43 protein-coding genes and 1 riboswitch (2 of these 44 running past the window's edge) are annotated in these 57,671 nt (G+C 67.7%); of the genes, 28 read left to right on the top strand and 15 right to left on the bottom strand.

Translation table 11 applies throughout. The features are described 5' to 3' along the window. Positions 1-495 carry the 3' portion of a MarR family winged helix-turn-helix transcriptional regulator gene (locus WFQ67_RS12285; protein ID WP_337057024.1) on the top strand. 90 nt of this gene lie to the left of the window's left edge, so 495 of the gene's 585 nt are visible here — the last part of the coding sequence; the start codon falls outside the window, past its left edge; the stop codon is at positions 493-495. Here WFQ67_RS12285 and WFQ67_RS12280 read toward each other — a convergent pair whose 3' ends face one another. Together WFQ67_RS12280 and WFQ67_RS12275 are read right to left on the bottom strand one after the other, a co-directional pair. Then, positions 496-1,524 carry a zinc-dependent alcohol dehydrogenase gene (locus WFQ67_RS12280; RefSeq protein ID WP_213625358.1) on the bottom strand — a complete coding sequence of 343 codons (1,029 nt, stop codon included), beginning with the start codon at positions 1,522-1,524 and terminating at the stop codon, positions 496-498. Between the two features lie 3 nt (positions 1,525-1,527). Next, a complete protein-coding gene (locus WFQ67_RS12275) occupies positions 1,528-1,971 on the bottom strand; it encodes a PaaI family thioesterase (protein WP_173178293.1) in 444 nt (147 codons plus the stop codon). Between the two features lie 249 nt (positions 1,972-2,220). Further along, a riboswitch (cobalamin riboswitch) is annotated at positions 2,221-2,424 on the top strand. Between the two features lie 112 nt (positions 2,425-2,536). Between WFQ67_RS12275 and WFQ67_RS12270 the strand changes: the two genes are divergently transcribed. The 10 genes from WFQ67_RS12270 (at position 2,537) to WFQ67_RS12225 (ending at position 15,558) form a co-directional block, all read left to right on the top strand. Next, the gene (locus WFQ67_RS12270; protein WP_337057022.1) at positions 2,537-4,675 is read left to right on the top strand and encodes a TonB-dependent receptor; all 2,139 of its coding nucleotides are present in this window, start codon (positions 2,537-2,539) and stop codon (positions 4,673-4,675) included. Positions 4,676-4,697: 22 nt separating this feature from the next. Then, positions 4,698-5,471, top strand: a complete 774-nt coding sequence (locus WFQ67_RS12265; protein WP_337057021.1) for an ABC transporter ATP-binding protein — start codon at positions 4,698-4,700, stop codon at positions 5,469-5,471. After that, positions 5,468-6,433 (top strand): ABC transporter substrate-binding protein, encoded by a 966-nt coding sequence (locus tag WFQ67_RS12260; protein WP_337057020.1) that lies wholly within the window; start codon positions 5,468-5,470, stop codon positions 6,431-6,433. Before WFQ67_RS12265 ends, WFQ67_RS12260 begins: the two co-directional genes overlap by 4 nt. Beyond that, complete coding sequence (locus WFQ67_RS12255; RefSeq protein ID WP_213625363.1) at positions 6,430-7,452, top strand: FecCD family ABC transporter permease; 1,023 nt, start codon at positions 6,430-6,432, stop codon at positions 7,450-7,452. The genes WFQ67_RS12260 and WFQ67_RS12255 overlap by 4 nt, the downstream gene beginning before the upstream one ends. A 251-nt stretch (positions 7,453-7,703) precedes the next feature. Next, entirely contained in the window at positions 7,704-8,135 is a 432-nt protein-coding gene (locus WFQ67_RS12250) for a carboxymuconolactone decarboxylase family protein (protein ID WP_213625364.1), read from the top strand. Then, positions 8,135-9,013 (top strand): RNA polymerase sigma factor SigJ, encoded by an 879-nt coding sequence (gene sigJ, locus WFQ67_RS12245; RefSeq protein ID WP_213625365.1) that lies wholly within the window; start codon positions 8,135-8,137, stop codon positions 9,011-9,013. The genes WFQ67_RS12250 and sigJ overlap by 1 nt, the downstream gene beginning before the upstream one ends. Positions 9,014-9,287: 274 nt before the next feature. After that, positions 9,288-10,943, top strand: a complete 1,656-nt coding sequence (locus tag WFQ67_RS12240; RefSeq protein ID WP_337057017.1) for a VRR-NUC domain-containing protein — start codon at positions 9,288-9,290, stop codon at positions 10,941-10,943. Beyond that, on the top strand, positions 10,913-13,201 hold the full coding sequence (locus WFQ67_RS12235; protein ID WP_337057015.1) for an ATP-dependent DNA helicase: 2,289 nt from the start codon (positions 10,913-10,915) through the stop codon (positions 13,199-13,201). The genes WFQ67_RS12240 and WFQ67_RS12235 overlap by 31 nt, the downstream gene beginning before the upstream one ends. 188 nt (positions 13,202-13,389) lie before the next feature. Continuing rightward, entirely contained in the window at positions 13,390-14,811 is a 1,422-nt protein-coding gene (locus WFQ67_RS12230; RefSeq protein WP_213625368.1) for a putative bifunctional diguanylate cyclase/phosphodiesterase, read from the top strand. A 108-nt stretch (positions 14,812-14,919) separates the two neighbouring features. Further along, on the top strand, positions 14,920-15,558 hold the full coding sequence (locus tag WFQ67_RS12225) for a cell wall hydrolase (protein WP_337057013.1): 639 nt from the start codon (positions 14,920-14,922) through the stop codon (positions 15,556-15,558). 7 nt (positions 15,559-15,565) lie between these two features. Here WFQ67_RS12225 and WFQ67_RS12220 read toward each other — a convergent pair whose 3' ends face one another. Beyond that, positions 15,566-16,060, bottom strand: coding sequence for a DinB family protein (locus WFQ67_RS12220; protein WP_213625370.1), 495 nt, complete (start codon positions 16,058-16,060; stop codon positions 15,566-15,568). A gap of 48 nt (positions 16,061-16,108) precedes the next feature. Beyond that, positions 16,109-16,663 (bottom strand): TetR/AcrR family transcriptional regulator, encoded by a 555-nt coding sequence (locus WFQ67_RS12215; protein WP_337057012.1) that lies wholly within the window; start codon positions 16,661-16,663, stop codon positions 16,109-16,111. A 236-nt stretch (positions 16,664-16,899) separates the two neighbouring features. On the opposite strand from WFQ67_RS12215, the gene WFQ67_RS12210 reads away from it, so the two are divergent. From WFQ67_RS12210 to WFQ67_RS12200, 3 genes are all read left to right on the top strand, one after another. Then, complete coding sequence (locus tag WFQ67_RS12210; protein ID WP_337057011.1) at positions 16,900-17,937, top strand: MASE2 domain-containing protein; 1,038 nt, start codon at positions 16,900-16,902, stop codon at positions 17,935-17,937. A gap of 134 nt (positions 17,938-18,071) precedes the next feature. Continuing rightward, positions 18,072-19,697, top strand: a complete 1,626-nt coding sequence (locus WFQ67_RS12205; protein ID WP_337057114.1) for a methyl-accepting chemotaxis protein — start codon at positions 18,072-18,074, stop codon at positions 19,695-19,697. A gap of 138 nt (positions 19,698-19,835) precedes the next feature. Further along, positions 19,836-20,336, top strand: a complete 501-nt coding sequence (locus tag WFQ67_RS12200) for a DUF3916 domain-containing protein (RefSeq protein WP_337057010.1) — start codon at positions 19,836-19,838, stop codon at positions 20,334-20,336. A 19-nt stretch (positions 20,337-20,355) separates the two neighbouring features. On the opposite strand, the gene WFQ67_RS12195 is transcribed toward WFQ67_RS12200, so the two are convergent. Beyond that, the gene (locus WFQ67_RS12195) at positions 20,356-21,396 is read right to left on the bottom strand and encodes an AraC family transcriptional regulator (protein WP_213625375.1); all 1,041 of its coding nucleotides are present in this window, start codon (positions 21,394-21,396) and stop codon (positions 20,356-20,358) included. A 248-nt stretch (positions 21,397-21,644) separates the two neighbouring features. On the opposite strand from WFQ67_RS12195, the gene WFQ67_RS12190 reads away from it, so the two are divergent. Next, a complete protein-coding gene (locus tag WFQ67_RS12190; RefSeq protein ID WP_337057009.1) occupies positions 21,645-22,595 on the top strand; it encodes a SphA family protein in 951 nt (316 codons plus the stop codon). Between the two features lie 119 nt (positions 22,596-22,714). On the opposite strand, the gene WFQ67_RS12185 is transcribed toward WFQ67_RS12190, so the two are convergent. The 5 genes from WFQ67_RS12185 to WFQ67_RS12165 form a co-directional block, all read right to left on the bottom strand. Then, on the bottom strand, positions 22,715-23,923 hold the full coding sequence (locus WFQ67_RS12185) for a DSD1 family PLP-dependent enzyme (protein ID WP_167368460.1): 1,209 nt from the start codon (positions 23,921-23,923) through the stop codon (positions 22,715-22,717). An 81-nt stretch (positions 23,924-24,004) separates the two neighbouring features. Then, on the bottom strand, positions 24,005-25,339 hold the full coding sequence (locus WFQ67_RS12180; RefSeq protein ID WP_337057113.1) for a D-arabinono-1,4-lactone oxidase: 1,335 nt from the start codon (positions 25,337-25,339) through the stop codon (positions 24,005-24,007). A 76-nt stretch (positions 25,340-25,415) separates the two neighbouring features. After that, a complete protein-coding gene (locus WFQ67_RS12175; RefSeq protein ID WP_044412685.1) occupies positions 25,416-25,781 on the bottom strand; it encodes a c-type cytochrome in 366 nt (121 codons plus the stop codon). A gap of 157 nt (positions 25,782-25,938) precedes the next feature. Further along, complete coding sequence (locus WFQ67_RS12170) at positions 25,939-26,430, bottom strand: GNAT family N-acetyltransferase (RefSeq protein ID WP_337057008.1); 492 nt, start codon at positions 26,428-26,430, stop codon at positions 25,939-25,941. 524 nt (positions 26,431-26,954) lie between these two features. Then, a complete protein-coding gene (locus WFQ67_RS12165; protein WP_337057007.1) occupies positions 26,955-27,641 on the bottom strand; it encodes an endonuclease I family protein in 687 nt (228 codons plus the stop codon). Positions 27,642-27,957: 316 nt separating this feature from the next. On the opposite strand from WFQ67_RS12165, the gene WFQ67_RS12160 reads away from it, so the two are divergent. Then, complete coding sequence (locus WFQ67_RS12160) at positions 27,958-28,314, top strand: transcriptional regulator (RefSeq protein WP_337057006.1); 357 nt, start codon at positions 27,958-27,960, stop codon at positions 28,312-28,314. Here WFQ67_RS12160 and WFQ67_RS12155 read toward each other — a convergent pair. Then, positions 28,289-29,167 carry a DMT family transporter gene (locus WFQ67_RS12155; protein ID WP_337057005.1) on the bottom strand — a complete coding sequence of 293 codons (879 nt, stop codon included), beginning with the start codon at positions 29,165-29,167 and terminating at the stop codon, positions 28,289-28,291. The two genes, WFQ67_RS12160 and WFQ67_RS12155, sit on opposite strands and share 26 nt — an antisense overlap. Positions 29,168-29,315: 148 nt before the next feature. On the opposite strand from WFQ67_RS12155, the gene WFQ67_RS12150 reads away from it, so the two are divergent. After that, positions 29,316-29,552 (top strand): DUF3820 family protein, encoded by a 237-nt coding sequence (locus tag WFQ67_RS12150; RefSeq protein ID WP_263150161.1) that lies wholly within the window; start codon positions 29,316-29,318, stop codon positions 29,550-29,552. A gap of 253 nt (positions 29,553-29,805) precedes the next feature. Continuing rightward, positions 29,806-33,780 (top strand): trifunctional transcriptional regulator/proline dehydrogenase/L-glutamate gamma-semialdehyde dehydrogenase, encoded by a 3,975-nt coding sequence (gene putA / locus WFQ67_RS12145; RefSeq protein WP_337057004.1) that lies wholly within the window; start codon positions 29,806-29,808, stop codon positions 33,778-33,780. 464 nt (positions 33,781-34,244) lie between these two features. Here putA and WFQ67_RS12140 read toward each other — a convergent pair whose 3' ends face one another. The 3 genes from WFQ67_RS12140 to WFQ67_RS12130 all read right to left on the bottom strand — a co-directional run bounded on the left by WFQ67_RS12140 (position 34,245) and on the right by WFQ67_RS12130 (position 36,371). Next, complete coding sequence (locus tag WFQ67_RS12140; RefSeq protein WP_337057003.1) at positions 34,245-34,763, bottom strand: ankyrin repeat domain-containing protein; 519 nt, start codon at positions 34,761-34,763, stop codon at positions 34,245-34,247. A gap of 156 nt (positions 34,764-34,919) precedes the next feature. Beyond that, the gene (locus tag WFQ67_RS12135; RefSeq protein WP_173179385.1) at positions 34,920-35,216 is read right to left on the bottom strand and encodes an antibiotic biosynthesis monooxygenase family protein; all 297 of its coding nucleotides are present in this window, start codon (positions 35,214-35,216) and stop codon (positions 34,920-34,922) included. A gap of 267 nt (positions 35,217-35,483) precedes the next feature. Further along, a complete protein-coding gene (locus WFQ67_RS12130) occupies positions 35,484-36,371 on the bottom strand; it encodes a LysR family transcriptional regulator (RefSeq protein WP_173179383.1) in 888 nt (295 codons plus the stop codon). A 182-nt stretch (positions 36,372-36,553) separates the two neighbouring features. Between WFQ67_RS12130 and WFQ67_RS12125 the strand changes: the two genes are divergently transcribed. From WFQ67_RS12125 to WFQ67_RS12100, 6 genes are all read left to right on the top strand, one after another. Continuing rightward, positions 36,554-37,789 carry an MFS transporter gene (locus tag WFQ67_RS12125; protein ID WP_244862913.1) on the top strand — a complete coding sequence of 412 codons (1,236 nt, stop codon included), beginning with the start codon at positions 36,554-36,556 and terminating at the stop codon, positions 37,787-37,789. 150 nt (positions 37,790-37,939) lie between these two features. Then, positions 37,940-40,615: a hypothetical protein gene (locus WFQ67_RS12120; RefSeq protein ID WP_337057002.1), complete on the top strand. Its 2,676-nt coding sequence runs from the start codon at positions 37,940-37,942 to the stop codon at positions 40,613-40,615. 130 nt (positions 40,616-40,745) lie between these two features. Then, positions 40,746-41,855, top strand: coding sequence for an AAA family ATPase (locus tag WFQ67_RS12115; RefSeq protein ID WP_337057001.1), 1,110 nt, complete (start codon positions 40,746-40,748; stop codon positions 41,853-41,855). Then, a complete protein-coding gene (locus WFQ67_RS12110; RefSeq protein ID WP_337057000.1) occupies positions 41,852-42,286 on the top strand; it encodes a bpX5 domain-containing protein in 435 nt (144 codons plus the stop codon). The genes WFQ67_RS12115 and WFQ67_RS12110 overlap by 4 nt, the downstream gene beginning before the upstream one ends. 2 nt (positions 42,287-42,288) lie before the next feature. Next, positions 42,289-44,130 carry a hypothetical protein gene (locus WFQ67_RS12105; RefSeq protein ID WP_337056999.1) on the top strand — a complete coding sequence of 614 codons (1,842 nt, stop codon included), beginning with the start codon at positions 42,289-42,291 and terminating at the stop codon, positions 44,128-44,130. After that, a complete protein-coding gene (locus WFQ67_RS12100) occupies positions 44,127-47,096 on the top strand; it encodes a bpX6 domain-containing protein (RefSeq protein ID WP_337056998.1) in 2,970 nt (989 codons plus the stop codon). The genes WFQ67_RS12105 and WFQ67_RS12100 overlap by 4 nt, the downstream gene beginning before the upstream one ends. A gap of 30 nt (positions 47,097-47,126) precedes the next feature. Here the strand turns inward: WFQ67_RS12100 and WFQ67_RS12095 are convergent, their stop codons facing one another. Next, complete coding sequence (locus WFQ67_RS12095; RefSeq protein WP_337056997.1) at positions 47,127-50,594, bottom strand: response regulator; 3,468 nt, start codon at positions 50,592-50,594, stop codon at positions 47,127-47,129. Positions 50,595-50,904: 310 nt separating this feature from the next. Between WFQ67_RS12095 and WFQ67_RS12090 the strand changes: the two genes are divergently transcribed. The 4 genes in view from WFQ67_RS12090 to WFQ67_RS12075 are tightly spaced (at most 60 nt apart) and all read left to right on the top strand, a layout consistent with a single transcriptional unit that may run on beyond the window. Then, positions 50,905-53,043 carry a type I secretion system permease/ATPase gene (locus WFQ67_RS12090; protein WP_337056996.1) on the top strand — a complete coding sequence of 713 codons (2,139 nt, stop codon included), beginning with the start codon at positions 50,905-50,907 and terminating at the stop codon, positions 53,041-53,043. A 3-nt stretch (positions 53,044-53,046) separates the two neighbouring features. Continuing rightward, entirely contained in the window at positions 53,047-54,462 is a 1,416-nt protein-coding gene (locus tag WFQ67_RS12085; protein ID WP_337056994.1) for an HlyD family type I secretion periplasmic adaptor subunit, read from the top strand. A 60-nt stretch (positions 54,463-54,522) separates the two neighbouring features. After that, a complete protein-coding gene (locus WFQ67_RS12080; RefSeq protein WP_337056992.1) occupies positions 54,523-55,008 on the top strand; it encodes a hypothetical protein in 486 nt (161 codons plus the stop codon). A gap of 3 nt (positions 55,009-55,011) precedes the next feature. Then, positions 55,012-57,671 carry the 5' portion of a calcium-binding protein gene (locus tag WFQ67_RS12075; protein ID WP_337056990.1) on the top strand. Its footprint extends 2,020 nt past the window's final position, so the window shows 2,660 of its 4,680 coding nt (coding positions 1-2,660); the start codon lies at positions 55,012-55,014; its stop codon lies beyond the right edge, outside the window.

The following is a 57,671-nucleotide window of genomic DNA, read 5'->3' as shown; positions in this document are numbered from 1 at the left end:
CCCGCCCATCGCGCCCGGGAGCTGCCCATGGTCATCGACAGGAAAATCAAACTGGACTCCGCCGACATCAGACGCCTGGACGACCTGGATGTCGCGCTGGAGTTGCTGCACTTCGGCTTCCGCGGTCTCACCGTGGACGCCGACGCCTACCTGGAAACCCTCGGCCTGTCGCGCGTCCACCACCGCATCCTCTACGCCATCCGCCGCGTCGAAGGCATCAACGTCGGCGAACTGGCCGCCCTCCTCGGCGTCAGCAAGCAGGCGCTGCACCGCCCGCTGACCCACCTCCTGGAACGCGCCCTGGTGACCCAGCAGCGCGACCCGGAACAGCACCGCTACAAGCGCCTCTTGCTCAGCACGGCAGGCCATGACGTGGAACACCGCGCCACCGACCTGGAGCGCCGGGTCATCCGCGCCGCGCTGGACACCACCGACGCCGATGGCCGGGTCGCCTGGCACTCGGTCATGCAGTCCCTGGCCGCCCGCCTCGACTGATCAACCCGCCGTGGTGATGCGTTCGCGCACCACGATGCACTTGGCCAGCGGCCGGATCAATGCCTCGGTGGCCTCTTCCCAGGGCACCACGCTGGGGCTCACCAGCATCGGGTCGCAATGCCCCTGCTCCACCAGTTCCAGCACCCTGGGGATGTGCGGGCGCACGCTGCAGGCGCCGACCGACAGGGTGACGTCGCGCATGTACATGCCGAACAGCGGGATGGCCGGGTCCTCGAAGATGATGCCGATGCACGAGCAATGCCCGCCCGGCGCCAGCGCCAGCAGGCCGGTACGCAGCGCCTGCGGGTCGCGGGTGGCGGACACCACCAGGTCGTAGCGTTCGTTCAGCGCGCCATCGGCGCCGTTGCGCAGGGTCGCGCCGCTGCGCACGGCCAGCTCGTCGCGGTAACCGTCGCCATCCAGGTAATCCACCTCGGCCGCACCGGCGGCGCGGGCCATCTGCACCGCGAGGATGCCGAGGCTCTCGGTGCCGCCCACCACCAGCACCTTCGCCTCCTCCCGTGTCGCCAGCGGGCGGCTGGCGGCCACCCAGGCATCGGTGAGGTTGTCGCTGGCGCTGGCCACGGCCACCGGGTCCAGCCCCGGGGGCAGCGGCACCAGCATGGCGTCGGCGAAAGGCACCCGCACCACCTCGGAGAACAGCCCGCCCCAGTGCCCGCCCGCCGGCACGCCATAGGCCGCATGCCGGGCGACACCGGTGCAGGCCGTGCTGCGCCCCGCCAGGCACTGGCGGCAGATGCCACAGGCGATCTTCCAGGGCACCGAGACCAGGTCGCCACGCTTGACCGTGCCCACCTGTGCGCCCACTTCCAGCACCTCCGCCACGCACTCGTGGCCCAGGGCGAAGGGCGGCTTGAACGGCGTGAGGCCGGCGATCAGGCGCCGGTCGAGGTCGCAGGAGGCCGAGGCGATGGGCCGCACCAGCGCCGCCAGCGGCGAATCCAGCACGGGCGACGGCGCGTCCTCCCAGGCGAGGCGTCCCGCCCCTTTGACGATGAGTTCGCGCATGGCTCAGTCCCTCACGCTGAAGGTAGTAGTGGCACGGGCGCAGAGCTTGCCACTGGCGTCGACCACCTGCGCATCGCAGATCGCCAGGCTGCGGGTGCGCTCCACCACCCAACCCTCGACGCGGTAGAGCTCGCCAGCCTTGAGCGGGCGCAGGTACTTCACCCCGAGGTCCACCGTCGCGTACTGCGCATCGCCCGGCAGGGTGGAGAACAGCGCGAGGCCGGCGGCACCGTCCAGGCAGGTGGCGGTGAAGCCGCCATGCACTGTCCTGGCCGGGTTGAGGTGGCGCACATCGGGCCGCGCCTCGATGAAGATGCGCCCGGGCTCCACGTCCACCGCCATCATCCCCATGGTCTCGCCGATGGCAGGTGCGGGCAGCTTGCCGGCGATCACCGCCTGGAGGATCTGCAGGCCGGAGGGAGGGGTTCTGTTGGGGGTATCGGTCATCTCGGGGCTCCTGGCTCTGCCGGGGTCGGCGAGCGGTTTCGGGGGGATGGCAGGCAGCCCCCACCGGGCCAGCGCGAGGGAATCGCCCTGCAGCCCGTGGACGGACGATACGTGAGCGCAGAATCTCAAATCAACATTGTTGATATGACAAACAAGAAGGCATTCCGGCAATACCGCTACGGCTCTGGAATGGGGGTTTGCGCCATCCCGCGCACCATTTCGGCGTTGACGCCCGGGCGCGCGGATGGTCATATGCCCGCCGTTCCAGGTGTCCCACGCCGTCGTGCGTGGGGTGAAACGGGAAGCCGGTGCGTCCATCAGGACCAGTCCGGCGCTGCCCCCGCAACGGTAAGCGAGCGCTGCATTCGATACGCCACTGTGCCCACGGCATGGGAAGGCGGATGCGGCGTGATCCTCGCAAGCCCGGAGACCGGCCTGGAGCATCGATAGGCAAACCCGCGGTGGGCGGGCACGGGCCGGTTTCTCGCACGGGTGCATGCATGCGCCCGCGCGCGCCTTTGCATTCCCTCCGGGCTCCATTCATTCCTGACGTGATAGGAACGACATGTCCCGTACCTTCAGCTCCAACGCTCCGGCGAGCGCCGCCCTCGGCCTGCTCGCGCTGTCCATTTCCTTCTCCCTGCACGCCGAAGACGGCCCCCTGGCGCTACCTGCCACCGCCGTCACCGGCCAGGCGGACGACACCGCCATCCGCCTCGACACGCCCGTGCCCGCCGGCTCGCGCCTGGGCCTCTCCGCCCTGGAAACCCCGGCCAGCACCAGCGCCGTCAGCGGCGAAGAGGTGCGCGCACGCAACAACGCCACCGTGCAGGACGCCGTGACCCGCAGCCCCGGCATCACCCACATCGGCACTCCCGGCAACGGCGGCACCGCCCTCTCGGCCCGGGGCTTCACCGGCCACGCCTCGGTGATGCAGCTGTACGACGGCACGCGCTTCTACACCGGCATGGGCACCACCACCTTCCCCACCGACCCGTGGATGGTCGAGCGCATCGACGTGATCCGTGGCCCGGCCTCGGTGCTCTACGGCGAAGGCGCCACCGGCGCGGTGATCAACGTGGTGCCGAAGAAGCCCTTCGACGGCGAGATCCGCAACCGCCTGCGCCTGGGCTATGGCTCCGACGACCGCCAGCAGATGGCCCTGGACAGCGGCGGCTCGCTCACCGACACCCTGAGCTACCGCCTCAACCTCAACCGCGAGACCAGCCACGGCTGGATCGACCGGGGCGACTCGAAGAACCTCGGCCTCAGCGCCGCCCTGCGCTGGCAGGCCAGCGATGCCCTGGCCTTCACCCTGGCCCACGACCAGGGCGACCTGCAGCCGATGAACTATTTCGGCACCCCGCTGATCGACGGCCACCTGCAAGGCAGCCTGAAAGACAAGAACTACAACCTGCACAACGCCGAGTTGCACTACAACGACCAGTGGACCCGGCTCGTCACCGACTGGACGCCCAGCGAAGGCTTCAGCGCCAGCAACCAGCTCTACCACATCAAGAGCCGCCGCTACTGGCGCAACGCCGAGGCCTACACCTGGGACGCCGGCCGGGGCCAGCTGGAGCGTGCCGAGCAACTGCGCATCAAGCATGAGCAGGAGCAGATCGGCGACCGCCAGACCTTCACCTTCGACCACTCGTTGTTCGGCCTCGACAGCCGTACCCTGGTGGGCGGCGAGTTCAACCGCATCCGCTTCGACCTGCTGAACAACGCGCCCTACACCGACATCGGCGGCGACTATGTCGACCCGTGGAACCCGGCCCCCGGCTACTACCAGAGCGCCTCGGCCTACCGCCCGCACTCGCGCAGCGAAACCCGCACCGCCGCGCTGTTCGCCGAGAACCGCACCCAGCTCGGCGAGCGCTGGTCCGTGGTCACCGGCCTGCGCCGCGACCAGAACCACATCGACCGCACCGACCTGCGTGCCAACAGCCGCAGCGACCGCAGCATCAAGGGCGGCAACTGGCGCGCCGGCCTGGTGTTCGCCGCCACCCCGCAGCTGTCCTTCTACGGCCAGTACTCCACCAGCGAGGACGGCGTCAGCAACCTCATCACCCTCAGCCCCACCCAGCAGCAGATGGACCTGACCGAGTCGAAGCAGACCGAGTTCGGCCTCAAGCAGCAGTTCTGGGACGGGCGCGGCGAATGGACCCTGGCCGCCTACCACATCGTCAAGAAGAAGCTGCTCTCCCGTGAATCGGTGACCCGCCCCACCCAGCAGATCGGCCAGCAGTCCTCGAACGGTATGGAGGCGACCCTGGAACTGGCCCTGGAACAGGGCTGGCACGTCTCGGCCAACGCCTCGCTGCTGCGCGCGGAATACGACGACTTCAACGAATCCGTCGGCGGCCAGCTCGTCTCCCGGTCCGGCAACCGCCCCACCGACGTGCCACGGCGCACCGCCAACCTCTGGGTCAGCAAGGCGCTCGGCCATGACCTGGACGCCGGCCTCGGCGCGCGCTACGTCGACGCCCGTTACGCCGACGCCGCCAACACCGTGAAGGTGCCCGGCTACACCGTGCTCGACGCCAACCTCGGCTGGCAGGTGCTGCCCGATACACGCCTGGGGCTGGAGCTGAACAACCTGCTGGACCGCCGCTACGCCGTCACCCAGCAGAACGGCGGCCAGCAGTGGCTGCTGGGCCAGCCGCGTTCGTTCTTCGTCACCGCCGACTACAGCTTCTGACCCGGCGAAAGGAGTGCCCGGCATGCCCTCACTGAACATCAGCGACCTCGCCTGGGCACCCGATGTCCGCTCGCACTGGCGCCTGCAGGGCATCGACCTGCAGGTGCGCGAGGGCGAGTTCGTCGGCCTCATCGGACCCAACGGCAGCGGCAAGACCAGCCTGCTGCGCTGCACCTACCGCGCCGAACGCCCGGCCTCCGGCTGGGTGGCGCTGGACGGCGAGGACCTCTGGCAGCGCAGCCCGCGCTGGAGCGCACAACGCATCGCCGTGGTGCTGCAGGAATTCCCCCAGGACTTCGGCCTCGCCGTGGCCGAGGTGGTCGCAATGGGCCGTTCGCCGCACAAGGGCCTGTTCGACGGCGATGACGCCGAGGATGCCGCGATGGTCGCCCAGGCGCTGGCCAGCGTTGGCATGGGCGACTTCCACGCGCACCCCTTCGCCCGCCTCTCCGGCGGCGAGAAGCAGCGCGTGCTCCTGGCCCGCGCCCTGGCACAGCGACCCGGCCTGCTGCTGCTCGACGAACCCACCAACCACCTCGACCCGCGCTACCAGCTGGAGCTGCTGCACCAGCTGCGGCGCCTGCGCCTGAGCACCCTGGCCAGCTTCCACGACCTCAACCTGGCGGCGGCCTTCTGCGACCGCCTCTACGTCCTCGACCAAGGCCGCGTGGTGGCCAGCGGCACGCCCACCGACGTGCTCACCGCCGACCTGCTGCAGCAGGTGTTCGGCGTGCACGCGCTGGTGGACCGCCACCCCCTCGCCGACCACCCGCGCATCACCTGGATCAGCCCATGAAGCCTTCATCGATCGCCCTGCTCCCCCTCCTCCTGGCGCCCATCGCCCAGGCCACCGACTACCCGCTGCGCGTCACCAGCTGCGACCGCCAGGTGGTGTTCGAGCGCGCGCCGCAGCGGGCAGTGAGCCAGGACATCAACCTCACCGGCATGATGGTCGCCCTCGGCCTGCAATCGCGCATGGTCGGCTACAGCGGCATCAGCGGCTGGAAGACCCCGGATGCCCGGTTGATGGCCGCCCTGGGCGACCTGCCGGAGCTGGCGCGCAAATACCCCTCCATCGAAACGCTGCTCGACGTCGACGCCGACTTCTTCTTCGCCGGCTGGAACTACGGCATGCGCGTGGGTGGCGAGGTCACCCCGGCCACCCTCGCGCCCCTGGGCATCCCGGTGTACGAGCTGAGCGAATCCTGCGCCCACGTGATGCCCCGCGAGGCGGCGAGCCTGGAAGACCTCTACCGCGACCTCGACAACCTCGGTCGCATCTTCGACGTCGAAGCCCGCGCCAGCGCCCTGGTCACCGACCTGCGCACGCGCCAGGCCGAGGTGGCCAGGCGCCTGGAGGACGGTGGCGAGGCACCCCGGGTATTTCTCTACGACAGCGGCGAGGACCGCCCCTTCACATCGGGCCGCCTGGGCATGCCGCAAGCGATCATCAACGCCGCCGGCGGGCGCAACCTGATGGACGACCTGGCCGCCAGCTGGACCCAGGTCAACTGGGAAACCGTGGTCGAGCGCGACCCGCAGGTGATCCTCATCGTCGACTACGGCGAGCGCAGCTGGCAGCAGAAGCGCGACTTCCTCCTCGCCCACCCGGCCCTGCAATCGGTCGAGGCGATCCGCGAGCAGCGCTTCGTGGTCCTGCCCTACCTCGCCGTCACCCCTTCGGTGGAGAACATCGAGGCCATCGAGACCCTGGCCGCGGGCCTGCACCCCGAACGCTTCACCGGGACGGCGCCATGAGCCCGCTGCGCACGCCCGGCGCCTACCGCCTGCTGCTGCTCGGCCTGGGCGCGGCGCTGCTGGTCTCCTGCATCGCCGCCCTGGGTTTCGGCCCCGCCTCGGTGCCCCAGGGCGCAGTCTGGGGCATCCTCGCCGAGCGCCTGGGCCTGGGCGGCGTGGGCGAGTGGAGCCGTGGCCAGGAACACATTGTCTGGCTGATCCGCGCGCCCCGGGTGCTGCTCGGTGCGCTGGTCGGTGCCGGCCTGGCCCTGGTGGGTGGCGCACTGCAGGCGGCCACGCGCAACCCGCTGGCCGACCCGCACCTGCTCGGGGTCAGCTCCGGCGCGGCCCTGGGCGCGGTGCTGGTGCTGCTCTACCTGGGCGAATTCATCGGTGTGCTCAGCCTGCCCCTGGCCGCCTTCGTCGGCGCCCTGGGCAGCATGCTGCTGGTGCTGGCCATCGCCAGTCGCCACGGCCGCCTGGAAAGCGATCGCCTGCTGCTGGCGGGGGTCGCCGTGTCCTTCGTGTGCATGGCGCTGGTCAACCTGCTGCTGTTCCTCGGCGACCACCACGCCGCCAGCTCGGTGGTGTTCTGGATGCTCGGCGGGCTCGGTGCCGCACGCTGGGAGCTGCTCTGGCCGCCGGCGTTGTGCCTGGTGCTGGGCCTGGTCGCCCTGCTCGCCCAGGCGCGGGGGCTGAACGCGCTGATGGCCGGCGAGCAGACCGCCATCAGCCTGGGCTTCAGCGCCCGCCGGGTACGCCTGCAGGTGTTCCTCTGCGCCTCGCTGCTCACCGGCGTGCTGGTGGCCCTGAGCGGTGCCATCGGCTTCGTCGGCCTGATGCTGCCGCACCTGGCGCGCCGCCTGGTGGGCGCCGAACACCGCCGCCTGCTGCCGGTGGCCGCCCTGCTCGGCGCGCTGTTCCTGGTCTGGGTCGACGTCGCCGCACGCACCCTGGTCGCACCCGAGGACCTGCCCATCGGCATCGCCACCGCCGCCATCGGCGGACTGTTCTTCGTCGGCCTGCTGCGGCGGCGTTGAAGAGGATTCACCGGAAAGGTCCCACGATGGGTTTCGCTTCGCTCTACGCCATCCTACGAGGTGCCGCCTGACGTACCGAAAAGCTGAGGCGCGCCTCGTCCCTGTAGGGGCGAATTCATTCGCCCAGCATCCCGCCAGGCTGCCGCCCACCTCCCCCGCAAAAATTATTTTCTCCCTCACGTCACAACCCCACAGGCTGATCCGTCGAGTCATCAAAGGGGCCACTCCGGCCCCATGACGGAGACCGAAAGATGAGCGATACCCGCGCCGTGCGTTACGAACAGGAAATCCCCCAGGTACTGGCCGTGCTGGGCAGCGTCCATGCCGAGCTGGACAAGCTCGGCCTGCCGCGTGCCCTGGTGCACCTGGTCCACCTGCGCGCCTCGCAGCTCAACGGCTGCGCCTTCTGCGTGCGCATGCACACCCGCGAGGCCCGCGAAGGCGGCGAGACCAGCGAGCGCCTGGACCGCCTGGTGGTGTGGCGCCATTCGGGGGACTTCAGTGCCGCCGAGAAGGCCGCCCTGGCCTGGACCGAGGCGCTGACCCGCATCGACGACGAGCGCGACTACGCCGACCTGCGCCAGGCATTGCGCGACCACTTCGACGAAACGCAGATCAGCGCGTTGACCACCCAGGTGGCGATGATCAACCTGTGGAACCGTATCCAGGTATCGAAGCATTGATGCAGACCCGAGCCCGCCTCGAACTCTTCCAGCAGAACCGCCCGCGCCTGCTCGGGCTGGCCTATCGCATCCTCGGATCGCGTGCCGACGCCGAGGATGCGTTGCAGGACTGCTGGCTGAAGTGGCAGGAGGCCGACCTCGCCGGCCTCGACAACCCGGCCGCCTGGCTGACCACCCTGTGCACGCGCCGCTGCATCGACCTGCTGCGCTCGGCCCGGCGCACACGGGTGGAGTACGTCGGCTCCTGGCTGCCGGAGCCCATCCACGGCCTGGCGGAAGACGGCCCCGACGAGGGCATGATCCTGGCCGCCTCGCTGCAGACTGCCTTCCTGCTGGTGCTGGAGCGCCTCGCTCCGAAGGAGCGTGCCGCCTACCTGTTGCACGACATCTTCGAGCGCCCCTATTCCGAGATCGCCGACATCCTGGCGATGCAGGAGTCCGCCTGTCGCAAGCTGGTGTCGCGGGCGCGCAGCAACGTCGAGGACGCGCGGGTACGCCACGTCACCCCGGTGGCTCGCCAGGAGCAACTGCTCACCGCCTTTCGCGATGCCATCGAGGGCGGCGACAGCCGCGCCCTGGCCGGCCTGCTGGGCGCCGAGGTGGAGCTGCGCGCCGATGGCGGCGGCAAGGTGCCCACCCTGCGCGAGACCCTGCATGGGCGCGAGGCGGTGCTGGGCTTCATCGAGCAGTCGCTGCGCAACTACTGGAGCGGCTTCAGCTGGCACGCCACCGAGATCAACGGCACCCGTGGCTTCCTCCTCGGCCAGGGCGACACCCCGGTCGCGGGCATTTCCTTCGGCTATGACGAGGAAGGCGCCTTGCGGCACATCTTCATCGTGCGCAACCCGGACAAGCTGGCCGGGCTCGCGCTCGGCTGATGCACAGTGGGAGCGAATTCATTCGCGATGCTCCACGGCCTGGAGCTCCCCGCCCCTGTAGGGGCGACTTCAGTCGCCCAGCGGTGCGTAGCGCCGCCCGGCATGGAGTTCGCGAGCAGAGCTCGCTCCTGCGGTCCCCGTGCCGGGTCATCGCGGTTGAAACCGCTCCCACGAAAAAGCGGCCTGCCCGACCCGCTCCGCTGATCGAAATCCCCTTGGGCCGCCACATCGATAGCTGTATAAATAGCCAGCCATTCGCCCAAGCCGTTCCGCCATGCCCAGCGCCCTCGACGATCCCTTCTACTACCTGAACAACTTCCAGGCCGTGCTCGACTGGATCGGCGCGCGCTATGACGACCTGCTGGACAATGAGGAGCGGGGCTTCATCGCGGCCTTCGCCGGCCTGCCCAAGGCCTCCCGCGCGCTGCTGGTGCGCATGGTGATGCGCAAGGGCACGCTGTTTCGCGAAAGCAAGCTGGCTTACGCCGAGATCGGTCCCACCCGCGAGGCCCTGCAGCCACTGGTGGCGCTGGGCTGGGTGGACCCGGCACCGCAGCTGACGCTTGCGCAACTCTTCGCCCTGCTGCGCAAGCCGGAGATCGCCGCCTGCTTCGGCGCCCAGCTCGGCCGGGCCGGTGCGCGCAAGGCCGACCAGCTCGCCCTGCTGCAACCCCTGCACCCCGAGGCGCAGCCGCTGGACGCCTGGTGCCTGGGGCTGGAGGAGCGCGTCCATGCCTTGCAGCTCATGGCTCTGTGCGACCGGCTGCGGCTGATGTTCTTCGGCAACCTGGCCCAGGACTGGTCCGAGTTCGTCCTCGCCGACCTGGGCATCTACCAGTACGAGAAGGTGGAGCTGGATGCCGCCTCGCGGGGCTTCCGCCAGCGCGCCGATATCGATTTCTACCTGCACCTCTACCAGTGCCGCGAGCGCTTCGAAGCCGGCGAGGAGCCGGCAGAGGTGCTGGCGAGCATTCCGCCGGCCAACGACAACCCCTGGCTGCAAAGCCGCCGCGCGCGCCTGCTGTTCCAGCTCGGCCAGCATTGCGAGCGCCACGGCGAAATGGACCTGGCGCTGGAGATCTATGCCGGCTGCAGCGACCCCGGCGCGCGCATCCGCCGCATCCGCGTGCTGGAGAAGATCGCCGCCTTCGACGACGCCCATCGCCTCGCCCTGGAACTGGCGGCCGGCGTGCACAGTGACGAGGAGCAGCAGCACCTCACGCGCATCCTGCCACGCCTGCGACGCAGGCTGGGCCTGCCCAAGCCGCCGCCGCGCAAGCCCACGCCGGTGGTGCGCCTGGACCTGCGCCTGCCCAGGGGCGACGACTTCGTCTCGGTGGAGCACAGCGTCGCCCGGCACCTGGCGGATGAACCGGGCCCGGTGCACTACGTCGAGAACACCCTGGTCAACTCGCTGTTCGGCCTGCTCTGCTGGGAAGCGATCTTCCTGCCGGTGCCGGGCGCCTTCTTCCACCCCTTCCACGCCGCCCCGGCGGACCTGCTCGCCGCCGACTTCCAGGCGCGCCGCAGCGAGGCCTTCGCCGCCTGCCTGGCGCAGCTGGACAGCGATGCCTGGCAGGCCACCATCCGCCGCAACCACGCCGCCAAGTACGGCCTGCAGTCGCCCTTCGTCTACTGGGGCGTGCTCGACGAGGCGCTGCTGGAGCAGGCGCTGGCGTGCCTGCCCGCCGCGCACCTGAAGCTGTGGTTCCAGCGCCTGCTGGCCGACATCAAGACCAACCGTGCCGGGCTGCCGGACCTGATCCGCTTCTGGCCCCGGGAACGGCGCTACCAGATGATCGAGGTGAAGGGCCCCGGCGACCGCCTGCAGGACAACCAGCTGCGCTGGCTGGACTTCTGCGCCGCGCACGGCATGCCGGTGACCGTCTGCTACGTGCAATGGGCCGAAACCGAGGTCGCCCTCGCGTGAGCTACCAGGTGGCCGTGCGCGCGCTCTGCGAATTCACCGCCAAGTGCGGCGACCTGGACCTGCGCTTCACCCCCGCCCCCACCGCCCTGGAAGGCATGGCCGGCCACGCCCTGGTGGCGGCGCGCCGGGGCGAGGGCTACCAGAGCGAGGTGGCGCTGGCGGGCGAGTTCCGCACCCTCAGGGTGCGCGGCCGCGCCGACGGCTACGACCCCGCGCGCAACCGTCTGGAAGAGGTGAAGACCCACCGCGGCGACCTGGCCCGCCAGCCGGCCAACCACCGCCAGCTGCACTGGGCGCAGGTGCGCGTCTACGGCTGGCTGCTGTGCCAGGCGCGGGGCCTGGACGAGGTGGAACTGGCCCTGGTGTATTTCGATGTCGGCAGCCAGAAGGAAACCCTGTTCACCGAGCGCGCCAGCGCCGCCGAGCTGCAGCTGTTCTTCGAGGCGCAGTGCCTGGCCTTCATCGCCTGGGCCGAGGCGGAGCTGGCCCACCAGGGCGTGCGCAACACGGCGCTGCAGGCGTTGCGCTTCCCCCACGCCACCTTCCGCAGCGGCCAGCGTGAACTGGCCGAGGCGGTGTACAAGGCCGCCAGCACCGGCTGCTGCCTGCTGGCCCAGGCCCCCACCGGCATCGGCAAGACCCTGGCCACCCTGTTCCCCCAGCTCAAGGCCCTGGGCGGCGAGCGCCTGGAGCGCATCTTCTTCCTCGCCGCCAAGACTCCGGGGCGCCAGCTGGCCCTGCACAGCCTGGCGACCCTGCGCGACAGCGTCGACGAGCTGCCCCTGCGGGTGCTCGAGCTCACCGCCCGCGACAAGGCCTGCGAGCACCCCGGCAGCGCCTGCCATGGCGAAGCCTGCCCGTTGGCGCGGGGCTTCTACGATCGCCTGCCGGCCGCGCGCCAGGCCGCCGCCGAACGCCGCTGGCTGGACCGCGCCGCCCTGCGCGAAGTGGCCTTGGCGCACGGGGTCTGCCCCTACTACCTGGGCCAGGAGATGGCGCGCTGGAGCGACCTGGTGGTGGGCGACTACAACTACTACTTCGACCTCGGCGCCCTGCTCTTCGGCCTCACCCAGGCCAACCAGTGGCGCGTCGGCGTATTGGTGGACGAGGCCCACAACCTGGTGGAGCGGGCCCGCGCCATGTACTCCGCCGAACTGCGCCAGGGCGCGCTGAAAGCCCTGTGCAAGAGCGTGCCGCCGGCGTTGAAGAAGCCGCTGGAGCGTGTGCAGAGCAGTTGGAGCGAACTGAACAAGGCCCAGCGGGTGGATTACCAGGCCTACGACGAGCCGCCGCAGAAACTGCTCGGAGCGCTGCAGAACGCGGTCACCGCCATCACCGACCACCTCGCCGAGCAGCCCGGCGCACCGCTGGACCCGGAGCTGATGGCGTTCTATTTCGACGCCATGCATTTCGCCCGCATGGCCGAGCTGTTCGACCGCCATTCGCTGTTCGACCTGAACAAGTACCAGGCCGGCAAGAGCAGCCGCTCCACCCTGTGCCTGCGCAACCTGGTGCCGGCGCCCTTCCTCGGCCCGCGCCTGGCCGGCAGCCGTTCCACCGTGCTGTTCTCCGCCACCCTCAACCCGCGCCGCTACTACGCCGACCTGCTGGGGGTGCCGGCCAGCACGCCCTGGCTGGAGGTGCAGTCGCCCTTCGCCGCCGAGCAGTTGCAGGTGCGCGTGGCACGGCACCTCTCCACCCGCTACCAGCACCGCACGCAATCCCTGGAACCCATCGTCGAGCTGATGGCCGACCAGTACCACGAGCGCCCGGGCAACTACCTGGCCTTCTTCAGCAGCTACCAGTACCTGGAGCAGGTGGCGGCGCTGTTCGCCGAACGCCACCCCTTCATCCCCGCCTGGAGCCAGTCGCGGAGCATGGACGAAGGCGCGCGCACGGCCTTTCTCGAACGCTTCGCCGAGGGCGGCCGCGGCATCGGCTTCGCGGTGCTCGGCGGCGCCTTCGGCGAAGGCATCGACCTGCCGGGCGAGCGCCTGATCGGTGCGTTCATCGCCACCCTCGGCCTGCCCCAGGTGAACCCGGTGAACGAGCAGTTGAAGCAGCGCATGGCCGCGATCTTCCAGGCCGGCTACGACTACACCTACCTCTATCCCGGGCTGCAGAAGGTGGTGCAGGCCGCCGGGCGGGTGATCCGCACCCAGGGCGACCGCGGCGTGGTGCACCTGATGGACGACCGTTTCGCCCAACCCGAGATCCGCCGCCTGCTGCCTGCCTGGTGGCAGGTGGAAATGGACTGAACAGGGTCGCCCCCTGCCCTGGGTCGCCCCCGCGGTGCACCGGGCAAGGGCAAAAACGACCTGCACCCCATGCGCCTCCGTCCTGCCGCTGCGCCTGGGAAAACCGCCTTCTATAATCCTTGCCAGCCTGCCGGGATCGCCGCGTGGAACGGACGGCCCGGCTGAACACGGGCGCACGGGAACCCCGAATGAATTCGACATCTCGCTTGTGGAAGCGCGTAAGGCAGCTGTGGCATGCCGCCGACCTGGTGTCGGTGGCCCAGCGCCGCGAGCGGCGCATGCGCCTGCTGGCGAGCAGCGTGATGCTGGTGCTGGGCCTGATCTGGGCGGTTGTCTTCAGCCTGCGTGGCCTCTGGGCCATCGTCGCGATGGATGCAGTGCTGATCACCTCGGGCCTGGCGGTCTTCCACCTCACGGTGTGCAACAAGGCGCGCAGCGCCAACCTCCTGCTCTTCAGCGTGCTGATCGTCACCATCGCCGGCACCGCCATCGTGCTCGACGCGCCCAACGCGGCGGCGCCCCGCGCCACCCACCTCTACCTGCTGCCGCTCACCCTGGCCGCGCTGATGGCCTTCCGCGACGAAGGCCTGTGGCTGCGCTATGGCGTCGCGCTGCTGTGCCTGGTGACCTTCACCTGCCTGGCCTCCAGCAACTGGACACCGCTCCCCGGCCACAACCTGCCGGACGAGGTGCGCACGCCCGGCTCCTGGGCCCAGGCCGGCGCGGCGATGGCGATGTTCTTCGCCCTGCTCCACGTCCTGCAGACCGACGCCGCCGAGCGCTCGGTGCTGGAGCGCGAGCTGCAGGCGGCCCTGCGCGAGCGGCAGTTCGAGCTGCACTACCAGCCGCAGCTCGATGTCACCGGGCGGGTGATCGGTGCCGAGGTGCTGATCCGCTGGCGCCACCCGCAGCGCGGCCTGCTGCCGCCCGGTGAGTTCATCGACCACGCCGAGCGCAGCGGGCTGATCATCCCCATCGGCAAGTGGGTGCTGGAGCAGGCCTGCGCACAACTGCGCAGCTGGGCGGACGACCCCCTCCGCAAGGACCTGTGCCTGGCGGTCAACATCAGCCAGAAGCAGTTCCGCCAGGCCAGCTTCGTGCCCGAGGTGCTGGAGATGCTCAGGCGCCACGGCATGGACGCCAGCCGCCTGGAGCTGGAGCTGACCGAGACCATGCTGGTCCAGGACCTGGAGGACCTGACGCGCAAGATGTCGCAGCTGGTGGAGCATGGCGTGTCCTTCTCGCTCGACGACTTCGGCACCGGCTTCTCGTCCCTCAGCCACCTCAAGCGCCTGCCGCTGGGCAAGCTGAAGATCGACCGCTCCTTCATCTGCGACCTGCTCACCGACGCCAACAGCGAGGCCATCGTCTGCAGCGTCATCGCCCTGGGCCAGAGCATGGGCCTGACGGTGATCGCCGAGGGCGTCGAGACCGAGGCGCAGATGCAGTGCCTGCTGGAGCGGGGTTGCCAGCAGTTCCAGGGCTACCTGCTGAGCAAGCCGCTGCCGCTCGCCGCGTTCATGGCCTTCACCCAGCAGAGCGTCGAACGCCAGGAGCGGGTGATCGGCAACGCCTTCGACGGGGCGGGAGTCGCCGCCACCAGGGAATGATCCAGCGCAGCCGCAGTCTATGCCTCGTGCGGGGCGAGCCAGGCGCGCCCCGCTGGCAGCCGCCCGGCCCGGGGCGGTCCCGGAAGCTCGGCGTTGGCGAGGTCGATCATGCGCTGGATATCAGGAATGCTTTGCGTGGCCGCGCTGCTCGTCGGCGGGCCCTCCCAGGCCGGGGAAACCCGGGAGAAGGCCCAGGCGGCGGAAGACAAGGCCGAAGTGCTGGAAGAGAAGGCCGCCAGCCAGGCGCCGGTGCCAGCCGACACCCCGCCGATCACCCGTAGCGAAGCCCGTGCCGTGGACCCGGACGGCGAGGCGCCGCTGGACGACCCCATCACCTGCCTCGCCCGCTCCATCTACTGGGAAGCCAAGGGCGCCCCGGCGCAGGACATGGAGTCGGTGGCCAACGTGGTGATGAACCGCCTGGGCGACGGGGCCTTCCCCAAGACCGTCTGCGCGGTGGTCAAGCAAGGCTCGGAAAGCCGCAGCTGCCAGTTCTCCTGGTGGTGCGATGGTCGCCCCGACGAAGCCGTGGAGGACGACCGCTTCACCCTCGCCCGGGAGATCGCCCGCAAGGCGCTGAACGGCCAGCTGCGGGACCGCACCGACGGCGCGCTGTACTTCCACGACCGCAACGTCTCGCCGTCCTGGGCGAAGAAATTCACCCGTACGGCACAGACCCAACGCCTGCTGTTCTACAAGCCGCGACTGGAAGAGCCGTTGGCCGGCGCCCAGGACAGCGCGCCCTAGCGCGGCGTCAGGCCGTCTCCCGGCGCGCGGGCTCGGTGGCGTGCACGAACACCGTGTAGGTGTCCGCCGGGTGCGCCACGCCGGCCAGGTCCAGGGCGTGGGCGATGTTGCCGCGGTGGTAGGTGCCGTGGTTCAGCACATGGAAGAACATCTCCTCGCGGCTCAGCCGGCCCGTGCGCCCATCGGTGAAGCGGAAGCCGATCTCCTGCGCCGCATCGTCAGCGGCCAGCCGGGCGACCGCCTCGGCGTACCACTGGCCGGACGCGAGCAGGCGGCGCTTGAGCGTCGGGTAGTCGGGCACCGCATCGCTGTTGGTGGCCGCGTGGGGCTCCGCCGCCCCGGTCAGGCGCGCGCGGAACAGGTCCTCGACAATCACCATGTGGTTGAGCTGCTGCAGGGTGAAGGCCAGCGACTCGGGAAACCGCGCGGCATCGATCAGCCCGATGGCCTCCAGGGCACGTCGGTCCGCCCAGCATTTGTATTGAAAGGCCTTGGTCAGCATGGCGGGTCCTCGTGTTCGTCAATGGGGTGCAGGCGAGGCAAGGCGCCGCTAGCGCTCGGGCTCCTCGCCCGGCAGCAGTTGGGCGATGTCCTCGTGAAAGGCCCGCCACTCGCCTTCGGAGATGTCCATGATGCTGAACGAGCGCAGGAAGAACGCACCCGTCGCAGCCAGGAAGGCCAGGCGCACGCGCTTGCCGCGCTCGGTCTCGAAGGCGTCGCCCAGCAGCAGGGAGCGGTACCAGTCGTTGGCCTGCGTCTTCAGGCTTTCGTGGCTGAACATCGCCGTGAGGATCGCGGCGGCGCGCCGGCTCAACTCCTCGTCGGGAATGGCGATGATGCCGATCTGCGCGATCAGGTGGTCGAGCATGCCGGCATCGGGCTTCAGGCGCGAGCGCACCGAAAGCTCGTAGTCGGTCTTCCAGCGATTGACCATCGCCTCGATCAGCCCGTCCTTGGTGCCGAAGCACGACTGCACGCCGCCCTTGCTGATCCCGGCGGCCTTGGCCACCTCGCCGATGCTCAACGCAGAAATGCCCTGTTCCATGACAACCGAGATGGCGGCGTCCAACACCAGGTTCCTGTCGATCACGGGACGTTTACTCATCACGGCTCTCTGAATTAGAATACGATCGTATTTTTATTTGCGCCCCCCTCACCGGGGCTCGCACCGAGTTTCACCCAGCGCATCCAGGGTGCTGTCCAGGCAGGCGCGGCAACGCTGCCCGACACGGACGCACCCCTGCCTACCAACCGAAATCGCTGCGCGGTCTCCTGGGACCGCGCAGGCCAATTCCTTCGGGGCATACATCACAATTTTACTGCCAATCCGCGGGGCGGCTTATGGCTATCGATCGTAATTCGGCGGCAGGGATCAGTTTTGCCAACCGCATTTACAAACCGCGAGCCATCGGTTGCGCACTGAGCTTCATCTATGTCGCGACCACCACCTACCCGGGCACCTGGCCGCTCTGGGGGTTGATGGGGCTGAACGGTTTCATCTGGCCCTACCTCGCCTACCGCATCGCCCTCGCCTCGCCCGCGCCCTACCAGGCCGAACTGCGCAACCTCCAGCTCGATTGCGCCTTCGCCGGGGGGTGGGTCGTGGCCATGCACTTCAGCGCGCTGCCATCGCTGCTGTTGCTGTCGATGGTCGCGATGAACTGCGTCGCGGCCAAGGGCATCCACCTCCTCTCCAAGGGGCTCGCGGCCGCGGCTGCGGGCATTTTCCTGGCCGGGGCCTGCCTGGGCTTCGAGGTCACCTGGGAAACGCCGGCACGGGTCATCTGGGCATGCCTACCCATGCTGGTCATCTATCCCTTCGTGGTCGGTTGGGCGAGCTACAGCCTGGCGAAGCAACTGCTGAGGCAGCAGAAGGCGTTGTCCATCGTCGCCGGCTTCGACGAGCGCATGCTCACGCCCCATGACCGCTGGCTCTGCCAGCTGGCGCAGGTCTTCCTGCGCTGCCGGTGCGGCTCCGGCCAGGCCACCGTCGCGCACATCCGCATCGACGACTTCGAGGCGCTCGGGGAGCGGCACGGCGTGCTGGTGACCAACGCCCTGAGCGTCCGCCTGGGGCACCTGATCGTCGCCGGGCTGCGCAGCACCGATCTCGTCTGCATGCGGCGCCCCGGCGAATTCCTGGTGCTCCTGCAGCAGGCGAGGACCCTCGGCGCGCAGGCATTGACCAGCCGCATCGAAGAGGCCTTCGAGCACTGCTTCGCCGGCGGCAAGGGATTGCCCGAGGCACGCATCCGCGTCGGGCTCGCCGAATTCACCCACGACCTGCGCAGCGAGAACGAATGGTTGCGCCAGGCCCAGCGGCACTCGGCCCCGCTGAAGACCGATCAGCCACACCCCACCGGCCATTCCAGCGCCTAGCGGGCCGGCCCGTTGCCGGCGCCAGCCCATGGCCGCCGGCAAGGCGCGGCGGCAACGAACCCACCACCGTGCGCGACCGACGCCCGCACGGGGACCCTGGCTTTTCACACCCACCAACTGTCATTTGAAGGAGTATTCAGTTGAGGAACCTCAAGATCGGAAAACGGGCCGGACTCATCTTCGCGCTGCTGGCCCTGATGGTGCTGGCGATGGGCGGCATCAACCTCTACGAGACCGGCAGGATGGACGCCGCCTCGACCGAGGTTCGCGGCACCTGGCTGCCGGGCGTCGTCGCCCTGAGCGAGCTGGGGGCGGCGATCGGCGACACCCGCGCCCTGACCCTGCGCAGCATCATCGTCGACGAGCCGACCGTACGGCAGCACACGATGGCCAGGATCAAGGCGAACCTGCAGGCATTGCCCAAGCAGTTCGATGCCTACGAAAGCGCCATCGTCGAGGCGGAGAACCGCAAGCTCTACGATCACTTCGTCAGCACCTACGAAACCTACCGCGGCCTGCAGCAACAGATACTCGACGCAGTGGACGCTGGCCGGATCGACGACGCCGACAGGCTCGCCAACGGCCCGCTGGCCGAATACGCCGGCACCATGACCAAGGCGCTGGACAAACTGATCCGCTTCAACGCCGAGAACGCCTTCGCCGCGGCGCAGCTCAGCGACGAGGCGGCGGATGAAGCCCGGGTCGTGGCCGTCGTCGCCTTGAGCGCCATCCTCCTGATCACCATCGGCGCCGCCACCTTGCTGACCCGCAGCATCATCCTGCCACTGGGCGACGCCGTGGCCATCGCCGAGCGGGTCGCCAGCGGCGACCTCAGCCGGGACATCAGCGTGGTCGGCAAGGACGAGCCGGCGTTGCTGCTGGCCGCCCTCAAGGGCATGCAGGCCAACCTGAGGGCGACCATCCAGCAGATCGGCAGCTCCTCCGACCAGTTGGCCTCGGCTTCCGAGGAGCTGCATGCCGTGACGGAGGATTCCAACCGTGGGCTGCACCAGCAGAACGCCGAGATCGAGCAGGCCGCCACCGCCGTGAACGAAATGACCGCCGCCGTGGAAGAGGTCGCGCGCAACGCCGCGAGCACCGCAGCCGCATCGAAGGAAAGCGACGACGAGGGACGCCGCGGCTTCGCCCAGGTCAACGAGGCCATCGCCTCCATCCGCACCCTGGCCGGCCAGGTGACCCAGGCCTCGGTCCAGGCTTCCGAACTGGCGAACCAGACCCGCGACATCAGCACGGTACTCGACGTGATCCGGGGCATCGCCGCCCAGACCAACCTGCTGGCGCTCAATGCCGCCATCGAAGCGGCACGCGCCGGCGAGGCCGGGCGCGGTTTCGCCGTCGTCGCCGACGAGGTGCGCTCGCTGGCGCAACGCACCCAGAGCTCCACGGAGGAGATCGAGGTGATGATCGACAACATCCAGACCGGCACCCAGGGCACCGTCGGCGCCCTGCTGGCCGGGGCGGAGCAGGCCGAGCAGACGCTCAGGTCGGCCGCCAGCGCCGGTGCCGCACTGGAGCGGATCACCGCGTCGATCTCGCAGATCAACGAACGCAACCTGATCATCGCCAGTGCATCCGAAGAACAGGCCCAGGTCGCCCGCGAGGTGGATCGCAACCTGATGAACATCCGCGACCTGTCCATGCAGACCGCCGCCGGCGCCAACCAGACCAGCGCCTCCAGCCAGGAGCTGTCGCGCCTGGCCATCGAGCTGAGCACGATGGTGACCCGCTTCCGCGTGTGACAGCCGCGCCGGGGCCCGCCGCCTTGGCGGGCCCTTTTCCCGCCCGGGCGCCTCGCCTATCATCCGCCGGCCCCCGCCCGGCGCCCGCCCCCCGCGGGACGCCCACTCCCGCCACGCCACCCGCCGCCGAGGCCCTCCTTGCGACACTTCACCCTGAGCGACAAGAAACTCCGTGGCGTCCATCGCCGCCTTCGAGCCCTGGAGCGATGGGCGGCGGGCTTCCAGGGCCAGTTCCATCCGCGCGGCCAGGACATGGCGCGCTACCTGAACTGGAAGATCCCGGTGCCGAACACCCTGGTCCAGGGGCCGCAGGCACGCATCGAACACCAGGCCTTCTGCGCCCAGCAGATGCTGGAGGCCGCCGCCCATCTATCCCGCGCAGCGGATCGCAGCCAGGGCTATTACCGGGTCGCCTGCATCCTGGTCTGGCCCTGGTTGCACCAGAGCGAAGTGACGGTGTTCCACGATCGCGACTACTACCTCGGCTTTCTCGGGCAGGGGAACGGGCTCGCACCCGAGCGCCTGAGCGACAGGCTCGCGCTGAGGGTGCCCGCCCATTTCATCGAGCATGGGCATGACGCGACCCAGGCCGATGACGACCTGGCCGTCCAGTGGTGGTGCATCGGCGAGCCCGCGTAGACGCCACTCGCCCGGCGCATCACTGCGCGGCCATCACCTCGTCGCGGCAGGCGGAGGGGCTCTGCCCGGTCCAGCGCTTGAAGGCCCGGCGGAAGCCGCGCACATCGCTGTAGCCGAGCTCTTCGGCGATGCGCTCGATGGGCAGGTCCGGGTTGCCCAGCAGGCTCATGGCGCGCGCCCGGCGCACCTGCTCCTGCAAGGCGTCGAAGGTGATGCCGTGCTCGGTGAGGCGACGGCGCAGGGTGCGGCTGCTCATGTTGAGATCGCGGGCGACCTTGTCGATCTGGCTGCCATGGGCGAGGTCGCGGCTGATGGCGCGCTCCACCGTCTGCAGCAGGTCCATCTTCTGCTGCACCTGCGCGCATTCGAGCTCCAGCAGGTTGAGCGCCTGGCGCAAGGCGACGGGCTGGTGGCTGGGCAACTGCATGTCCAGCCAGTGGCTGGCGATGACCATGCGGTTATGCAGGCAGCCGAAATGCAGGTTGGGGCCCAGCAGGCGCTGGTATTCGGCGACGTAGCTGGGCGCGGCATGGGTGAACTCGAAGCGCAGGGGCTGGAATTCGGCATCGACCAATGCGCGGTTGTAGACCATCAGGCTGGCGAAGAACTCCTCCACCGCGAACACCTGGACGTCGGCATGGGGCAGCCGGCATTCCACCTCGACGACGCTTTCCTTCGCCCCCTCGTGCAGGGTGTAGACGGCCATGCCGCCGGTGGTGTGCTGGAAGCGTCGCCCGACATCGAAGGCATCGCGCAGGGTCTTGCACAACGACAGCACGTGGCCCAGCAGGCCGAGGGTGCCGAGCACGTTGCGGTGCCCGACCCACAGCCCCAGGCCACCGTCCGGGAAAGCCGCGAGGGCGCGCTGGATCAGGGTCACCGCCTGGCGGTAGGAGATGCGCTGGGCGGGGTCCTGCAACTCGTCCGGGGTGAAGCCGAGACCGCGGCACAGGCGCTCGCTGCTGACGCCCTTGTCGTTCGCCACCTCCGTGAGGGTCTGCAGGAGGAAGGGCGAAACCAGGGCGAGGTCGAGCTGGGGATCGAGGGTGGCGATAGGCATGGCAGGCAGTTCCCGAACCGAGGCGCCTGAGGTTCTTGTTCTGCGGCCAGGACGCGCGGCGGCGCCATCATAACGCGTTGGCGGGTTCACCAAGAGCGGGTGTAACAGAATATTGCTAGCTGTCCCCGAAAAGCCCCCTGCCTGTCCGGCAATGCCCTGCATCGCGCGGCCTTGAGCGCTTATTTCTATGGGCCGGCGCGGAACCCGGTTCCGCGACCGTCCGCCAACAATAAGAAACGAGCTCAATCATGAACCCGATCCGCGTTCCCCAGCTGCCCTCGCTGGCAGCCTCACTCGTCGTCGCGACGTCCCTCGCCCTGCCCGCCCAGGCCACCGAGAACGGTGTCGACAACATCGGCCCCGGCACCGATGGCTTCTTCGTCCTGCCGCTGGACGTGAACAGCCTTCCGGACCACATGTTCGCCTTCAACCTCTACTACAACCACTACGAGTCGAAGAAGCTGGACATCAGCTCCCTGGGCGGCAAGGTGCCGGAGGTGAAGATCACCTCCGATGCGATCATCCCGCGCCTGGACTACCTCAGCCCGCTGCGGCTGCTGGGCGGCCGGGTCGGTGGCTACGTGGCACAACCCTACATGCGCCAGCAGGTGGCGCTGTTCGGCCAAGAGAGCCGCCGCGAAGCCCAGGGCGACACCACCATCGCGCCGCTGATCCTCTGGGACATGGGCCAGGACCTGACCCTGGGCGCCGCCCTGGAGATCACCCTGCCCACCGGCAGCTACGACGCCGCGCGGCCGGCCAACACCGGCAACAACTTCGTCACCTACAAGCCGCTGCTCTCGGCCACCTGGCAACCCGGCGAGCGCACCGAGCTGTCGGTCAAGGCCACCTACAGCTTCAACAAGGAGAACCCGGACACCGACTACCAGTCCGGCCAGCTGTTCCACTTCGACTACTCCACCAGCTACCGGGTGACCGACAACCTGCGCCTGGGCCTGAATGGCTACTACGTGAAGCAGACCACCGACGACAAGCAGTTCGGCCGCACGGTGACCTTCATGGGCGAGGACGTGGACGACGGCGTGCGCGGGCAGGTCTTCGCCATCGGCCCGGCGGTGCACCTGACCTTCCTCAAGTACGCCAGCGTGGAGATGCGCTGGGCCAAGGAGTTCGCCGTGGAGAACCGCCCGGAAGGCGAGATGCTCTGGGCCAAACTGAATCTGCCGTTCAGCCTCTGAACCTTCCCGGAACGCAGAACCCCAGGCAATGGCCTGGGGTTCTCTCAGTCAGTTGGCGCCGACCGCAGGAGCGAGCGCTGCTCGCAAAGCGCTTCACCCAGGGGTGGCTGACCCCGCGCTCAGCTGTACACCGGCCACTGCTCGACGATGCGTCCGTCACGCACCGCCAGCAGGTCGCCGAACTGCAGGAGGATGGATTCGGACTGGGTCGGCCGCAGGAACACCTGGTCATCCACGGACAGGCCGACAGCGTGGGAGCCATTGATCATTTCCTGGTTGGAACTGCGCCCGTAGAGGCCGTTGAACTGCAGGCCCTTGGGCGACTCCGGCTCGGCCATCCAGTTGCCGCCGTAGATGAAGAAGGTCTCGCGCTGGTTCGGGTCCCACCAGGAGAACAGCGCCGACTTGCCGTCCAGCGCCGGAATGCGCACCGCGCCGGTGCTCTTGAGCACCGGGGTGGCGATGTAGGCCGCCGGCTGGTGCTCCTCCAGGGAGGGCAGGTCGTAGTGGGTGGGCTTGAGCAGTGCCGAGCCCACCGAGACCTCGCTGCTGGTGCGCTCGCGCTCGTGCATTCGGTAGCTGGGGCTGCCGGCGGTGTTCAGGGTCAGGTCCGGGCGCCACAGCGTTGGGTGCCGGGTACGGGCGTAGTCGACGAAGCCGTCGTACAGCGTCATCACCTTGGCGAAGAGCGCCTCGGGCGAGCCGAGGATGCCGGGCACGCCCATGCCGACGAAGGGGTCGTAGCCCATGAAGCCGGCAAACTCCAGGTGCTGCGGGTTGGCGCCGATCAGCTCGAGCATCCGCCCGAGGCCGGCCGTGTCCTGCACGCCGCCCCGGTGCAGCCCCACGTCCAGTTCGATGTTGATGCGCATGCGGATGTTCAGGGCCTTGGCCAGCGCCAGGTACTGCGCCAGTCGCTCGGGGGTGTCGAGCAGCCACTGCAGCTGCCGGGCCGGGTCGAACGGGCCGCGATGGGCCTCGTAGAACAGCTGCGCCGCACGCACCGGCAGGGGCTTGCCGAGCAGGATGTCCGACTCGGGGAAGCGCTCGGCGTCGTGGTTGAGGAAGGGCTGGTGGAACGACATCAGCCGCTGGGTGCCGGCACGCTTGGCGATGTAGTCCAGCAGTTGCGGCGACGGCAGGGACTTCTCCACCAGGCGAAGCGACTTGCCGGCACGGCGCACCGACTGCATCACCACGTCGATGTTGTGGTCCAGCCGATCGAGGTCGATCAGCATCACCGGGTGCATCGGCCCCTGGGCCTTCAGCTCGCGGTTCAGGCGGGCGAAGTAATCGCTGTACGGGGCGCCCTTGTCGGCCGGCCGCAGCCAGGCGCCGACACCGGCGAGCAGTACGCCGGCACCGGCCGTGCCGACGAGGAAGTTGCGACGGTTCATGGCTTCTCCTTGTTATCCGGCCACGCCGAGGATCGAGGACAGGTGCGCATTGAGGAACTTGCCGCTCGGGTCCAGCGCCTGGCGCACCTCGGTGAATTCCTTCCAGCGCGGGTAGAGCGCCTGCAGGGTGCGCGCATTGAGCGTGTGCAGCTTGCCCCAGTGCGGCCGGCCGGCGTACTTCCAGAAGATCGGTTCGATGGCGGCGAAGAAGTTGTGGTGGTCCATGCTGTAGTGCTGGTGCACGGAGATGGAGCAGCTGTCGCGGCCCTCGAACATGCTCAGGGGGATGTCGTCGGCTTTCACGTAGCGGTACTCGATGGGGAACCAGGTGCGCAGGTCCTTGTCGCGGATCAGCGCGAGGATCTCCCGCAGGCAGGCTGGGCCATGCTCGGCGGGCACCGAGTACTCCATCTCGTTGAAGCGCACGTTGCGCACGTTGGCGTAGATCTCGTGGGAGTCGCCGACCCGGTCGTCGAAGCTGGCGATGTGGCGCAGGCTGTTGAGCAGCGCGCGGCGTGCGGCGGGGAAGTCGCTGCCGTACTTGTCGAGGTTCTCGATGATCTTCACGAAGCCGTTGCCGCCCTCCTCCTCCTCCGGGTCCAGCGGTGGCGTGGCCGGGTCGGTGGTCTCGTTGAGGGCGACGGACAGCGCGTAGTCGGAATGGGTGATCACCAGCATCTCCCAGTGCTGGTTGTCACGGGTGAGGTTGCCCACGTCCTCCAGCAGCTCCTCGGTGCTGGCGATCCACTGTTTCTCGCGCAGGCGATAGGCCTCGCGGTTCTGCAGGCGCACCCGCGTCGCCACGCCCAGGGCACCCAGGGACACCCGCGCGGCGTTGAACACCTCGGGGTGACGCTGGGCATCGCAGTCCAGCACCTCGCCGCTGGCGGTCACCAGTTGCAGGCCGGTGACTTGTGAGGAATAGGAACCGAAGCCGACGCCGGTGCCGTGGGTCGAGGTAGCGATTGCCCCGGCCAGGGTCTGGTAGTCGATGTCGGCCATGTTCGGCAGCGCCTGCCCGACCGCCTGCAGCGCCGGCCCCATGAGGGACATCGGCGTGCCGGCGGCGAACTCCGCCTGCAGGGTGGCCGGGTCGTGCCCGAGCAGGCCGTTGAAGTAGGCCAGCGACACCAGGGTGCCGTCGGTGGGCACCAGGGCGCTGAAGGAGTGGGCCGAGCCCACCGGGCGGACCTTGCCTTCGGCCTGGCGGATGACCTGGACCAGCTCGTCCAGGCTCTGCGGGGCGAGGCGTGCCTGGGGCAGGCAGCTTTGGGCGCCGGACCAGTTCCGCCAGGGGATCAGCCGGGGCGCACGGGCCAGTTCCGCCAGCGCCGGGGTGCAGGCCAGCGCGGTGAAGGCGCCGGCGACGCCGGCCCGCTGCAGCAACTGGCGTCGGGTGAGGTTCATAGCCATGGAGGACGCCTTATTCGAGGTGCTGACCGGACATGAAGGAAATCAGCGCGAGGAACTGTTCTTCCGAGCACTGCATGCACATGCCCATCGGCGGCATGCCCTTGAAGCCATTGATGCTGTGGTCCAGCAGGCTGTCGGTGCCCTGGGCGACACGCGGCGCCCAGGCGGCGGCGTCACCGCTCTGCGGCGCCCCGGAGGCGGGGTTGGCGTGGCACAGCTTGCAACTGGTGTCGTAGACCTTGGCCAGGGCCGGGTCGGCCGGTGCCAGGGTGGCGGCATTCTGCGGCGCGGCCGGCTTGGCCTCCTCGCCACAGCCGCCGAGCAGCCCGGCCAGGGCCAGCAGGGCGGGAATCAGCAGGTTCGCGGGTTTCGGCATCGCACTCCCCTCTTCTACCGTGCCAGGCGGCACGGCGCTTGTCGTGGTGGGTAGAGGGCAACGTTAAGCCAGGCGCCCCTGCGCGCCCGAGGGCAATGGCGGACAGCCAGGGGGTTCTAACGGGACATCACGCGATGTGAAAACAGAACACCACGGCTCAGCCGATAGCCTTGGCCATCTCGCTGGTGGCGGCCCAGCCCAGCGCCTCGTACACCGGCCTGCCGACCTGGGTCGCATGCAGCACGGCGAAGCCCAGGCCACGACGGATGAACTCGGCCTCCGCCAGCTTCATCAGCGCCGACGCCAGGCCCCGGCGCCGGTAGTCAGGCTCGACGAAGACGTTCAGCACATAGCCGCGCTGGCCTACCTCCGGATGGGACGGATGCGGCGGCCATTCGATGCTCATCAGGCCGATGGCCGCCGCGATACGCGCCTCGTCCATCAGCGCGAAACCGTAGTAGCGCCCATCGGCCAGGCGCTCGCGCAGCCAGGGGCGGAAGTGCCCGGTCATCGTCCGCAGCCGCGCCGGGTCGCCCCCCGCCTCGAGGAACATCGCCTCGCGGTGCATGCAGATCGTCTCCAGGTCGCCGGGCGCCAACCGCCGCACCTGCAGGCCTGAAAACTCGATACCGCCAGGAATGTCGTCCATCGCACCGCCCTCATCACCGATGGCCGATGCTAGGGCGCAACGCGCGGCGGCCGATAGGCACAGATCGATGGGAAAAACGGCATACAGCGCGGGGTAGTCGCCATGGATTATCCGGCCATTCGCAACCGGTGCCTGCTGAAGGTCCTCGCGGCTGAAGCCGCTCCCACAAGGGGTGCCTGCACCTCACGGGTTTCACCCGCCACAGGAGCTTGAAGCCCGCACCGCTGCCCGCCTCGTGGGAGCGAATTCATTTGCGATGCGCTGTTCCAGGAGCCTTCGCGGTTGATGCGCCCAAACATAGGGTGGCAGACCGCGCGGGGTTGGCGAACCGGCTAACAGGACCCGGCAGACCCGAAGGCCTCCCCGCGCGGCCACCAGTGATGCTACCTCATCAGGCAAGCACAACCTGTAGGGGCGACTTCAGTCGCCAAGCGGTGCGCAGCACCGCCCAAGGCTTCGCGAGCAGAGCTCGCTCCTACAAGGAAGCACGTGCCTCTCCAGCTCGGCTGGAGAGGCCACCTCCCTCACTTGCACAGCTTCAGGTTCACCGCCCCCACGAAGTGGTTGCCGTGGCCCATGGCGCAGGCGACGCGCTGGTTGCGGTTCCGCTCCCAGGCTTCCACCGGGTACTGCTTGTTCCAGGCGGTGTAGAGCTGGCGGTCCTGCCTGGACAGGCGCAGGCCGTAGCGTTCGCTCATGTAGAAATAGGTGCGCGCGATCATCCCGCGCACCTGCTGGCGCGGCATGGCCTTGCGCGCCTTGAAGTCCACCACCATCTGGCAGGCACCGTACTGGCGGGGCTTCTGCGGCAGCCAGCCGAAGCCGTAGTTGCTGCGATCGCCATTCACCTCGCCGATGCTCGGCACGAGGTTGTGCAGGTCGGCCTCGGCGCGACGGAAAGCGGCGTCGTTCCTCGCGCAGTTCTCGCGCCCGCCCTTCTGCCAGCACTGGCGCTGGTGGCCGATGACCCAGGCCGGGACGATGTGCTCCCACTCGATGCGCTTGGCGCGCTGGGCGTTGGTGCGGGGTACGTAGCCGCAGCTCTTGAGGTCGACCTTGTTGCCGCTGTAGCGGCAGCCGCAATAGAACTCGACGGGGTGGGAGGCGTAGAGCTTCCAGGCGACTTTCTTGGCTTCCTGGAAAGTGCGGGGGGCGGAGGCATGGGCGGTGCCGGCCAATAGAAGGCTCAGCAGCAGGACGAAACGGATCATTACTTCTGGGGTTCCCGGTACGGCTGTTTTCAAGGCTCTCACTGACAACGTTTGTTCATCGGAGTTTTGTTGCAAACGAAGCGGCGAAGCTGATAGATGTATAAATATACAGTATTTCAGGGAAGCGTCCTATGAACCTTTCAGCTCCGTTGGCCTTGCCAAAACCACTGTCACAAATCCCTGGGATCATCGTTTCCCAGGTCACCGGTCTCGGCTTTCCACCCCGCTCGCCGAAGCGGCCGGACACCCGCCCCCTGCGCCAGCCGGCTGGAAGCCGCATCAAGGCGCATGGCCCGCATTGAGGAGGAGAACAGGGATGGTCGACGTACTGCAGCTGAAATACACGGTCAACCGGATGGCCGTGGACACGGTGAGCGAAGCGGTCGCGGAACTGCGCCTGGAAGGGCTGGTGACCGACGGCAAGACGCCGTTCACACGGGTGCACTTCAACACCTGCCTGGCGGAGATCGAGGCGCTGTTCCAGCGCGCCGGCTACCACAAGCAGCTCGATGTGGTGGGTTACCAGGGGCTGGCCTATGCCCTCTTCGACCCGGCCCGCTGGAAGCCGGTGGAGGTGCTGCGCTGGCTCAAGGAGTACGTCGACAACGCCCAGGCCAGCCACACGCTGGCACGCAGCGTCGACGACTTCAGCGCCGCTGCGCGTAGGCCGTGAACAGGCCGCTGCCGACGATCACCAGGATGCCGACCAGGCCGATGGCATCCGGCGCGTGGCCGAACAGCACGAAGCCGAGCAGCCCGGCGAAGACGATCTGCCCATAGCTGAACGGCGCCAGCAGGGCCGGTGACGCGTACCGGAAGGCCTGGGTGAGCAGCACGTGCCCGCCCATTCCGCAGGCTCCCAGCGCCAGCAGGAGCAGGCCGTGGGCCAGCGTGGTCGGTGCTTCCCAGAAGAATGGCACCAGGGTGCTCATGATCAGGGTGTTGGTGATGCCGGTGATGAAGTTGCTGGTGCCGGGGCTGTCGGTCTGGCTCAGGCGCCGGGTGAGCAGCTGGTAGAAGCCGAAACACAGCGCCGAGGCCAGCGGCAGGAGGATCGCCGGGGTGAACAGCGAGCTGCCCGGCCGCACGATCAGCATCACCCCGCCCAGGCCCAGCAGCACCGCCAGCCACTGCCCGCGGGTGACACGCTCGCCAAGGAAGGGCACCGACAGCGCCGTCACCAGGAGCGGCGCCAGGAAGTTCACCGCCGTGGCTTCCGCCAGGGGGATGTAGCGCAAGCCGGTGGTGAAGAACAGGCTGGTGCCGATCAGGCACAGCGCCCGGCCCAGCTGCAGCAGCGGACGCTGTGTGCGCAGCACGCGCAGGCCCTCTCGAGGCAGCAGGAAGCCGGCCATCAGCAACGTATGCACCAGATAGCGCACCCACACCACCATGACGATCGGGTAGAACGCCGACAGGTACTTGGAGATCGCGTCGTGGCTGGAGAACAGGAAAATCGCCACGCAGACGAGCAGGATGCCCTTTAGGGGCTCCTCTCGGCGCAGCGAAGGTATCTGGGTGCTCATGGGGATTCCGGGGCGCCCGCTCCCTTTTGGGTAGCAGACTAATGATTAGGCGGCTCAAAAATATCGGCTTCGTGACGCGCACTCAAGTGACAGCCGGCGGATAGCGGGTATTCTTGCCGACCTCTTCTTCCCGGCCGGTACGAGACCGATGAACCCCGAAGACCTGCTGCTCCTGGTGACCCGTGAAATGCCCTACGGCAAGTACAAGGGCCGCCTGCTGGCCGACCTGCCCGGCCATTACCTCAACTGGTTCGCCCGTGAAGGCTTCCCGAAAGGTGAGATCGGCAGACTGCTCGCCCTGATGCAGGAGATCGACCACAACGGCCTCAAGCCCCTCCTCGACCCGCTCCGTCGTTCCGCCGGGCCCCGCAGAAATCCCGATTGACCCACAGGTGCAACCAGAAACGGTCTAGGCTAACGACTGGGCGCCGCAACCGCCCTCGAAACACCGGGTTGCACCTTTGCAGGGAAAGCCGCCAGCCCACTGGCACCAAGGCGGTGCGAGTGATGGCCGGAGCGGAAACAGGTGATCGGAAATACCGGAAAACTTAGGTTGCACCTGGTTGCACCTCGCTTCACGCGCGGATACTCTTGGCGCCGCTAAGCCGTCGCGACCACGGCAGGAATGAGGATAAGAAATGGCAACCACCACCACCCTTGGCGTGAAACTCGATGAAGCGACCCGTGAGCGCCTCAAGGAAGCCGCACGCCAGATCGACCGCACGCCGCACTGGCTGATCAAGCAGGCCATCTACAGCTACCTGGAGACCCTGGAAAGCGGCAAGACCCTTCCCGAGCTCCAGGGCATCGCCGCGCGCCTGGCCGAGGGTGACCTGGAAGCGGTGGACGCCCTGATCGACCCGATCCACCAGCCGTTCCTCGATTTCGCCGAAAGCATCCTGCCGCAATCCGTGCTGCGTGCCGCCATCACCGGCGCCTACCGCCGCCCCGAGGAAGAAGTGGTGCCCATGCTGCTGGAGCAGGCACGCCTGCCCGCCGACATGGCCGACGCCACCTACAAACTCGCCTACGGCATCGCCGAGAAGCTGCGCAACCAGAAGAGCGCCAGCGGCCGCGCCGGCATCGTCCAGGGCCTGCTGCAGGAGTTCTCCCTCTCTTCCCAGGAAGGCGTGGCGCTGATGTGCCTGGCCGAAGCCCTGCTGCGCATCCCCGACAAGGGCACCCGCGATGCCCTGATCCGCGACAAGATCAGCAACGGCAACTGGCAGCAGCACCTGGGCCAGAGCCCCTCGATGTTCGTCAACGCCGCCTCCTGGGGCCTGCTGATCACCGGCAAGCTGGTGTCGACCCACAACGAGGCCGGTCTCTCCAGCTCGCTGAACCGCATCATCGGCAAGTCCGGCGAGCCGCTGATCCGCAAGGGCGTGGACATGGCCATGCGCCTGATGGGCGAGCAGTTCGTCACCGGCGAGACCATCGCCGAGGCCCTGGCCAACGCCAGCGCCTTCGAGACCAAGGGCTTCCGCTACTCCTACGACATGCTCGGTGAAGCCGCGCTGACCGAGGAAGACGCCCAGCGCTACCTGGCGTCCTACGAGCAGGCCATCCACTCCATCGGCAAGGCCTCCCACGGCCGCGGAATCTACGAGGGCCCGGGCATCTCCATCAAGCTCTCCGCCCTGCACCCGCGCTACAGCCGCGCCCAGTACGAGCGGATGATGGACGAGCTGTACCCGCGCCTGCTGTCGCTGACCCTGCTGGCCAAGCAGTACGACATTGGCCTGAACATCGATGCCGAGGAAGCGGACCGCCTGGAAATCTCCCTCGACATGCTCGAGCGCCTCTGCTTCGAGCCGCAGCTCAAGGGCTGGAACGGCGTCGGCTTCGTCATCCAGGCCTACCAGAAACGCTGCCCGTACGTGATCGACTACGTCATCGACCTGGCCCGTCGCAGCCGTCACCGCCTGATGATCCGCCTGGTCAAGGGCGCCTACTGGGACAGCGAGATCAAGCGCGCCCAGGTCGACGGCCTGGAAGGTTTCCCGGTCTACACCCGCAAGGTCTACACCGACGTGTCCTACATCGCCTGCGCGCGCAAGCTGCTGGCGGTGCCGGATGCCATCTATCCGCAGTTCGCTACCCACAACGCCCACACCCTCTCGGCCATCTACCACATCGCCGGGCAGAACTATTACCCGGGCCAGTACGAGTTCCAGTGCCTGCACGGCATGGGCGAGCCGCTGTACGAGCAGGTGGTGGGCAAGATCGCCGACGGCAAGCTGAACCGCCCGTGCCGCATCTACGCACCGGTGGGCACTCACGAGACGCTGCTGGCCTACCTGGTCCGCCGCCTCCTGGAAAACGGCGCCAACACCAGCTTCGTCAACCGCATCGCCGACCAGACCATCTCCATCAAGCAACTGGTGGAAGACCCGGTCGTCAGCATCGAAGCCATCGCCGCCGCCGAAGGCGCCCTGGGCAAGCCGCACCCGCGCATCCCCCAGCCGCGTGACCTGTATGGCGCCGCCCGCGCCAACTCCAGCGGCATCGACATGTCCAACGAGCACCGCCTGGGCTCCCTGTCCAGTGCCCTGCTCAGCAGCGGCCACGCCGACTGGCGCGCCCGCCCGATGCTGGGCTGCCCGGTCTCCGAGGGCGAGAGCCTGCCGGTGACCAACCCGGCGGACCGCCGCGACATCGTCGGCCACGTGCAGAACGCCAGCCTGGAAGACGTCGGCAACGCCGTGCTCGCCTCGCTGACCGCCGCGCCGATCTGGCAGGCCACCCCGCCGGTGGAGCGCGCCGCCGCCCTGGACCGCGCCGCCGACCTGATGGAGGCCGAGATCCAGCCGCTGATGGGCCTGCTGTGCCGCGAGGCCGGCAAGACCTTCGCCAACGCCATCGCCGAAGTGCGCGAGGCCGTCGACTTCCTGCGCTACTACGCCGCCCAGGCGCGCCACGACTTCGCCAACGACAGCCACCGCCCCCTGGGCCCGGTGGTGTGCATCAGCCCGTGGAACTTCCCCCTGGCGATCTTCAGCGGCCAGGTGGCCGCCGCCCTGGCCGCCGGCAACACCGTGCTGGCCAAGCCCGCCGAGCAGACCCCGCTGATCGCCGCCCAGGCCGTGCGCATCCTGCTCCAGGCCGGCATCCCCGAAGGCGCCGTGCAGTTGCTGCCGGGTGAAGGCCATACCGTCGGCGCCGCGCTGGTCAGCGATGAGCGCGTCAAGGGCGTGATGTTCACCGGCTCCACCGAAGTCGCCGGCATCCTCGCCCGCAACGTCGCCGGCCGCCTGGACTCCCAGGGCCGACCGATCCCGCTGATCGCCGAGACCGGCGGGCAGAACGCGATGATCGTCGACTCCTCCGCACTGGTTGAGCAGGTGGTGACCGACGTCGTCGCCTCGGCCTTCGACAGCGCCGGCCAGCGTTGCTCGGCCCTGCGCGTGCTGTGCATCCAGGAAGACGTCGCCGACCGCGCGCTGGAGATGCTCAAGGGCGCCATGTCCGAATGCCGCCTGGGCAACCCGGACAACTTCGCCATCGACATCGGCCCGGTGATCGACGCCGAAGCCAAGGCCGGCATCGACAAGCACATCGAGACGATGCGCAGGAAGGGCCGCCACGTGTTCCAGGTCGCCCGTACCGAAGGCGACGTGATGAGCCGTGGCACCTACGTGATGCCGACCCTGATCGAGCTGGAAAGCCTGGACGAGCTGGAGCGCGAAGTGTTCGGCCCGGTACTGCACGTGCTGCGCTACAAGCGCCAGGACCTGGACCAGTTGCTGGACCAGATCAACGCCACCGGCTATGGCCTGACCCTCGGCGTGCACACCCGCATCGATGAGACCATCGCCAAGGTGGTGGACAAGGCCCATGCCGGCAACCTCTACGTCAACCGCAACATGGTCGGCGCCGTGGTCGGCGTGCAGCCCTTCGGTGGCGAAGGCCTCTCCGGCACCGGCCCGAAAGCCGGCGGCCCGCTGTACATGTACCGCCTGCTGGCCACCCGCCCGGTGGACGCCGTGAGCCGCACCTTCAAGCGCATGGACGAACAGGCGGCCGACGCCCACCTGCGCAACAGCCTGGAGCAACGCCTGGGCAAGCCGCTGGATGCGCTGAAGGAATGGGCGGGCAAGGAAGGCAAGGCCGAGCTGGCCAGCCTCTGCGACAGCTTCGCCGAACTCTCGCAGAGCGGCCTGACCCGCACCCTCCCCGGCCCGACCGGCGAGCGCAACACCTACATGCTGCTGCCCCGCGCCAACGTGCTGGGCCTGGCCGACGACGAAGGCGACCTGCTGACCCAGCTGGCCGCTGCCCTCGCGGTCGGCAGCGCGGTGGTCTGGCAGGACGGCGACCTCACCAAGGCCTTGCGCGGCAAGCTGCCCAAGGCGGTGCAGGCGCGCATCCGGCTGGTCGCCGACTGGAAAGCCGAAGGCGTGGAATTCGACGCCGTGCTGCACCACGGTGACTCGGACCAGCTGCGCGGCATCTGCCAACAGGTGGCGGCGCGCAAAGGCCCGATCATCGGCGTCCAGGGCCTGTCCCAGGGCGAGACCGCGGTGCCGCTGGAACGCCTGCTGATCGAGCGCGCGCTGAGCGTCAACACCGCAGCGGCCGGCGGCAACGCCAGCCTCATGACCATCGGCTGATGGCCGGCAGGCCAGGCGAACGCCTGGCCCGCCACCCGTTCCAACCAGGGGCTCCGGCCCCTGGCGCCCACCGCCTCAAGAGGGATGTGGGCACCCAAGGTTCCCGGTGATCCGCCTGGCGCCTTTTCCAACAGGCGGCTCGTCCCGCCATCCAAGGCCTTCGGGCAAAGGAGCAGCGCCACAAGCGCCGCTCCTTTTTCATTTCTGCCGTACGGAAAATCCGCGGATAGCGTCTTTCGCAGGGTCGGTGACGCTCTTTTCATCCACCGGGGAACACAGCACCCCGTAGATTGGGCTGAGGCACGAAGCCCAACGCAACAGACCCGAACCACACGATGTTGGGCCTCGCTGCGCTCGGCGCCAACCTACGGGCACGCTGGCAGGCTCGGAACGAATTCCATCGCGGATGAAGCCGCTCCCACAGGGAAGAGCGGGCGAATGAATTCGCCCCTACAACAGATGGATCAATGCCGCGCGGACAGGCGCTCCACCGCTTGCGCCGCGCCCATCTGCCGGGCGGCGGACAGGGCGGTGGCACCACCCGCATCGGTGGCGTCGATGCGTGCACCGTGGGCCAGCAGGCTGTCGATGATTTCGCCGCGGTTGAACATGGCCGCCATCATCAGCACCGTCTTGCCATCGGGTGTCGGGCCTTCCACGTCGGCGCCGTGGGCCAGCAGCAACTCGACCATGGCCAGGTCGCCCTTGAAGGCGGCACCGGCGAGTGGCGTCTGTCCGTTGTTGTTGCGCAGGTCCGGGTCGGCGCCGTGCTCCAGCAACACCCGCACAGCCTCCCGGTGGCCGTGGTAGCTGGCCAGCATCAGCAGGCTGTCGCCCTTGTGGTTGCGAAGGTCCACCGGCAGGCCCTGCTCGAGCAGCGCGGCCAGGCCCTGCGCATCGCCGTTACGGGTCAGGTCGAACACTTTGTTGGCAAATTCCAGGGTCGCGTCATCCAGGACGACCGCCGCGTTCTGCTCGCTCATTCAGGCTCTCCTCGAAGTGGCAGCTCGGCTGCGAAAATCAGTGGGGCCGATGATAGGGAAGCAGCCGGGGCGCGGCTCTTAGGGATTCTCTATGGGTGTGAAAGCCGCTGCGGATCGAGCGGGTACGCATGCGCCATTGCAGCGCCGCCGCTGTCGCTAGGCGTGGTCGGTGAAATAGCGGGCTTCGAGCACCAGCGTCCCCTGCAGCACATCGGCCAGGCACTGCCCGCAGGTGCCATCGCAGTAGTGCTCCAGCGCCGCCTGGTTGGCCCAGCAGCCCTGCAGCAGCCACAGGTCGGGGTCGTCGGGGGCGCGCAGCACCTCGTGGCTGATGCAGCCCTCAATGCGACGCGCCGGCTCGACCAGCGCCAGCAGGCGCTCGCCCAGCTCCTCCGAGCGACCGTTGCGGGCGCGGATGGATGCGAGGCTGGTAAAGGTTGGGGACAGGGTCATGGTCTGCTCTCCTCTTGCACGTGGCCCAGGACACAGGCCTCGATCAGCGGCGTGGCGAGGAACAGGGACGTCAGCACCAGCAGCCACAAGACCGTCGGCAATGCTGCACGATCGGCCTTGCGTGGGTTGCTTCTCTGCGGCTCTCGCATCGCCTTCGACCTCGGCATGCGGCGCCCGTAATGGGCGCCGATACAGGGAGAGACTACGGACGCAAAGGCTTTTCCGGTTAGACGATTCCTGCGCGATGCTTGCCTGATCCTGCGAATCTCACGCAGTCAGCATCCGGATGAAGGAGCGCGACAGCGGCGAGCGCTCGTCACTGCGGCGAACCAACCACACCGCCGTGGTCGCCGACGGGTCGAGCAGCGTGCGATAGACCACGCCATCGAACTGCATGCGGGTGAAGGAGGCCGGCAGCACCGACACGCCGAGCCCCGCGGCCACCAGGCCGATGATGGTCAGCGCGCTGTGGGACTCCTGGGTGATGCGCGGGCTGAAGCCCATCTCGTGGGTCAGCGCGATCAACTGGTCGTAGAGCCCGGTGCCGGCGGTACGCGGGAAGTACACGAAGGGTTCGTCTGCCAGCGCCTGCAGATGCAGGCCGGCGTCGAAGGCCGGGTCCGTCGCCAACGGGTGGTCGGCGTGCAGCACCGCCACCAGCGGTTCGCGGAACAGCTCCACCGCCACCAGGGACTCCGGCAACGGCAGCGGGCGGATCAGCCCCACCTGCAGGCGCCCGTTGAGCAGGGCCTCGACCACATCGCGGCTGACCATCTCGTGCACCTCCAGTTGCACATCGGGGTAGGTGCGACGAAAGCGGAAGATGGCCTGGGGAATGATCGAGGTGAAGGGCGCCGACGAGGTGAAACCGACCTTCAGCTCGCCCAGTTCGCCGCGCTGGGCCCTGCGCGCCACATCGGTCGCCTGCCCCACCTGGGCCAGCACCTGGCGCGCCTCGACGAGAAACAGCCGCCCCGCCTCGGTCAGCGCCACGCGGCGGTTGGTGCGCTCGAACAGGCGCGCGCCCAGCTCCTCCTCCAGCGCCTGGATCTGCTGGCTCAGGGGTGGCTGGGAGATGCCCAGCAGCTCGGCGGCGCGGCCGAAATGCAGCTCTTCGGCGACGGCGATGAAGTAGCGCAGATGACGGAGTTCCATGGCTGGAATGATATGTCCTGCCTATCAAAGATGCCGAACAATATATTGGAAAGTATCAGTCCCGGCCGATAGGCTTTTCCCATATCCCGAACGAACCAGCCACTCCACCCCTCCAGCGGGTGCGACGGCACACGCCTGCGCGACAGGCGCCGGGGCCCTGATATCGCCTGCCGAGGTGCATGATGAAAGCGTCCGCCCAGGACACCGCGCTGCCCAGCCATATCGCCAAAGGCACACCCGCCTTCCTGCGCACCAGCCTCGCGCTGTTCTGCGGCGGCTTCGCCACCTTCGCCCTGCTCTACTGCGTGCAACCGATGATGCCGGTGCTGGCCCGGGCCTTCGCCATCAGCGCCACGCAGAGCAGCATGGTCCTGTCGGTTTCCACCCTCGCCCTGGCCTGCGGCCTGCTGCTGACCGGCTCGCTCTCCGACGCCCTCGGGCGCAAGCCGGTGATGGTGGTCTCGCTGCTCTGCGCCGGGCTCTTCACCCTCGCCAGCGCGGCCATGCAGAGCTGGGAAATGGTGCTGGCCATGCGCGTGCTGGTGGGGCTGTCGCTGAGCGGGCTGACCGCCGTGGCCATGACCTACCTGAGCGAGGAGATCGACCCGCGCCATACCGGCCTCGCGGTCGGGCTGTACATCGGTGGCAACGCCATCGGCGGCATGAGCGGGCGACTGGTGGCCGGGGTGATGGTCGACTACGTCTCCTGGCACTGGACGCTCGCCACCATCGGCGCGCTGGCGCTGATCGCCGCCCTGGTGTTCTGGCGCGTGCTGCCCGAGTCGCGGCACTTCCAGGCGCGCCCCATCACCGCGAAGAACCTCTTCGGCGGCTTCGCCCTGCATTTTCGCGATGCGCGCCTGCCGCTGCTGTTCCTCGAAGCCTTCCTGCTGATGGGCAGCCTGGTGACCTTCTTCAACTACATCGGCTTCCACCTGCTGGATGCGCCCTACCACCTCAGCCAGGCGGCGGTGGGCATGCTCTCCATCGTCTACCTGTCGGGCACCTACAGCTCGGCGATGGTCGGCTCGCTGGCGGATCGCGTCGGCCGGCAGAAGGTGCTCTGGGTGGTGATCCTGCTGATGCTGGCCGGCTTCGGCCTCACCCTGCTCGAGCCGCTGGCGCTGATCCTGCTGGGCATGCTGCTGTTCACCTTCGGCTTCTTCGGCGCCCACTCGGTGGCCAGCAGCTGGGTCGGGCGCCGCGCCGTGCAGGCCAAGGGCCAGGCGGCCTCGCTGTACCAGACCTTCTACTACGCGGGCTCGGGGATAGCCGGCACCCTCGGCGGGTTGTTCTGGCACCGCGCCGGCTGGAGCGGTATCGGCCTGTTCATCGGTGGCCTGCTGGGCCTGGCGCTGCTGATCGCCCTGCACCTGGCCCGGCAACCCCAGGGCGCGGCCTGTGCGAGCAAGCCATAGCGCATTCTTCGTGACGCCCGCGACCGTGAGGTCCGACTGAACAGGTCCACGCCGGAGGCCTGGAACGAACCCTTGCCATGATGGCAATCGGCCCGACTCCTGCTTTACTTGGCGGACTTCGACGAGCGATGACGACCAGGGAGCGGCGCGATGGAAGACCAGTACAAGGCGGAACGGGATCGGATCACCTGGCGCCGCAAGGCCCTGGGCCTCGATGGCGGCAACGAGACGCCAAGACGCCCCTGGGCCCTGGCCCTCTCCGGTGGCGGCATCCGCAGCGCCACCTTCTGCTTCGGCGTGCTCCAGGCCCTGGCCCGCGCGCCCGTCGACCCTGGGGCGAACCGCCCCCCGAAGAACGGCGAAGACGATCCCCACACCCACCTGCTGCCGCGCTTCGACTACCTCTCCACCGTCAGCGGCGGCGGCTACATGGGCTCGTTCTTCTCCAGCCTGTTCCAGCCCGAGCGTCTGCGACCGGTCAATGGCGACGAGCAGGAAAAGGCCCGCCAGGCCGCCCTCGAGGCCTACCGGGTGATGCGCTACCAGCCGCCGGGGCGCATCCACTCCTCCGACAACTACCGGGCCGCCCCGGTGGGCGCCGGCCCTACCGCCTGGCTGCGCGAGAACGGCCGCTACCTGACGCCCACCGGCGCCGGCGACCTGATCTATGCCCTGGCGATGACCTGGCGCAACTGGCTCTCGGTGCAGTACGTGATCGGCATGCCGATGCTGCTGGTGCTGGCCCTGATCGCCCTCGCCCAGGGAGTCGCCTGCCACCTCTGGCCGACCGGCCCGCTCTGCGCCAGCCTGCTGCTGGTGCCCGGCGGCGTGGCGCTGCTCAGCGTGGCACCGCTGATGCTCGCCTACTGGCTGATCTACTCGCGCAAGAGCCAGGACGAGCCCCCGGCCCTGGCCAACTGGGCGACCCTGTGCGCCGTGGTGATCGTCGTCGCCATGGCCATCCCCGCCATCTACCTGCAACTGCACACGCCCGACACCACCAACCCGGTGGAAATCCTGCTGTGGCTGACCATCATCGTCACCGTGCTCGGGCTGCTCTGGTGCGCGGCGCTGGTCTTCACCCAGGACCACGGCTCGACCCCCGATGACGCCGGCCTCGACGCCAACAACGTGCGCAACTACCGGTTGCGGGTCACCCGTGCGCTGAGCCAGGCGATCACCGTCACCGGCGCACTGCTGGCCCTGGCGCTGCTCCACCAACTGGCCCAGGAGCTCTACGTGGTGCTCGCCCGGGGCTACTGGCAGGCCTCCGCCCCCGCCGCGCTGCTGCCGGCGCTGGCCTGGATCGCCCGCCACCTGGCCCGCGCCAGCGACGACAAGCCGCTGCCCAGCTGGCTCAGCAGGCTGCCGCTGGACGTCATCGCCCTGGTCGCCGGCATCGTCATGCTGGTCTGCATCGCCCTGCTCTGGGGCCTGCTGGTGCAATGGGTGGCCTGGAACGGCCAGGTGCCCGGCCCGGACGCCATGCCGCCCTTCGCCCTGCAGCGCCTCACCGGGCTCGCCGTCGTGGCGGCGCTGCTGGCCTGGGTCTCCGGGCAGTTCATCGGCTTCATCAACCTTTCCACCCTGCAGGCCTTCTACGCCGCACGCCTGACCCGCGCCTACCTCGGCGCCTCCAACGGCCAGCGCTTCGACGTGCCCAGCCGGCAGAGCCGCAAGCGCATGAGCGTGGCGCAGACCCTGTCCCACGACGACATCGCCCTGGACAGCTACTACCGCACCCGCACCGCCGGCCCGCTGCACCTGATCAACGTCACCATGAACCTCACGGTCGACCCCTCAGAGCAACTGGTGCAGCGCGACCGCAAGGGCAAGCCGCTGTGCGTGGCGCCCTACTGGTACGCCCCAGGCAACACGGATGCCGAGGCGGTGAGCTTCATCCTCGACGGCGAGCGCAAGGTGCGCATCGCGCCCAGCGGCAAGGGCGAGATCAACCAGCCGCTGTCCCTCGGCCAGTGGGTGGCCACCTCCGGCGCCGCCTTCAGCACCGGCCTGGGCCGTGCCACCAGCCTGGGCACCTCCCTGGCCCTGGGCCTGGCCAACGTGCGCCTGGGCACCTGGTGGCAGAGCAACTTCCCGCCGCGCCAGGCCGGCCCGTCGAAGAACTCCGAGCGCCTGTCGCGCTGGCTGCCGGCGCAGACCTACCTGTTCTACGAACTCACCGCGCACTTCCACGGGCACCGCCGCGACAAGCTCTACCTCACCGACGGCGGCCACTTCGAGAACACCGCCACCTACGAACTGGTACGCCCGGAGCGCGACATCGAGCTGATCGTCATGTGCGACTGCGGCTGCGACCCGGAGTACCGCTTCGACGACCTGGCCAACCTCATCCGCCTGTCGCGCATCGACCACGCCCTGGAGATCGAGGAAGACACCGACGTGCTCGACCACCCGCTGCTGTCCCGGGTGTTCGCCAGCCTCGAGGGCTTCCGCCAGCCGCCTAAGCCCACCGATCGCCACTGCGCCATGCTGCTCAACGTGTTCAGCAGCGGCGAACGCGACGATGCCGACGCCCCGCGCGTGCTCACCAGCCGCATCCTCCTGCTCAAGCCGCGGCTGATCGAGTCGCTGCCGGTGGACGTGCTCAACTACGCCCGCGCCAACCCGGTGTTCCCCAACCAGAGCACCGCCGACCAGTTCTTCGACGAAGCCCAGTTCGAAAGCTACCGCCAGCTCGGCCTGTGCATCGGCCAGCAACTGTTCGGCGACGGCCTCAACCAAAACGCCATCGCCAATGCCCTGTGGAGCTACCTGGCCAAGCCGCCGCGCGGCGTGCGCCTGGCTTCGCCGACCATCGACTGAGTTCGCCCAGCCCGGCTCGCCACAACGCCGGGCCGGGATGTGCACCAACCGACGAACTGCCGTAATAGCGCTTTGACAGCGCCTGCTTTTCCCGGAAAATCCGCGCCTCGCTCACAGGGAAGAAGCAGTCTTGAACGATATCCACGACGCCGCCCGGCACATCAGGGACGCCATCCGTACCGCCACCACCGGCCTCATCGGACGCAACCAGCTCGCCGAACTCATCGTCCTCGCCGCCGTGGCGCAAGAGCACCTGCTGGTGGTCGGCCCGCCCGGCACCGCCAAGAGCGCCGTGGTCCGCCGCGTCGCCCAGGCCATGGGCGGGCGCTACTTCGAATACCTGCTGGGGCGCTTCACCGAGCCGTCGGAACTGTTCGGCCCGGTGGACCTGCGCAAGCTGCGCGAAGGCACTGTGGAAACCGACGTCAGCGGCATGCTGCCGGAGGCCGATATCGCCTTCCTCGACGAGGTGTTCCTCGGCTCCACCGCCATCCTCAACACCCTGCTCGGCGTGCTCAACGAGCGCCGCTTCCGCCGTGGCCACACCCAGCTCGACTGTCCGCTGCGGGTCTGCGTCGGCGCCGCCAACGGCCTGCCCGAGGACGAAGCACTGGCCGCCTTCGGCGACCGCTTCCTGCTGCACCTGTTCGTCGAAGCGGTGCCGGACCACCAGCTCGAAGCCATGCTCGCCGGTGGCTGGCAGGCCGAGCAGACGCCCATCGTCGGGCAGCACAACCTTGGCTACCTCGACACCCTCGGCCGCGCCATGAAAACGGTGAACCTGGAAGCCGCGCGCCCGGCCCTGGCCGATGCCATCCGTCGTCTGCGCCAGGCCGGCGTGCAGCTCTCGGACCGCCGCATCGTCAAATCCCAGCGCCTGATCGCTGCCGCCGCGCTGCTCGGCGGACGCCTGCACGCCACCGAGGCGGACCTCTGGCCGCTGCTCTACGTGCTGCCCACCCAAGAGGCGCAACAGCACGGCCGTGAAGTGCTGCGCGAGCTGTTCGCCCATGCCAGCAACGACAACCTGTTCAACGCCGTGGAAGAGGCCACCCTGCAGCCGCTGTCGCGGGTCAGCCGCCTGGCCGAAGAAGCCCGTGCCTGCCTGGACGATGCGCAGGGCGCCGGAGTGGAAGCGGTGCTGCGGGAGATCGACGCCAATTTCCTCGCCGAAGCCCTGCCGCCGACACTGGTCGAGCTGCGCGAGCGCCTGGTCGCCCGCCTTGCCACGCCGGCATGAGCGCACTGAAACAGGCCTGGTGCTGGCAACCCCGCGCCCAGGCCCCGGAGCCCCGTGCCGCCGTAGCCTGGGGCGAAGCCGCCCGGCGCCTGCATACACGCCTGCTGGCCCTGCCCACCGAGCAACTGGCGGGGCTGCAAGCCACCGCCGCCGCCGACCTGCTGGTGGTGATCGGTGACGCCAGCGCCCTGCCCTGGGTGGACGGCATCGACTACGCCGCCCCCTGCGAGCTGGCGCCCGAACTCTGGCTGCCGACCCGGCTGAGCCCCGATGCGCCGCTGGACCTGCTCGCCCGTGCCCTCGCCAAGCGCCACGGCCGCACCCCGCTGCTGCTCTGGCCCGAGCCTGCCAGGACCGTGCCGCTGGACCGCCAGTTGCCACTCTCCGAGGGCCACCTGGCGCGCATCCTCGATCACTGGCAGGGACGCTGACCATGCAATTGCCCGACGTCCTGAAGCCCTGGCACACCCTGCTGGAAGGCGTGGCCCCGGAGCTTGCCGAGCACCTCGCCGCGATGCTCGGCCGCCTGCACGCCCTGGTCGGCCCCTTCCGCGAACGCACGCCCAATGGCCCGCCCGAGCCCGATGGCCTGGGTGACCTGCACCGACGCGGCCCCTATGAGCGGCTGCTGTCCAGCGAGTGGCTGCTGGCCGATGAAATCCCCGATGAATTCCTCCGCCGCGCGGCGGGCGGCGAGCACCTGTTCCTCGCCCCCCAGCAGCGTGCGCGGCACAGCAGCCGGCTGATCGTGGCCCTGTTCGACGCCGGCCCCCGGCAACTGGGCGCCCCACGCCTGGCACACCTGGCGATGCTGATCCTCCTGGCCCGCCGCGCCCGAGAGGCCAATGGCGAACTGCGCTGGGGCATCCTCCAGCACCAGGCCTGGCATGAAGGCCTGCAAGGCCCAGCCGACCTCACCCAGGTACTCGAGGCACGCAGCTGGGCCGCCGCCGAGCCGACTCACTGGCAGGCCTGGCACGCCATGATCGACGCGTTGCCGGAGGAACCGGACGAGCGCTGGCTGATCGGCGGTGCGGCGGAAGACGACGGCATCAGCCACAGCCTGCAGATCACCACCCACCTCGGTGGCCAAGCCCTGGAGGTTGCGCTGCACCAGGCCAGCGGCCGTCGCAGCCTGGAACTGCCCCTGCCACCCCCGGCTATTGGCAAGCGCCTGCTGACCGGGCAGTTCGGCCTGATGGCCCTGCCCGGGCCACAGGCACTCGCCCAGCCCGGGGTGCTGCACGCCCCGCGAGTAGCCCTGACCCTGCCGCCGGTGATCGCCCGCTCCGGGCAGATGGTGGCACTGACGCTGCTCGACCAGAAGGGCGCGCTGGTCTTCAAGCTGCCACCGCCCCAAGGCAAGAAGACCATCGTCACCAAGGTACGCCGGCAGAACTGGCCCGCCGGCAACCAGCCACTGGCCATGGCCTTCCAGGGCAAGAGCCTGGGCGCCATCGTGGACACCGGCGCCTACCTGCGCTTCTGGCAATTGCAGGGCTTCGGCGCCATCAAGCGCCCACCGCTGGAAGAGTTGAGCGCACCACCGGGCACCGCCAACCTGCTGCCGCTGGCCCTTGTCAACAGCAATCACGCCGGCCAGCGCCTGTACCTGCTGGATGCCGCCAGGCACCTGCTGAGCTGGAACCGCGACGCGAAAGCCCCCAGCCATGAATCACCGGCCCTGCAGCGGATCGAGTCCGACGTATTGGCCATGGCCAGCTTCGAGGACGGCCGGCTCTACTACCTGTACAAGCGCGACCAGCGCTTCGTCCTGCAGGAGATGCTGTCGAGCCACCGGACCAGCAGCCCCCTGCGCCTGGGCGAAGCCGGTGAGCCGAGCAAGGCCTTCATGGCCCGGACCACCAACTCCTCGTCCCTGCCCGCCTGCGCGATGCTGGTGGAGACCGCGCCCCAGGAGCGCTGGCGACTCTGCCGTCCCCAGGGCCGCCAGGGTGAAGCTGCGGAAAACTGGATGCTCGATGTTCCCGGCGGCTGGAACGCCCAGGGCCTGGTGGTCAACCGTGAGAGCGGCGCCCTGTTGCTGGTGCTGATGGCCAGCGACCGCAAGGGCCTGAGCCTCTACGACGGCACCGCCCACAACAGGTTCTTCGAGTCCCCCGACCCCATTGCGCGCCTCAGCGTGTGCCCCGCCAGCGGCCTGGTAGCCATCCTCAGCCATGCCCGTGAGCTGGTGGTCTATTGCAGCCAGCGCCAGGTGGTGCGCCTGCGCGCCCACTGCACCCTGGCCGATGACGAAGGAGACCAGCCATGAGCACGCTGGATGCCGAGATTCGCCAACCGCTGCTCAAGGGCCGCCACAAGGTGGCCGGCCTTTGGCTGCCGGCCGACTGGCTGGACGCCGACGAGCGCGCGGCCCTGCTGTTGCGCCACTGGCGCGCCGACGCCAGCGCCTGGCGCTTCGCCGAGGGCGACCTGCTGCGCTTCGCCAGCAGCCATGCCATGGACTGCGACGGCCTGCTCGGCTGGCCGCTGCTGGCCCTGAAAGGCGGTGGCCTGTGCTCAGCCCAACTGGCCACCAAGGAACGGGCCGCGCTGCCGGTCGCCGACCTCTGGCTGGTGCGCGGTGGCCGGGTGCAGGCGCTGCGCCTGGCCGATGCCCAACACCTGGCCCTGGAGGAGCACATCGCCCTCGACGGCTACCCGCTGCTGGACACCTACGACTGCCGTGCCATCCTGCCGCCGCCGATGCTGGAGGTGCTGCCGCCGATCAAGGACATCCACGCCATCCTCGACGGCAAGGTGAAGCCGCCGAGCCCGGAGCGCGACGCGTTCCTCAAGTCGCTGCTGCAGCAACAGGCCGCCGCCGGCAAAGGCAGCGGCAGCACGCACGCCCAGCGCAAGGGCCCCTCGCGCCCCGCCTCCGGCAAAACGGGGATCAGCGCGAGCTGGGCCTTCTGGCTGTCGCTGTTCGCGATCATGATGATCGGCAGCTTCATCCGCGATGCGATGAAGCAACCGCCGAACATCCCGCCGCCCACCCTCAGCGCGCCCCCGGTGGTCGAAACGGCCGCTGACGGCGGCGACACCGTCCTGATCGTCATCCTGGTCACCATTACGGTGCTCATCGCGATGCTGTTCTTCGCCGCCTTGCGACGCTTCTTCAAGGGCGGGCAACAGGGCTGGACCGCCCAGCCCTCGACGCCCACCCCAGTGCCTGCCAAGGCCCCCGCCGCACCGCCCATCAAACCTCGCGCCACACAGGTGCCCAGCGGGCCGAGCGCCTGGCGGCGCTTTCTCACCTCCCTGGCCATCACCTCGAAATTCAGCGAGCTGCTCAACCGCCGCCAGAGCGCCTACATGCGGCGCATGCTGAAGATGTTCGAAGAGGGTGACATCGCCGAAGCCCTGCGCCACGCCCTGCCCCTGGGCAGCGAGCAGGGCAACCTGGGCCAGGCCTTCGGCACGCCGACACGGCGCGATGACCTCGCCCTTGGCAAGCGCTCGGGACCGGGCACCGCCATCTCGCTAGGCGAGGACCTCGAAGCGCACCTGCGCAAGGTCTATCGCCAGCACTTCGAGAAGCTCGACCGCGAGGGACGCATCGATGAAGCGGTGTTCATCCTCGCCGAGCTGCTCAAGGCACGTCAGGAGGCCCTGGACTACCTGGAGCGCCACCTGCGCTTCCGCCAGGCCGCCGACCTGGCGCTGGCCTGGGACATGCCGACCGACAGCATCGTGCGCCTGCATTGCCTGGCCGGGGACTGGCGCATCGCGCTGCAGGTCGCGCGCCGCGACAACGCCTTCGCCAACGCCGTGGAGATGCTGGAGAAGAAGTGGCCCCAGGCTGCCAAGCGCCTGCGCGAGGACTGGGCCGAAATGCTCGTGGCCCGAGGCGACTGGCTGGAGGCCGTGGACGCGATCTGGCCACTGCCAGACAAGCAGGAACAGGCCGCCCAATGGCTGCTGTGCGCTGAAGAGTCCGGCGGTGGCCTGAGCGCCGAGGCCCTGGTGAAACGCGCTGTGCTGCTGCCCGACACCCTGGACGCCTACGCCGCACGCCTGAAGGCCCTGCGTGACGACCCGGCGCGGGCCGGCGAGCGCCTGGCCCTGGCCCAGGCGCTGAACCGGGTCGGCACCGTGCCCCGTACCCGCAGCAACGAACAGCTGCAGTTGCTGGCACGGCTGGTATTGCCGCCCCTGCTGGAGGACCACGCCCGGAGCCGGGTCAATCTGTCCCGGCGTGACCTGCAGAGCCTGCTCAACCTCGGCCAGGACAAGCTGCTGCAAGCCGACCTGCCGCCCAAGGGCCTGCCCCAACATGACGCCTCGCCCCTGCTGCAACGGACCTCGCCCCTGCAATGGCAGGCGCCGCCGGCCGGCCAGAGGGCCATCCTCGACGCCGCGCCCCTGGCCGAGGGGCGCACCCTGATCGCCCTGGGCGAAGCCGGCCTGGCAGTGCTGGATGACCTCGGCCGCCCACTGTTCCGCTTCGCCGAGCCCGGCCACCGCATCGTCCTCGCCCGCAACCGTCGCGTGGCCCTGGCATTGGCCCGACGCGACCAGGTCTGGCGCATCACCAAACTTGACTTGGTCAGCCGCAAGGCCACCGACCTCGGCGTGCTGGCGATGGACTTCCACGCCCATGAATTCGACGGCACCTCCTGGACCATCGGCGACAGCCGCAGCGTGCGCGTGGTGGATGTCGACCGGGCCTTCGCCGTGGTCTGGCACGTCAACGACCTGCCAGGGCAGTTGCTTGCCTTCCAGGGCTGCGCAGGCTTCGAGCAATGGCTGGTGGAGGATGGCCGCGGCGGTACCGAGCTGTGGCGCTACGCATTACCGACGCGGCGCCTGGGCCCCCGCTACGAAGTGTTGCCGTCCCGGCATGATGGGGGGGTCTACGTCCCCAGCCCGGATGGCGGGCTGGTTGAAATCTGGTTCCGTGGCAACGAGGCAGGCGAGCAGACCCTGCTGGTACATACCCACGGCGGCACCCGCGAGGTCGCCCTGCCGGGCGTCACGGCAGACCAGGTCGGCAAGACGAACATCAAGCTGGCCGACGGCTGGCTGCTCCTCGGCACAGCGGTGGATATGGAGATGACGCACTGGCGGCTGATCAACCCGCGCACCCTGAAGACCTGTGCCGAGCTGGACTGGCCGTCCGACACGCCTCTGCAGAGCCGCTCCCTGGAGCACGACTGGCGGCTGTTCGACCGGAGCGGGCGCCTGCTGCGCCTGGACACCCTGACCAGCGAACTGCGCGAGTTGCACAGCTGAATAGCGGCGCGGCGACGTTCGCCGCGCCCTTCAGAAGCGCTCCAGCTGCGGCAGCCACACGCGGATCAGTGAGAACAGGCGCTCCAGGTCGATGGGCTTGGCCAGGTAGTCGCTGGCGCCGGCCTTCATGCACTGCTCCTGGTCATCCTTCATCGCCTTGGCGGTGACGGCGATGATCGGCAGCCTGGCCCAGCGCGGCTCCTCGCGGATGCGCCGGGTGGCCTCGTAGCCATCCATCACCGGCATCATCACGTCCATCAGCACCAGGTCGATGTCGGGGTTCTCGTCGAGCTTGTCGATGGCCTCCTGGCCGTTGCGCGCGGTCACCACCTGGGCGCCCTTCTCGTCCAGCGCGCTGATGAGGGCGAAGATGTTGCGCACGTCGTCGTCCACCACCAGCACTTTGCGCTTCTCGAACACCTTGTCGCGGTTGCGCGCGGTCTGCAGCATCCGTTGGCGTTCGCTGGAAAGCGATGATTCGACCTTGTGCAGGAACAGCGTGACCTCGTCCAGCAGGCGCTCGGGCGAGCGCGCGCCCTTGATGATGATCGAACGCGAATGCCTGAGCAGGTCCTCCTCCTCGTCGCGGGTGAGGTTGCGCGAGCTGTAGACGATCACCGGCGGGAAGGTGCCGAGGTCTTCGGCGGCCATGCGCTTGAGCAGCTCGTTGCCGTGCATGTCGGGCAGCTTGAGGTCGATGATCATGCAGTCGAACTGGGTTTCGCGCAGCCGCGCCAGGGCCTCCTCGCCCCGTTCGGCGGCGACCACCTGGATGTCCTCGTCGCCCACCAGGCGGGCGATGCCGTCGCGCTGCGAGGCGTCGCCCTCGACCACCAGCACGCGCTTGACCTTCTGCGTGAGCTTGGCCTCCAGGCGCGAGAAGACGTCCACCAGCAGCTCACGCGTGGTGGGCTTCTGCGCATAGCCGATGGCGCCCAGGTGCAGCGCGGGCTCGGTGCGGTCGTCGGTGGAGACGACGTGCACGGGGATGTGGCGGGTGTGCGGATCGTCCTTGAGCCGTTGCAGCACCGAGAGGCCGGAATCATCCGGCAGGCGCATGTCGAGGAGGATGGCATCCGGCCCGTGTGCGCCCGCCAGGCGCAGGCCCTCCCCGGCGCTCTGGGCCACCAGGCAACGGTAGCCGAGTTCGTGGGCCAGGTCGTAGAGGATCTGCGCGAACTTGGGCTCGTCCTCGATCACCAGCACGCAGCGCCTGCCCTGGTCGGCCAGGCCGCGGTCGTCGGGGAAGGCCGGCACCTCCGGCTTCTCTTCGTCCGGGGCCGGCGTCGGCTCGGGCAAGGGGGCGGGTTCGACGGACTCCGGGGCCGCCTCCTCGGCCTGGTAGCTCTCCGGCAACCAGAGGGTGAACAGGCTGCCCTGCCCCGGCTCGCTGCGCAGCTCGATGCTGCCGCCGAGCATCTGCGCCAGGTTGCGCGAGATCGACAGGCCCAGCCCGGTACCGCCGAAGCGCCGGTTGGTGGTGCCGTCGGCCTGGCGGAAGGCCTCGAAGATGAAGTCCTGCTGTTCCTGGCTGATGCCGATGCCGGTGTCGGCGACCTCGAAGGCGATGCCGCCTTCCGACGGGCGCACGCGCAGGCGCACGCTGCCCTCCTGGGTGAACTTGAAGGCGTTGGAGAGCAGGTTCTTGAGGATCTGCTCCACCCGCTGGCTGTCGCTGAAGAACTGCCGGGGCGCGGCGGCGTCCACCTGTACCTCGAACTCCAGCTGCTTCTCCGTCGCCTGCGGCCGGAAGAGGCTCTCCAGGTTCTCCACCATGCGCGCCAGCTCGGTCTGTTCCGGGCGTATCTCCAGGCGCCCGGCCTCGACCTTGGCGATGTCGAGGATGTCGTTGATCAGCTTCAGCAGGTCGGTGCCGGAGGAGTAGATCAGCTCGGCGTATTTCACCTGCTGCCCGTCGAGGTTGCCCTTGCGGTTCTCCGCCAGCAGCTTGGAGAGGATCAGCGAGCTGTTCAGCGGCGTGCGCAACTCGTGGGACATGTTGGCGAGGAACTCCGACTTGTAGCGGCTGGCCCGCTGCAGTTCATCGGCCCGTTTCTCCAGCTCCCTGCGGGCCTGGTCGAGGGCGTGGTTGCGCTCGTCCAGCGCGTCGCGCTGCTCCACAAGGCGCAGGGTCTTCTCGTTGAGCTGCTCGTTGGTCTGTTCCAGCTCGGCCTGCTGCGTCTCCAGGCTGGCCTGGGATTCGCGGATCAGCCGCGACTGGTCCTCCAGCTCCTCGTTGGCGGTACGCAGCTCCTCCTGCTGCACCTGCAGCTCCTCGTTGAGTTGCTGCGTCTCGGTGAGCACATCGTGCAGGCGCTGGCGATAACGCGCGGCCTCGAGGGAAGCCCCGAGGCTGCCGCCAATGGCGTCGAGAAAAGCCTGGTCACGCTCATCCAGCGGCCGCAGAAAACCCAGCTCGACGATGCCGTTGACGCTGCCCTCGGTGGCCGTGGGCGCGAGCATCACCGAGAGCGGAGCGTCGTTGCCCAGCCCGGAATTGACCTTGAGGTAGCTCGGCGCCAGCCCCTCCAGCACCCGGGAACGGCGCTCCACCGCCACCTGCCCGACCAGCCCGGCGCCATCGGCGAAGGCCTGCTCACGGGCCTGCTCCTCGGGTGAAAAGCCATAGTCCGCCACGCGGCGCAGCTCGCCATTCTCCTGGCGCACGTAGAGCGCCCCCACCACCATGCCCAGGTACTGGGCGAGAAAATCCAGCACCGCACGCCCGATGCTGCCGGCCGACTGCTGGCCGATGATGCTCTCGGCCAAGCGCGATTGTCCTTCGCGCAGCCAGGCCTGCTGCTGCAGTTTCTGGTTGTCGGCGAGCTGGCGCTCCAGCGTGGCGCCGTAGGTGCTCGAAAGGCCCAGCAGCTCGCGTCGACCGACGAACGCCAGCAAGCCGCTGAAACCGAAGCTGAACAGCAGATAGGCGACGACGGTGAAGAGGGCGGTGTTGCTCGCCCGCTCATTGCGCTCATGGCGCAGTTGCTGCTCGGCGGCAATGAAATCGGCGAAGGTCCGGCGGATGCCATCCACCAACTGCTTGCCGCGCTTCTCGCGCACGGCGGTGGTGATGTCCTGGTTGGCACGGCGGCGCTCGATCATCTCCTGGGCGAAGGTGCCCCAGCGCTCCTGCATGGCCTGGATGCGGCGCACCTTTTCCAGCTGGACGGAATTGTCCCTGACCAGCTCGGCCAGCTCCGACATCCGCGACTCCAGGCGCGGCGTGGCCTCTTCGAAGGGGTCGAGGAACTCGTCCTCCCCGGCGATCAGGTAACCGCGCAGGCTCGACTCACGATCCAGCGTGTAGCGAAAGCCCTCGTTGGCCTTGCCCATGACCATATCGGTGTGCTCGACCCAGCTCAGCACGTACAGCAGGTAGCCGATCAGGGCGATGAACAGCGCGGCGCCGAGCACGCCGATGCCGATCGGCAGGGCCACATTGCGGGAGAGGATGCGGCGGAAACTTCTTTCGTCGATGCTGGCGGTGGCGTTCATCGGCTGTCCCTGGAATGGATGCGCAAGACCCGTAGACGGGCACCCAACGCATCGCCGATTCCCTGGTGACCGCTGGGCTGTGGTGCGCAGCGCCAAGCGCTGCCTGAGGAAAATGTAGCTAGTTGTGCCCGTTTCGCCCGGGAAAGATGGCATGACGCCGCCATCCGCGCGGTCAAACCCGGGCCTGTCGGACTTTCGCCACGCAGAATGAGAACCGCTCATCAACTGCCTGCTTTGCGGCTTGGCCGCGCATTGGCAGAATGACGCGCGCATTACATGGCGCTATGCCACCACCAAGGACGGAATCCTGATGCAGGACAGCAACCCTCACGAGCCAGGGCAAGGGCTCGACGCGGGCCTCGCGTGCCTGGTCATGCTCGCGCGTTTCCATAACATCGCCGCCTCCCCCGAACAACTCGCCCACGAATTCGCCGAAGACGGCCGCCCCTTCGGCAAGGCCGAGCTGCTGCTCGCCGCCAAGAAGCTCGGCCTCAAGGCCCGCCCGGCACGCAGCACCATCGCCCGGCTGGAGCGCACGCCGCTGCCGGCCATCGCCTGTGACCGCGACGGCAGCTTCTTCATCATCGCGCGGCTGGACGACGGCAAGGCGCTGATCCACGACCCGCGTGCGCAACGCCCGGAAGTGCTGGAGTTCGAAGGCCTGGGCGAGCGCTGGAGCGGCGAGCTGGTGCTGATCCGTTCGGAAGCCTCGCTGGCCGGCGAGCTGGCGAAGTTCGACTTCACCTGGTTCATCCCCGCCATCGTCAAGTACCGCAAGCTGCTGGGCGAAGTGCTGCTGGTGTCCTTCGTGCTGCAGATCTTCGCGTTGCTGACGCCGCTGTTCTTCCAGGTGGTGATGGACAAGGTGCTGGTGCACCGAGGCCTTTCCACGCTGGATGTGATCGCCATCGGCCTGCTCGGCATCATGCTCTTCGAGACGGCGCTGTCGGGCCTGCGCAGCTATGTGTTCGCCCACACCGCCAGCCGCATAGACGTGGAGCTGGGCTCGCGCCTGTTCCGCCACCTGGTGACGCTGCCGCTGGCCTACTTCCAGGCGCGCCGGGTGGGCGACTCGGTGGCGCGGGTACGCGAGCTGGAGAACATCCGCAGCTTCCTCACCGGCAACGCCATCACCCTGATCCTCGACGTGCTGTTCTCGGTGGTGTTCATCGGCGTGATGTTCTTCTACAGCGGCTGGCTGACGCTGGTGGTGCTGCTGTCGCTGCCGCTGTACTTCCTCATCTCGCTGATCATCACGCCGATGCTGCGTGCGCGGATCAACGAGAGCTTCGCCCGCGGTGCGGAGAACCAGGCCTTCCTGGTGGAGACGGTCAATGGCATCGACACGCTCAAGGCGATGGCGGTGGAACCGCAGATCAACCGCAAGTGGGACAACCAGCTGGCCGGCTACGTGGCGGCCAGCTTCAAGACCCAGACGCTGTCGACCATCGCCAACGAGGGCGTGGGGCTGGTGGGCAAGCTGGTGACCGTGGCGACCCTGTGGCTGGGTGCGCGGCTGGTGATCGACGGCGACCTCAGCGTCGGCCAGTTGATCGCCTTCAACATGCTGGCCGGGCGGGTGTCGCAGCCGATCATGCGCCTGGCCCAGCTGTGGACCAACTTCCAGCAGACCGGCGTATCGGTGCAGCGCCTTGGCGACATCCTCAACACCCGCACCGAGCTGTCCCAGGCGGCGCGCAGTGCGTTGCCGCCGATCCGTGGCAACGTCGAATTCGACCAGGTGCACTTCCGCTACCGCCCGGATGGTTCCGAGGTGCTGCGCGGGGTGAGCCTGAGCATCCAGGTCGGCGAGGTGATAGGCGTGGTCGGCCGCTCCGGCTCCGGCAAGAGCACCCTCACCCGCCTGCTGCAACGCCTCTACACGCCCGAGCGCGGGCGGGTGCTGGTGGACGGCATGGACCTGGCGCTGGCGGACGTGTCCTCGCTGCGCCGGCAGATAGGCGTGGTGCTGCAGGACAACATGCTGTTCGCCCGCAGCATCCGCGAGAACATCGCCCTCACCGACCCGGGTGCGCCCATCGAGGTGGTGATGCAGGCGGCCAAGCTGGCCGGCGCCCACGAGTTCATCCTCGAACTGCCCGAGGGCTACGACACGGTGGTGGGCGAGCACGGCGCCTCGCTCTCCGGCGGCCAACGCCAGCGCGTGGCCATCGCCCGGGCGCTGATCGGCAACCCGCGCATCCTCATCTTCGACGAGGCCACCAGTGCGCTGGACTACGAGTCCGAACGCATCATCCAGCAGAACATGAAGGACATCTGCCGGGGCCGCACGGTGATCATCATCGCCCACCGCCTCTCCGCCGTACGCGATGCCAACCGCATCGTGGTGATGGACCGCGGGCAGATCGTCGAGCAGGGCACCCACGCCGAACTGCTCACCCACCAGGCCGGGCATTACTCGCGCCTGCACCGACTGCAGCAGGGGTAAGCCATGGGCGCCAAACGCGAACTGATCAACCGCTACCGCACCGCCTGGCCTCACGCCTGGCGCCACCGCAAGGCCATGGACGCACCGCAGCGCCTGAGCCACGAGGTGCAATTCCTCCCCGCCGCCCTGGCCCTGCAGGAGCAGCCGCCGCACCCGGCACCGCGCTACATCCAGTGGGCGATCATCGCCTTCGCCGCGCTCGCGCTGGTCTGGGCCTGCGTCGGCGAGATCGACGTGGTGGCCACCGCCACCGGCAAGATCGTGCCCAGCGGCAAGACCAAGATCATCCAGCCCAGCGAGGTGGCGGTGGTCAAGGCGATCCACGTCTACGACGGGCAGAAGGTCAAGGCCGGCGACCTGCTGGTGGACCTCGACGCGCAGATCACCGGCGCCGACGTCGACCGCCTGAAGAGCGACCTGCTCGCCGCCCAGGTGGACAGCGCCCGCGCCCGTGCCCTGCTCGATGCCATCCAGGACGGCGGCGAACCCACCTCCCTCGCCGCGCTGATCCCCGAGGCCAGCCCCGAGCAGCAACTGGCCGCCCAGCGCTGGCTGCAGGGCCAGTACCTGGAACTGCGCAGCACCCTCGACCAGGCCGACGCCGAGATCGACCAGCGCGTCGCCGAGATCCAGGCGGCCAAGGCCTGGGTGGCCAAGCTGGAGGAATCCCTGCCCATCACCCGCCAGCTCTCCGCCGACTACAAGCGCCTGCTGGACAAGGCCTACGTGGCCAAGCACGCCTACCTGGAAAAGGAACAGGCGCGCCTCGACCAGGAGCGCGAACTGGCCATCCAGCAGGCCCGCGTCATCGAACTCACCGCCGCCCGCAGCGCCGCCGAACGCCAGCGCAACACCGTGCTGGCGCAAACCCGCCGCGCTATGCTCGACCTGCAGCACGAATCCGAACAGCGCGCGGCCTCCCTCGCCCAGGAACTGAAGAAAGCCGAACAGCGCGACCGCCTGATGCGCCTCACCGCCCCGGTGGACGGCACCGTGCAGCAACTGGCCATCCACACCAACGGCGGCGTGGTCACCGAGGCACAGCCGCTGATGGTCATCGTGCCCAGCGACCAACCGGTGGAAGTGGAAGCCATGCTGGAAAACAAGGACATCGGCTTCGTCCACCCCGGCCAGGAAGTGGAGATCAAGGTCGAGACCTTCACCTTCACCAAATACGGCGTGGTGCACGGCACCGTGCAAAGCATCTCCAACGACGCCATCGACGACGAAAAACGCGGCCTGGTCTACAGCACCCGCATCCTGCTCAAGGAAAACAGCATCCAGGTCGGCGACAACCGCATCGAACTCTCCCCCGGCATGGCCGTGCGGGCGGAAGTGAAGACGGACAAGAGAAAGGTGATCGATTATTTCCTGAGTCCGTTGAAGGAATATCAGGATGAGAGTTTGGGGGAGCGGTGAGTAAACCCTACAGTCTCAATAGAGCACAAATCGCACTCAGCCCATATAAAGAAAAGAGCAATGAATAGCACATTACAACCGTCAATCAACCGCATAAATACATCACCAGCACTACCAAAACTCATCATAAGCTGGCTAATTATTGGATATTCCATATCCATTCCTGCTTATTTTCTTGCACCACCGATCGATATAGAAATCCCCGTATCGCACTGGGCCGCACAACAAATAACCAATCAACATCTATTCATATTCATCGCCCTGACACACACCATACTACTTCCGCTCTACTTCATAGCAATCTGGCGATTGGGATTTACTAGAATCTTAATCTCTCGCCCTGCGAAACTTGCCATCTTAGGTGGATGCCTAGCCTGGGTGGTTTTCCTTACGGGAGCGATCCCACTGGATGGCGACAACATATTCTCCCGCCTATTTAGAACAATAATAATTGAAACCGACTGGATGGGCGGGGCGTTGATATATTTCATAGCCATAAGCACTCTCACCATCTCACTTGTATTACTTTTAAAGAAGGGACTCTGATCCGTGCCAACTCCAAACGACGAAACTCTATTTGAAGAATATTGGACAAACGTTTACAGCACCCTAGCTGGAACGCTATCAAAAGTATCGGAAAAATATTCCCAAGATGATTTCAACAATGCAGTAAAGCGAGCAGAAATCGCTCAAACCTTAGCCTCAGACTACGAGCACTTTGCAAACAAAGCAGCTGAACTTTCTCGAAAAGCAGACCAAGCAGGCATCGAGCTACGTAAATCAGCTCAAAATGCACTAGACAGCGCATCAATCATGTTTAGGAAGCAAGCAGATGAGCTTCATGCCAAAGGACTTGATGCCCTTGAAAAAGTAAACCTTGACGTCTTAAGCGGGATAAACCGAAAACTCCTTTCAACTGCAGGAGACCTTCTTGGCCCTATTGGAGATACCTTAGATATCGCCATAAAAGCCTCAGAAGGTGACTACTACGCAGCAGCGGGTTCTTTTGTTGGTGCGGTTGCCGGTGCGGCAGTTGCAGCTGTTCTCGTTGGGCTCACTGGGTGGATTAGCATTCCACTAGCCGTTGGCTTTGGATGGTTAGTCGGTGAGAGCTTCGAAGATATATTTAAGTATCTCGATCCATTAAATATGAACTCAAACGTTAATACTGAGTTCCAAGCAGCCAACTCCTTCGTCGAACGCCGCGACCCCCTCAGCCTCGATCTCGACGGCGACGGCATCGAAACCGTCGGCGCCAATGCCGGCATCACCTTCGACTTCGATGGCGATGGCCTGAAGACCGGCACCGGCTGGGTCAAGGGTGACGACGGTTTCCTCGTACTGGACCGTAACGGCAATGGCCAGATCGACAATGGTGGCGAGTTGTTCGGCGTCGACACCGTCAAGGCCAACGGCCAGAAGGCCAGCAATGGCTTCGATGCGCTAAAGGACTTCGACAGCAACGGCGATGGCGTCTTCGATGCCCAGGACACCCAGTTCGCCAATGTGAAGATCTGGCAGGACGCCAACCAGGATGGCATCGCCCAGGCAGGCGAACTCAAGACCCTGGCCGAGCACAATATCGTCGCCATCAACCTGGATTCGACGGCGAGCAACCACAACTCCAACGGCAACCTGATCAGCGCCGTCGGCAGCTTCGTTCGTGGCGATGGCAGCGAAGGCACCGTCAACGCCAACCAGAGCCTGGCCGCCAACCTGGACCTGGTCAGCAACCCCTTCTATCGCGAGTTCACCGACCGCATCGCCCTGGACGACACGGCCAAGGCCCTGCCGGACATGAAAGGTTCCGGTGCGGTGCGTGACCTGCGCGAAGCCTCGATGCTCAACGCCGAGCTCAAGACGCTGCTGGCAACCTACTCCCAGGCACAAACTCTCGAAGAGCAGGTGGGCCTGCTGGATCAGTTAATCGCCGAATGGGCGAAGAGCGCCGACTACAAGACGTTCGATAAGCGCATCGATGCACTGGATGACGGCACCACTGATGTGCGCTTCCAGTACTCTTGGGAGGCTAGCGGCACTCAGCCGACCGAAGCACAGCAGAACACCAAGACGCTTCTTGAGCGTGTGAAAGCCCTCGAAGTGTTCAATGCGCAGAACATCCTCAAGTTTGGCAAGGTTGGCTCAGGCACTAATAGCCTAACTTTATCCTTTGGCGTGGGTACAGCTAGCAGCAATAGCTCCTACAACACGACCCAAGGCAGTGTTGTGATTGATGAGAATCGTCTTGGCTTCAACGCTGGGCAGATTGGCTTGCTGAATCAGGCTTATGAGAGCCTCAAGCAGTCCATCTATGACAGCCTGGTACTGCAGACTCGTTTGAAATCATATGTAGACACGATTGACCTGAAACTTACGACCAATGGATTTGAGCTTGACTACACTCGGATGTACACGCTGTTCGCAACTACAGCGAATGAAAGTCCATTCACAGCCATTAGCGACGCATTGGACTTCTCCCGAGTCTGGGCAGACCAAAAAACGACAGATTTACTTAAAACGTCTTTCATTCCCGCACTAGCAGAGCAGTTGTCCACTGAAGAACTCAATAGGCTCCGCAATCAACTATCCCACGTCAACGCTCTGCATACTCAGTTGGGTAGTGCCTCCAATGATGCGCTGATAGGTACGCCAAGCAACGACTACCTACTTGGGCTGGGTGGCAACGACTCCATCCTCGGCGGCTACGGCAATGACACCCTCATCGGCGGCAAGGGTAACGACACCCTCAATGGCCATGACGGCAGTGACACCTATGCCTTCAGCCTCGGTGATGGTCACGACACCCTGGCCGAGACCTATGTAAACACCAGCGACAACTATCTCGCCACCGACATCATTCGCTTCAGCGAAGGTATCAATGTCTCGGACATGCGTATGAGTCGCGAGGGTAGCAACCTCACCCTGCACTACAGCGCCACCGACAGCATCACGATCCCCCTCTGGTACACCAATCCGTATGTGCGGATCGAAAAGATCGAGTTCGCCGATGGCAGCAGCCGCACCATCAACAGCCTGGAAATGGCACTCGGGGTCACCGGCACAGCCGGTGACGATGGTTTCGGGATCTATGGCAACGATGCCGTGCACTTCAAGGGCCTGGCAGGCAACGACACACTGAACGGCGCTGCCGGTAACGACATCCTCGATGGGGGTGACGACAACGACAGCCTCAATGGGGGCGCCGGTAA

Origin of the sequence: Pseudomonas sp. USHLN015 (assembly GCF_037153275.1) — a bacterium.
GTDB lineage: Bacteria > Pseudomonadota > Gammaproteobacteria > Pseudomonadales > Pseudomonadaceae > Metapseudomonas > Metapseudomonas tohonis.
The sequence above is the reverse complement of the archived record's forward strand: the minus strand, read 5'-3'. Positions and strand labels throughout refer to the sequence as shown.

What these genes read in the sequence shown, in the direction of transcription:
- WFQ67_RS12280 (WP_213625358.1), bottom strand. Translation starts at nt 1,524, where the DNA reads ATGCGCGAACTCATCGTCAAAGGGGCGGGACGCCTCGCCTGGGAGGAC.
- WFQ67_RS12275 (WP_173178293.1), bottom strand. Translation starts at nt 1,971, where the DNA reads ATGACCGATACCCCCAACAGAACCCCTCCCTCCGGCCTGCAGATCCTC.
- WFQ67_RS12270 (WP_337057022.1), top strand. Translation starts at nt 2,537, where the DNA reads ATGTCCCGTACCTTCAGCTCCAACGCTCCGGCGAGCGCCGCCCTCGGC.
- WFQ67_RS12265 (WP_337057021.1), top strand. Translation starts at nt 4,698, where the DNA reads ATGCCCTCACTGAACATCAGCGACCTCGCCTGGGCACCCGATGTCCGC.
- WFQ67_RS12260 (WP_337057020.1), top strand. Translation starts at nt 5,468, where the DNA reads ATGAAGCCTTCATCGATCGCCCTGCTCCCCCTCCTCCTGGCGCCCATC.
- WFQ67_RS12255 (WP_213625363.1), top strand. Translation starts at nt 6,430, where the DNA reads ATGAGCCCGCTGCGCACGCCCGGCGCCTACCGCCTGCTGCTGCTCGGC.
- WFQ67_RS12250 (WP_213625364.1), top strand. Translation starts at nt 7,704, where the DNA reads ATGAGCGATACCCGCGCCGTGCGTTACGAACAGGAAATCCCCCAGGTA.
- sigJ (WP_213625365.1), top strand. Translation starts at nt 8,135, where the DNA reads ATGCAGACCCGAGCCCGCCTCGAACTCTTCCAGCAGAACCGCCCGCGC.
- WFQ67_RS12240 (WP_337057017.1), top strand. Translation starts at nt 9,288, where the DNA reads ATGCCCAGCGCCCTCGACGATCCCTTCTACTACCTGAACAACTTCCAG.
- WFQ67_RS12235 (WP_337057015.1), top strand. Translation starts at nt 10,913, where the DNA reads ATGGGCCGAAACCGAGGTCGCCCTCGCGTGAGCTACCAGGTGGCCGTG.
- WFQ67_RS12230 (WP_213625368.1), top strand. Translation starts at nt 13,390, where the DNA reads ATGAATTCGACATCTCGCTTGTGGAAGCGCGTAAGGCAGCTGTGGCAT.
- WFQ67_RS12225 (WP_337057013.1), top strand. Translation starts at nt 14,920, where the DNA reads ATGCGCTGGATATCAGGAATGCTTTGCGTGGCCGCGCTGCTCGTCGGC.
- WFQ67_RS12220 (WP_213625370.1), bottom strand. Translation starts at nt 16,060, where the DNA reads ATGCTGACCAAGGCCTTTCAATACAAATGCTGGGCGGACCGACGTGCC.
- WFQ67_RS12215 (WP_337057012.1), bottom strand. Translation starts at nt 16,663, where the DNA reads ATGAGTAAACGTCCCGTGATCGACAGGAACCTGGTGTTGGACGCCGCC.
- WFQ67_RS12210 (WP_337057011.1), top strand. Translation starts at nt 16,900, where the DNA reads ATGGCTATCGATCGTAATTCGGCGGCAGGGATCAGTTTTGCCAACCGC.
- WFQ67_RS12195 (WP_213625375.1), bottom strand. Translation starts at nt 21,396, where the DNA reads ATGCCTATCGCCACCCTCGATCCCCAGCTCGACCTCGCCCTGGTTTCG.
- WFQ67_RS12190 (WP_337057009.1), top strand. Translation starts at nt 21,645, where the DNA reads ATGAACCCGATCCGCGTTCCCCAGCTGCCCTCGCTGGCAGCCTCACTC.
- WFQ67_RS12175 (WP_044412685.1), bottom strand. Translation starts at nt 25,781, where the DNA reads ATGCCGAAACCCGCGAACCTGCTGATTCCCGCCCTGCTGGCCCTGGCC.
- WFQ67_RS12170 (WP_337057008.1), bottom strand. Translation starts at nt 26,430, where the DNA reads ATGGACGACATTCCTGGCGGTATCGAGTTTTCAGGCCTGCAGGTGCGG.
- WFQ67_RS12165 (WP_337057007.1), bottom strand. Translation starts at nt 27,641, where the DNA reads ATGATCCGTTTCGTCCTGCTGCTGAGCCTTCTATTGGCCGGCACCGCC.
- WFQ67_RS12160 (WP_337057006.1), top strand. Translation starts at nt 27,958, where the DNA reads ATGGTCGACGTACTGCAGCTGAAATACACGGTCAACCGGATGGCCGTG.
- WFQ67_RS12155 (WP_337057005.1), bottom strand. Translation starts at nt 29,167, where the DNA reads ATGAGCACCCAGATACCTTCGCTGCGCCGAGAGGAGCCCCTAAAGGGC.
- WFQ67_RS12150 (WP_263150161.1), top strand. Translation starts at nt 29,316, where the DNA reads ATGAACCCCGAAGACCTGCTGCTCCTGGTGACCCGTGAAATGCCCTAC.
- putA (WP_337057004.1), top strand. Translation starts at nt 29,806, where the DNA reads ATGGCAACCACCACCACCCTTGGCGTGAAACTCGATGAAGCGACCCGT.
- WFQ67_RS12140 (WP_337057003.1), bottom strand. Translation starts at nt 34,763, where the DNA reads ATGAGCGAGCAGAACGCGGCGGTCGTCCTGGATGACGCGACCCTGGAA.
- WFQ67_RS12135 (WP_173179385.1), bottom strand. Translation starts at nt 35,216, where the DNA reads ATGACCCTGTCCCCAACCTTTACCAGCCTCGCATCCATCCGCGCCCGC.
- WFQ67_RS12130 (WP_173179383.1), bottom strand. Translation starts at nt 36,371, where the DNA reads ATGGAACTCCGTCATCTGCGCTACTTCATCGCCGTCGCCGAAGAGCTG.
- WFQ67_RS12125 (WP_244862913.1), top strand. Translation starts at nt 36,554, where the DNA reads ATGAAAGCGTCCGCCCAGGACACCGCGCTGCCCAGCCATATCGCCAAA.
- WFQ67_RS12120 (WP_337057002.1), top strand. Translation starts at nt 37,940, where the DNA reads ATGGAAGACCAGTACAAGGCGGAACGGGATCGGATCACCTGGCGCCGC.
- WFQ67_RS12110 (WP_337057000.1), top strand. Translation starts at nt 41,852, where the DNA reads ATGAGCGCACTGAAACAGGCCTGGTGCTGGCAACCCCGCGCCCAGGCC.
- WFQ67_RS12105 (WP_337056999.1), top strand. Translation starts at nt 42,289, where the DNA reads ATGCAATTGCCCGACGTCCTGAAGCCCTGGCACACCCTGCTGGAAGGC.
- WFQ67_RS12100 (WP_337056998.1), top strand. Translation starts at nt 44,127, where the DNA reads ATGAGCACGCTGGATGCCGAGATTCGCCAACCGCTGCTCAAGGGCCGC.
- WFQ67_RS12095 (WP_337056997.1), bottom strand. Translation starts at nt 50,594, where the DNA reads ATGAACGCCACCGCCAGCATCGACGAAAGAAGTTTCCGCCGCATCCTC.
- WFQ67_RS12090 (WP_337056996.1), top strand. Translation starts at nt 50,905, where the DNA reads ATGCAGGACAGCAACCCTCACGAGCCAGGGCAAGGGCTCGACGCGGGC.
- WFQ67_RS12085 (WP_337056994.1), top strand. Translation starts at nt 53,047, where the DNA reads ATGGGCGCCAAACGCGAACTGATCAACCGCTACCGCACCGCCTGGCCT.
- WFQ67_RS12080 (WP_337056992.1), top strand. Translation starts at nt 54,523, where the DNA reads ATGAATAGCACATTACAACCGTCAATCAACCGCATAAATACATCACCA.